The 42,929-nt window shown below is 42.9% G+C and carries 43 protein-coding genes and 2 pseudogenes; 5 read left to right on the plus strand and 40 right to left on the minus strand.

All coding sequences use genetic code 11. The features are described from left to right. The coding region (gene mraW, locus RWS39_RS05010; RefSeq protein ID WP_390896044.1) for a 16S rRNA (cytosine(1402)-N(4))-methyltransferase at nucleotides 1–94 on the minus strand (94 nt) is incomplete at its 3' end. 246 nt (nucleotides 95–340) lie between these two features. Here mraW and RWS39_RS05015 point away from each other — a divergent pair. Then, nucleotides 341–1,564, plus strand: coding sequence for an MFS transporter (locus RWS39_RS05015; RefSeq protein ID WP_314481137.1), 1,224 nt, complete (start codon nucleotides 341–343; stop codon nucleotides 1,562–1,564). A gap of 206 nt (nucleotides 1,565–1,770) precedes the next feature. Here RWS39_RS05015 and htpX read toward each other — a convergent pair whose 3' ends face one another. Together htpX and RWS39_RS05025 are read right to left on the minus strand one after the other, a co-directional pair. Beyond that, nucleotides 1,771–2,667: a zinc metalloprotease HtpX gene (gene htpX / locus RWS39_RS05020; protein ID WP_314481139.1), complete on the minus strand. Its 897-nt coding sequence runs from the start codon at nucleotides 2,665–2,667 to the stop codon at nucleotides 1,771–1,773. A 9-nt stretch (nucleotides 2,668–2,676) separates the two neighbouring features. Beyond that, on the minus strand, nucleotides 2,677–3,234 hold the full coding sequence (locus RWS39_RS05025; protein WP_045500951.1) for a LemA family protein: 558 nt from the start codon (nucleotides 3,232–3,234) through the stop codon (nucleotides 2,677–2,679). A gap of 292 nt (nucleotides 3,235–3,526) precedes the next feature. Here RWS39_RS05025 and rsmG point away from each other — a divergent pair, with 292 nt between their 5' ends. Beyond that, nucleotides 3,527–4,240, plus strand: coding sequence for a 16S rRNA (guanine(527)-N(7))-methyltransferase RsmG (gene rsmG, locus RWS39_RS05030; protein ID WP_125383283.1), 714 nt, complete (start codon nucleotides 3,527–3,529; stop codon nucleotides 4,238–4,240). 51 nt (nucleotides 4,241–4,291) lie between these two features. Here the strand turns inward: rsmG and RWS39_RS05035 are convergent, their stop codons facing one another. From RWS39_RS05035 to RWS39_RS05170, 29 genes and pseudogenes are all read right to left on the minus strand, one after another. Beyond that, a complete protein-coding gene (locus RWS39_RS05035) occupies nucleotides 4,292–4,759 on the minus strand; it encodes a hypothetical protein (protein ID WP_260471442.1) in 468 nt (155 codons plus the stop codon). Between the two features lie 162 nt (nucleotides 4,760–4,921). After that, the gene (locus tag RWS39_RS05040) at nucleotides 4,922–5,758 is read right to left on the minus strand and encodes an energy-coupling factor transporter transmembrane component T family protein (RefSeq protein ID WP_314481141.1); all 837 of its coding nucleotides are present in this window, start codon (nucleotides 5,756–5,758) and stop codon (nucleotides 4,922–4,924) included. Further along, nucleotides 5,751–6,554, minus strand: a pseudogene (locus tag RWS39_RS09560) (energy-coupling factor ABC transporter ATP-binding protein); the annotation flags it as partial. The pseudogene RWS39_RS09560 and the gene RWS39_RS05040, both read right to left, overlap by 8 nt. Nucleotides 6,555–6,581: 27 nt before the next feature. Then, a pseudogene (locus tag RWS39_RS09565) lies at nucleotides 6,582–7,436 on the minus strand (ATP-binding cassette domain-containing protein); the annotation flags it as partial. 6 nt (nucleotides 7,437–7,442) lie between these two features. Beyond that, entirely contained in the window at nucleotides 7,443–8,204 is a 762-nt protein-coding gene (locus RWS39_RS05050; protein WP_314481145.1) for a nucleoside phosphorylase, read from the minus strand. 614 nt (nucleotides 8,205–8,818) lie between these two features. Next, on the minus strand, nucleotides 8,819–9,178 hold the full coding sequence (locus tag RWS39_RS05055; protein WP_314481147.1) for a TfoX/Sxy family protein: 360 nt from the start codon (nucleotides 9,176–9,178) through the stop codon (nucleotides 8,819–8,821). A 9-nt stretch (nucleotides 9,179–9,187) separates the two neighbouring features. Then, a complete protein-coding gene (locus RWS39_RS05060) occupies nucleotides 9,188–9,604 on the minus strand; it encodes a VOC family protein (RefSeq protein WP_125390212.1) in 417 nt (138 codons plus the stop codon). 56 nt (nucleotides 9,605–9,660) lie between these two features. After that, entirely contained in the window at nucleotides 9,661–10,464 is an 804-nt protein-coding gene (locus RWS39_RS05065; protein ID WP_314481149.1) for a helix-turn-helix transcriptional regulator, read from the minus strand. A gap of 156 nt (nucleotides 10,465–10,620) precedes the next feature. Next, nucleotides 10,621–11,607 (minus strand): oxygen-dependent tRNA uridine(34) hydroxylase TrhO, encoded by a 987-nt coding sequence (gene trhO, locus RWS39_RS05070; RefSeq protein ID WP_314481151.1) that lies wholly within the window; start codon nucleotides 11,605–11,607, stop codon nucleotides 10,621–10,623. A 136-nt stretch (nucleotides 11,608–11,743) separates the two neighbouring features. Continuing rightward, on the minus strand, nucleotides 11,744–12,235 hold the full coding sequence (locus RWS39_RS05075) for a DUF6773 family protein (protein ID WP_314481153.1): 492 nt from the start codon (nucleotides 12,233–12,235) through the stop codon (nucleotides 11,744–11,746). A gap of 9 nt (nucleotides 12,236–12,244) precedes the next feature. Then, nucleotides 12,245–12,922, minus strand: a complete 678-nt coding sequence (locus tag RWS39_RS05080) for a CPBP family intramembrane glutamic endopeptidase (protein WP_314481155.1) — start codon at nucleotides 12,920–12,922, stop codon at nucleotides 12,245–12,247. Continuing rightward, nucleotides 12,919–13,395, minus strand: coding sequence for a DUF6773 family protein (locus RWS39_RS05085; protein WP_314481156.1), 477 nt, complete (start codon nucleotides 13,393–13,395; stop codon nucleotides 12,919–12,921). Before RWS39_RS05085 ends, RWS39_RS05080 begins: the two co-directional genes overlap by 4 nt. A 44-nt stretch (nucleotides 13,396–13,439) precedes the next feature. Then, nucleotides 13,440–13,934 carry a DUF6773 family protein gene (locus RWS39_RS05090; protein WP_314481158.1) on the minus strand — a complete coding sequence of 165 codons (495 nt, stop codon included), beginning with the start codon at nucleotides 13,932–13,934 and terminating at the stop codon, nucleotides 13,440–13,442. Nucleotides 13,935–13,953: 19 nt separating this feature from the next. Further along, nucleotides 13,954–14,151 (minus strand): helix-turn-helix transcriptional regulator, encoded by a 198-nt coding sequence (locus RWS39_RS05095; protein WP_015605663.1) that lies wholly within the window; start codon nucleotides 14,149–14,151, stop codon nucleotides 13,954–13,956. Beyond that, nucleotides 14,135–14,335 (minus strand): potassium transporter, encoded by a 201-nt coding sequence (locus RWS39_RS05100; protein ID WP_314481162.1) that lies wholly within the window; start codon nucleotides 14,333–14,335, stop codon nucleotides 14,135–14,137. Before RWS39_RS05100 ends, RWS39_RS05095 begins: the two co-directional genes overlap by 17 nt. A gap of 134 nt (nucleotides 14,336–14,469) precedes the next feature. Next, entirely contained in the window at nucleotides 14,470–15,033 is a 564-nt protein-coding gene (locus tag RWS39_RS05105; RefSeq protein WP_045500779.1) for an ECF-type riboflavin transporter substrate-binding protein, read from the minus strand. Between the two features lie 11 nt (nucleotides 15,034–15,044). After that, on the minus strand, nucleotides 15,045–15,890 hold the full coding sequence (locus tag RWS39_RS05110) for an SAM hydrolase/SAM-dependent halogenase family protein (protein WP_268731718.1): 846 nt from the start codon (nucleotides 15,888–15,890) through the stop codon (nucleotides 15,045–15,047). 224 nt (nucleotides 15,891–16,114) lie between these two features. Further along, complete coding sequence (locus RWS39_RS05115; protein ID WP_314481165.1) at nucleotides 16,115–16,708, minus strand: MptD family putative ECF transporter S component; 594 nt, start codon at nucleotides 16,706–16,708, stop codon at nucleotides 16,115–16,117. Nucleotides 16,709–17,219: 511 nt separating this feature from the next. Continuing rightward, nucleotides 17,220–17,912, minus strand: coding sequence for a methionine ABC transporter permease (locus tag RWS39_RS05120; protein WP_005591809.1), 693 nt, complete (start codon nucleotides 17,910–17,912; stop codon nucleotides 17,220–17,222). A 1-nt stretch (nucleotide 17,913) separates the two neighbouring features. Then, nucleotides 17,914–18,978 (minus strand): methionine ABC transporter ATP-binding protein, encoded by a 1,065-nt coding sequence (locus RWS39_RS05125; protein ID WP_314481167.1) that lies wholly within the window; start codon nucleotides 18,976–18,978, stop codon nucleotides 17,914–17,916. Next, entirely contained in the window at nucleotides 18,968–20,344 is a 1,377-nt protein-coding gene (locus tag RWS39_RS05130) for a M20/M25/M40 family metallo-hydrolase (RefSeq protein WP_314481169.1), read from the minus strand. Before RWS39_RS05130 ends, RWS39_RS05125 begins: the two co-directional genes overlap by 11 nt. Before the next feature lie 196 nt (nucleotides 20,345–20,540). Next, nucleotides 20,541–21,416 (minus strand): MetQ/NlpA family ABC transporter substrate-binding protein, encoded by an 876-nt coding sequence (locus RWS39_RS05135; RefSeq protein WP_314481170.1) that lies wholly within the window; start codon nucleotides 21,414–21,416, stop codon nucleotides 20,541–20,543. A gap of 86 nt (nucleotides 21,417–21,502) precedes the next feature. Then, the gene (locus RWS39_RS05140; RefSeq protein WP_045500765.1) at nucleotides 21,503–22,336 is read right to left on the minus strand and encodes a transporter substrate-binding domain-containing protein; all 834 of its coding nucleotides are present in this window, start codon (nucleotides 22,334–22,336) and stop codon (nucleotides 21,503–21,505) included. A 204-nt stretch (nucleotides 22,337–22,540) separates the two neighbouring features. Next, nucleotides 22,541–23,677: an amidohydrolase gene (locus RWS39_RS05145; protein ID WP_314481173.1), complete on the minus strand. Its 1,137-nt coding sequence runs from the start codon at nucleotides 23,675–23,677 to the stop codon at nucleotides 22,541–22,543. 105 nt (nucleotides 23,678–23,782) lie between these two features. Continuing rightward, the gene (locus tag RWS39_RS05150; RefSeq protein ID WP_314481175.1) at nucleotides 23,783–24,877 is read right to left on the minus strand and encodes a DUF4352 domain-containing protein; all 1,095 of its coding nucleotides are present in this window, start codon (nucleotides 24,875–24,877) and stop codon (nucleotides 23,783–23,785) included. A 153-nt stretch (nucleotides 24,878–25,030) separates the two neighbouring features. Then, entirely contained in the window at nucleotides 25,031–25,600 is a 570-nt protein-coding gene (locus RWS39_RS05155; RefSeq protein WP_314481177.1) for a hypothetical protein, read from the minus strand. 29 nt (nucleotides 25,601–25,629) lie between these two features. Further along, complete coding sequence (locus tag RWS39_RS05160; protein ID WP_314481179.1) at nucleotides 25,630–26,040, minus strand: peptide deformylase; 411 nt, start codon at nucleotides 26,038–26,040, stop codon at nucleotides 25,630–25,632. Between the two features lie 80 nt (nucleotides 26,041–26,120). After that, nucleotides 26,121–27,020, minus strand: a complete 900-nt coding sequence (gene scrK / locus RWS39_RS05165; protein ID WP_314481181.1) for a fructokinase ScrK — start codon at nucleotides 27,018–27,020, stop codon at nucleotides 26,121–26,123. A gap of 159 nt (nucleotides 27,021–27,179) precedes the next feature. After that, nucleotides 27,180–29,066: a sucrose-specific PTS transporter subunit IIBC gene (locus RWS39_RS05170; RefSeq protein ID WP_314481183.1), complete on the minus strand. Its 1,887-nt coding sequence runs from the start codon at nucleotides 29,064–29,066 to the stop codon at nucleotides 27,180–27,182. Between the two features lie 199 nt (nucleotides 29,067–29,265). On the opposite strand from RWS39_RS05170, the gene RWS39_RS05175 reads away from it, so the two are divergent. Next, the gene (locus RWS39_RS05175; RefSeq protein ID WP_314481184.1) at nucleotides 29,266–30,720 is read left to right on the plus strand and encodes a sucrose-6-phosphate hydrolase; all 1,455 of its coding nucleotides are present in this window, start codon (nucleotides 29,266–29,268) and stop codon (nucleotides 30,718–30,720) included. Next, a complete protein-coding gene (locus RWS39_RS05180) occupies nucleotides 30,701–31,666 on the plus strand; it encodes a LacI family DNA-binding transcriptional regulator (protein WP_125372473.1) in 966 nt (321 codons plus the stop codon). Before RWS39_RS05175 ends, RWS39_RS05180 begins: the two co-directional genes overlap by 20 nt. 344 nt (nucleotides 31,667–32,010) lie before the next feature. Here the strand turns inward: RWS39_RS05180 and RWS39_RS05185 are convergent, their stop codons facing one another. The 8 genes from RWS39_RS05185 to RWS39_RS05220 form a co-directional block, all read right to left on the minus strand. Next, nucleotides 32,011–35,829, minus strand: coding sequence for a pullulanase (locus RWS39_RS05185; protein ID WP_125378892.1), 3,819 nt, complete (start codon nucleotides 35,827–35,829; stop codon nucleotides 32,011–32,013). Nucleotides 35,830–36,378: 549 nt separating this feature from the next. After that, a complete protein-coding gene (locus tag RWS39_RS05190) occupies nucleotides 36,379–36,585 on the minus strand; it encodes a hypothetical protein (protein WP_125372475.1) in 207 nt (68 codons plus the stop codon). A 55-nt stretch (nucleotides 36,586–36,640) separates the two neighbouring features. After that, the gene (locus tag RWS39_RS05195; protein WP_125372476.1) at nucleotides 36,641–36,856 is read right to left on the minus strand and encodes a hypothetical protein; all 216 of its coding nucleotides are present in this window, start codon (nucleotides 36,854–36,856) and stop codon (nucleotides 36,641–36,643) included. A 719-nt stretch (nucleotides 36,857–37,575) separates the two neighbouring features. Then, nucleotides 37,576–38,013 (minus strand): transcription antitermination factor NusB, encoded by a 438-nt coding sequence (gene nusB, locus RWS39_RS05200; protein WP_185761042.1) that lies wholly within the window; start codon nucleotides 38,011–38,013, stop codon nucleotides 37,576–37,578. Next, complete coding sequence (locus RWS39_RS05205; protein WP_005591787.1) at nucleotides 38,006–38,395, minus strand: Asp23/Gls24 family envelope stress response protein; 390 nt, start codon at nucleotides 38,393–38,395, stop codon at nucleotides 38,006–38,008. The genes nusB and RWS39_RS05205 overlap by 8 nt, the downstream gene beginning before the upstream one ends. Before the next feature lie 30 nt (nucleotides 38,396–38,425). Beyond that, a complete protein-coding gene (gene efp / locus RWS39_RS05210) occupies nucleotides 38,426–38,986 on the minus strand; it encodes an elongation factor P (protein ID WP_005591786.1) in 561 nt (186 codons plus the stop codon). Between the two features lie 61 nt (nucleotides 38,987–39,047). Next, complete coding sequence (locus RWS39_RS05215; protein WP_125372477.1) at nucleotides 39,048–40,109, minus strand: M24 family metallopeptidase; 1,062 nt, start codon at nucleotides 40,107–40,109, stop codon at nucleotides 39,048–39,050. 65 nt (nucleotides 40,110–40,174) lie between these two features. Further along, complete coding sequence (locus RWS39_RS05220) at nucleotides 40,175–41,581, minus strand: Cof-type HAD-IIB family hydrolase (protein WP_125372658.1); 1,407 nt, start codon at nucleotides 41,579–41,581, stop codon at nucleotides 40,175–40,177. Nucleotides 41,582–41,647: 66 nt separating this feature from the next. Between RWS39_RS05220 and RWS39_RS05225 the strand changes: the two genes are divergently transcribed. Beyond that, nucleotides 41,648–42,610, plus strand: a complete 963-nt coding sequence (locus RWS39_RS05225) for an asparaginase (RefSeq protein WP_125372478.1) — start codon at nucleotides 41,648–41,650, stop codon at nucleotides 42,608–42,610. Nucleotides 42,611–42,929: the final 319 nt, after the last annotated feature.

Below are 42,929 nucleotides of genomic sequence, written 5' to 3' on the forward strand. Positions count from 1 at the left end.
AGGTCGCATCAACATAGATGCCATCTGGCTGAACATCAAGCTGGTCAATCGTTTCATGAAGAAGTACGGTAATGTGATGAAATTCTTTTGTCATATCCTATCTATTATATCACATTCATGTATAAAAAAAAATCCAAAAGAATATATCAGCTTTTGATAGGCCACCTTATAGCTTTTGCAAGTCACTTTCAGATATTTACCACTTGGCCTACGAGCTTCTACCAGTCAGCGAAAAGGCCTTGCGGACATGCCACATTTTGCTATAATCATAACTACCAATGCATTGCGAGTTGGAATTCCTTCACATTCCGAAATTGATTCGTCCCCAAGGAGATTTATTATGAAACTTGCTTTACGAAATAGACTATTTGCCTTTATCAGTTTTTCACGGATCTTTAATATCCTAGGCTCTTCTATCTATAATATCGTTTTTATCGTATTTGCTTCTAGCATGCCCCAACCTAAGTTTGCCGTTGGTATTGCCAATTTTATCGTTCTTGTTCCTACCTTTTTCACAGTCTTTGTCGGGATGAAAGCTGACAAAACCATTCAAAAGGCCCGCTGGCTTATTCATCTAGGTTACCTGCAGGCCTTCCTCTTCATCCTAGTCGCCCTCCTGACCAAGTCTGCCTCCTACCTCGCCTTTGCTACCGTCTGCTTTCTCAATATCTTTTCTGATATTACCAGCGACTATCGTAGTGGCCTACAGATGCCTATCCTACAAAAAAATATAGAAGAAAAAGATTTGATGGAAGCTTACTCTTTCACTCAACTTCTTACTTTTTTAGGAAATTTTGCTGGGCAAGCCTTGGGCGTCTGGTTACTTAGTATCAGCCAGCAGAATTTCGCTATGGTCGCTCTCATCAATGCCCTCTGCTTCCTACTCTCCTCAAGCACTCTTTATCTGATTCGCCAAAAACTCACCCATGATGCTCCTGCTGTTACAGAGCAAAAACTTCCTTTCAAAAAACAAATGAAAGACCTTTACCAGAATGTCCAAATGATTTTTGAACAAGAAAAAATCGGAAACTTCTTGCTAGTGCTGCTTCAAGTCCTCCTCTTAAATGCACTGGCTGGCTCCATCATGGGACTCTACAATCTCTACTTATTGGACCACCCGTTTTGGGGGCTCAATCTCAGCCAGTCTCTGCTAGTCATCGAGTCCTGCACAGTGATTGGGATTATCTCCGCCAGTGCCTTCTCAAATGATTATTTTTCCAAGCTTTCTCTGATGCGACTCGTCGTTTGGTGCTCGCTAGCTCTGCTCCTCCTAGGACTCAGCAATTTACTCCAAGCTCCTGCTCTCTTGGGAATTTTCTTTCTTACCTTTCTCATGTACATCTCTGGAAAAATCAATCCTAAAATCAACAGCATGCTGCTGAGTAAACTTCCTCCAGAAGTATTAGCCCAAACCTCCAACTTTCTTACCATGCTCTTTACCTTTTCCATTCCACTAGGAAGCATGCTTTTCACTAGTCTCGGCCTTTGGAATATGGGAAGCGCTTGGTTGGTCTTCTCTCTGCTTGGTGGTGTCTGCCTTCTACTCAGTCTCAAAAACAACTAGAGTAAAAACCGTCGCAATTCCATACAAAAAAGAGGCTGGGACAAAAGTCCTAGTCTCTCAATTGTCTTTGGATTGTCAAACAAGACGCAGTGGTTGAGTGGGCTCTACTACGCTGATTTCATCAGCTTTTACAGCCCTACTCAACTGTGCGGAGGTGGGACGACGAAATCGAATTCTAACGAATTACCGATTTCTGTCCCACTCTCTTACATATTTTTCAATCTTTCTATCCGATCGGAAATTGGTGGGTGAGTATAAAAGAGCTTTTGCAAGCCACCCTTCTTCTTAGGATCATTGATATAGAGGGCTGCACTGGCGTCATCTACATGGTGCTCCATAGGTTGACTATTGTCTAACTTCAGCAGGGCATTGATCATGCCCTTAGGATTGCGGGTCAGCTCAACACTTGAAGCGTCTGCCAGATACTCACGTTGACGGGAAATAGCCAACTGCACCAATGTTGCAGCAAGCGGCGCCAAGAGAAGAGCCAGCAGAGAGACTATCATCAAAACAATTCCTAAGCCATTGTCATTGTCCCGATTGTTTCTTCGACGGCCACCACCGCCAAACCACATCATGCGCCCAGCCATGCTAGACAGCATCGTGACAGCACTTGTAAGTGCCACTGCAATCGTCGAAATGCGAATATCATAATTGCGAATATGACTGACTTCATGCCCCATTACACCTTCAAGCTCTTCACGATTCATGAGGGCAAGCAAGCCAGTTGTGGCAGCCACTGCCGCATTCTCAGGCTTTGAGCCAGTCGCAAAGGCATTGGGTGAAGCATCTTCTATGATGTAGACCCGAGGCATAGGAATCTGAGCCACCATAGCCATATCCTGCACAACGTGATAAAGTTCAGGCGCTTCCTGCTCGGAAACTTCCCTTGCACCGTTCATTGACATGACAATCTCTGTGGACTGAAAAATCATACTGACAGCATAAATACCACCGATGATGAAAGCAATGGCCATCCCACCAAAGGGAGAATCGAGCCAAAGATAGCCGACAGCTGCCCCAATCAAAGCTAAAAGAGCAAAGAAGGCGACGAGGAGAACCCAAGTGCGCCTTTTATTGCTGGCAATTTGGTCAAACAACATAGTGGCCACCTACCCCAAATCGCTAAAATCCACTTTAGGAACAGCCTTTTCTTCCTCTGGTGTCTTCAAAAAGTCTGCTGCTTTGAAGCCAAACATACCTGCAATAACATTGCTTGGGAAAGTTTCCATTTTGACATTGTAGTTGCTGGTTACTGAATTGTAAAGCTGACGAGAATAAGCAATCTTATTTTCTGTATTTGTCAACTCTTCCTGAAGTTTCAAGTAGTTTGTATTTGCCTTAAGATCTGGGTAATTCTCAGCAACCGCAAAGATACCAGAAATCGAACGAGTCAGGGCATCACTAGCCTCCATAGCTTGGGCAGGTGATGAAGCAGCAGCTACTTGGTTACGCAATCGAGTAACATTTTCCAAGGTTGATTTCTCATATTTTCCATAACCTTTAACCGTCTCCAAAAGGTTGGGAATCAGGTCATTTCGGCGCTTGAGCTGGACATCAATCTGACTCCAAGCCTCTTGAGTTTGCATACGGCTCTTAACAAGACCATTGTAAACAGAAATCACGAAAATAGCTACAACTGCCACAACGGCAATAATAATTAAAAACATGGACATAATAAAGATACTCCTTATGATTTGATTGCACCTATTATAACAAAAAAAGCTCAACCTGTCTTTCTTGACATGTCATCTAGTAAAATAGGCTTATCTTAAAATAATATTCAAGCGCTAAAATAGTCAGAAATCTAGAAAAAGCTTCTTCACTTTTCTAGAAAACAAACTCTGAAAATCAAGGTAAGTCAGTATCTAACCCTTGGAGGCCCAAGAAACCAATCGTCAGAAGCACCTTGCCCCGTTTTATGATATAATAGAATGAATACTGACAAACAAGGATGAAACTATGACACCGCAAGAATTTTACCAGCTATTAAGCCAGCAGGGAATCGAGCTGACCGATCGCCAGAAAGACCAGTTTGAGCGTTATTTTGAACTCTTGGTCGAATGGAATGAAAAAATCAATCTGACAGCTATCACAGAAAAAAATGAGGTCTATCTCAAGCATTTCTATGATTCAATTGCACCCGTTTTGCAAGGCCTGATTGATAATCAAGAGCTTAAGCTGCTGGATATCGGAGCAGGCGCTGGCTTTCCTAGCCTCCCTATGAAAATCATCTGTCCTCAGCTGGATGTGACTATCATTGATTCGCTCAACAAACGCATCAACTTCCTCAAACTGCTGGAAGAGGAGCTGGAGTTGGACAAGGTTCACTTCTACCACGGCCGCGCAGAAGACTTTGCTCAGGACAAGGCCTTTCGAGCTCAATTTGACTTAGTCACCGCCCGTGCAGTTGCTCGGATGCAGGTCCTATCTGAACTGACCATTCCCTACCTGAAAGTCGGCGGGAAGCTCCTAGCGCTCAAGGCTTCCAATGCTCCAGAAGAACTGGAAGAAGCCAAAAATGCCCTCAACTTACTCTTTAGCAAGGTCCAAGACAACCTCAGCTATGCTTTACCAAACGGTGACCCTCGCTTTATCACAGTGGTTGAAAAGAAGAAAGAAACGCCCAACAAATACCCCCGCAAGGCCGGTATGCCAAATAAAAGACCATTATAAAAAGAAAAATCAGGCAAAAATTGCCTGATTTTTTATGTTTGTTAAACCATATTATTTTTCCACAGCTTCATTATAGATTCGAATCCAAGGAGCAACTTGATTTATCACATCTAAAAACTGTAATAAGTCAATATATTTTTGATCCGTATAAGGTCCAAAAGCCAGACGAATATCTTTGTTAGAACTCATTGGATTGTAATACAGATACAGGTGATGAACTTTTGCATACTTTGTTTCTTCCACTTCCTCAATCTTAATGGTCACATCAGCTAAGTCAGAAAGCATGAGAAATTGGAAATAAGCATCCACCCGTATGATGGCATCCTTATAAAGATAGAGAGATAAGCTTTCACGCGCATAACGAGAATCACTATAAATCAGTTGAAATTCCTTTTCAAGCTCTGGAAAGTGAGAATAAAGTTCTTGACAGCGTCGCAAACTCTTTTCTCTATTGACTATAGCAAGGCAAGTAAAGAGACCACTCATCCCTATTAGCAAGATGATTAAAATCAGGGTCATTCTCCCCCCGACTTCATCTGTCTGTGACAAAGCCAAGAGCAAAACGAAAGCCCCTAGACCACAAAAAATAGGAAAAAGTAATTCCTTATAAAATTTAAAATTTATTTTTTCTTGCACCAATTATCCTCTCAATCCAAACATGGCTAATTTTCCACCTCGATCCTAGGCCCAAGGATTATAAAACCGTCCTTGATTGACAACGAAAAGAAGAAGGCTGAGGGCTAGTAGAAGGACGGATACCATGATTACAAGTTTGTCTAGTTTTCCGAAGGCTTGCTGGGTGTACCAGGTCCGCTTTTTATTTTTCCCAAAGCGGCGCAGCTCCATGGCCGTCGCGATAGTATTGATTCGCTCGAGCGAGCTGAAAATCAGGGGAATGACGATTTGCAGATTGCCCTTGACCCGCTTGCTGAGGGGAGCCTTTTTGGATAATTCTTGCCCACGCGCCTCTTGAGACATCTTGATGAGGTAAAATTCCTCCTGTAAATCCGGAATATAACGCAGGGTCAGACTGACCGCATAAGCAATCTTATAAGAAAGACCGATTTGATTCAGACTGGAAGCAAATTGACTGGGATGAGTGGTCATAAGAAAGATCACCGCTAGGGGAATTGTTGAGAAATACTTGAGCAAAAGATTCAAGAGATAAAAGAGCTCCTGAAGCGTGAGATTATAAGCTCCCCAGCCTGTCCAGATCAGATTCTTTGCTCCATAAATCTCCACCCCATACTGCGGGGCAAAGAGATAGACCATGAGAATATTCAGTGCTGCAAAGGTTCCCGCAAAAGCCAAAACGAAAGAAATGTCTTTCAGCCGAATCTCAGACACTCTAAATAAAATTAGAGAAGCTAGCGCCACAAGAAGGAGGAAGCGCGTATCGTAGCTCATCATGGCCGCCACCGAAACCAGGATAAAAAAGATCAGTTTGCTGGCACCAGAAAGAGCATGGAGAAAAGTCTTTCCGGCATGGTAGCCAATCAATTTCTGTTGATTAAACATGACTTTCCTCCTTTTTTCGCATGTAAAATTGAGTCAGAGCTAGCGGATCCACTCCCAGCTTCTCAGCTAGACTAAAAATTGAAGTTTCCTTTAGATTGGCCGCTGCAATCAACTCATGATCGGACAGAACCTGAGCAGGCGACTGGTCTGCTAAAATCTGGCCGTCCACCACCACGATGGCCCGATCAGAATAATCCAGCATGAGCTGCATATCATGGGTAATCATAATAATCGTGTGTCCCTGCTGGTTTAGCTCATCGAGAAAGTCCATCATTTCTGTATAATGGCGCTGATCCTGACCAGCTGTTGGCTCATCCAAAAGGATAATCTCTGGATTTAACACCAATATAGAAGCAATGGTCACCCGCTTCTTCTGACCAAAAGACAGAGCTGAAATCGGCCAACTGCGGAATTCATAGAGACCACAAGTTTTGAGCACAGCATGAACCCTTTCTTCAATTTCCGCTTCTGCCAGTCCGCGCAAGCGCAAGCCTAGGGCCACTTCATCAAAAATCATGGCTGCCGAAATCATCTGATTGGGATTTTGCAGGACATAGCCAATCCGCTCCGCTCGCTCCTTGATAGAGTCTCCCTTGATATCCTGTCCCTGCCAACGATACTCCCCCTCTGTGTCAACAAAACGACAGAGAGCCTTGGCTAGCGTAGACTTGCCAGCTCCATTTTTCCCAACGATGGCTATCCGCTCACCCTTGAAAATCTTCAGACTAATATCCCGCAAAATAGGTCTATCGCTCTGATAGGCAAAGGAAACATGGTCGAGTTCTAAAAGGGCTTCGTGACGACTATCAACCTGCTCTGCTTTTTGCTCGGTCAGATTCTGCGAAAGTCCTGTTAGATCCAGCTTGGTCAAATCAGCCAGATGAGCCGCACTTGCCACATCAAAACCAAGCTGCCGCAAGGCTGTGATATAGAGAGGTTCTCGAATCCCATTTTCTGCTAAGAGGTCCGTCTTGAGCAGATCATCCGGCGCACTGTTAAAGAGGATTTCCCCATCATTGACAAGGACAACTCGGTCAACAGGTCGATAAAGCACATCTTCCAAGCGATGCTCGATGATGATGGTCGTGGTCGCAGCTTCTCTATGAATCTGATCAATCAAGTCAATCGTGTCCTGACCAGACTTGGGATCGAGATTGGCCAAAGGCTCATCAAACAGCAAAATTGGACTCTCATCGATCAAGACACCCGCCAGACTGACCCGCTGTTTCTGTCCACCAGACAAGTCTTGAGGACGATGGTTCAAAAGCTGCTCTAGGTCTAGCTGTTTCGCCCAACGGATGACTTTCTCCCGCATCAAAGGCAAGTCCACCATATCATTTTCCAGAGCAAAGGCCAGATCCTCTGCCACGCTGAGCCCGATAAACTGACCATCCGTGTCCTGCAAGACCGTGCTGACAAGATTTGACTTGTCATAAATGCTGCTATCAAAGGCTGGCTGCCCCTTAATCAAGAGTTGTCCACTAGCCTGACCCTTGTAAATATTGGGAATAATACCGTTGAGGCACTGACCTAGGGTTGACTTACCAGAGCCAGACGGCCCAATAAGCAGCACCTTTTCCCCTTCATAAATGGTCAGATTGATATGCTTCAAAGTCGGCTCCGACTGAGCCTGGTATTGAAAACTAAAATCTTCAAATTGAATAATTGGTTTTTTCATGTTTTTCTATAAGGCCAGAGCGATCTGAATCGCCAGATTGGCCACCTTATCTTTCTCGTCTAAGTCCGCATGATTAGCCAGATTGCGCATATCCCAAGCCTCCTCAGACAGATGATCCGCCGCATAAAAGAACTGGCAAACTTGAACGCCACGAAAGGCCGCTAGAGCTGCTACAGCCGAGCACTCCATGTCCACACAGATAGCTCCCGCCTCTTTTCGCCTGCGTAGCTTGTTCGCAGTCTCTCGGAAAATACCGTCGGTCGTCCAAACCTTGCCCAAGCTATGAGAAATCCCTCGCTGCTCAAGGAAGTCCAAGAGAAAATCCTGCAAGCCGATATTGACCGCTATCTCCGAACTAGCCGGCTGGTAATGATAACTAGTCCCCTCATCGCGCAAAGCTGCCGTCGGAATAATGACGGATGTTGCTTTGATATCCTCGTCCAGCACACCACAAGTCCCAAAGAGAACCAGCTTCTTCATACCAAAAGCAATCAAATCCTCCAGAATAGCCACACAAGCGGAAGCTCCAACTGGTGCATTGAAAAGAGCTAGCTCCTGCCCATCCGCAAAGATCCGATAGATAGGAATTTCAATGTTAGCCATAGACGTCGTCGTAATCAACTCATGGTCAAAATCCGCCAACATTCGGGCAAAGGTCTCCCGAGCAAAGCAGGACACTGCCGTCTGCGGAAAGCCTTCAATAGGCTCTATCAAATCCTCTGGATTGATGATGGCCTTACGGTTTTGATCAAACTCTTCAAGAATCATCGACTTGTTTTGTCCCTTTCTTTAGCATGAAATAGCCAGTTAATCTCCACTGACTCTATCCTACTATTGTATCATAAAAAGGCAGTCTACTGACTATCACCAGCATATTTTCTAGCTAGCCAAGGATATAGGCAGGCTCTATAGCAAGGATGGGTTCAAGCGCATTTCAAAACAAAAAAGAGATACTCATCATATTGACTATTAAATCATAATCTCTGATTTCCACCAAGCACCTTAGATATAATGTCTTCATGTTTCAAAAAATTGAATTTCTGAATTCCAATAATTACGGTGCACATCTAGAATTTTTCAGAAAAGTTTGTAGGTGCTTAATTATCTAGTATTTCTATCTAAACCAACGTGTATATACGCTGAGTACTTCTGTTCTAAAGAATTAAAATCCAAACTCAGTGTGGTTATAAACCACCTTTGCTCCCATACTTCTAAAACATGCTCCTTCTACAAAACGAACTCTGGCATTGGCATAAAATCTGTGCAACAAAATACGAAAAAACTGTATCCATGAAGAGTCTTTCCGACTGAAAGCTTCATCAATACAGATTCTGAGAATATATTTGAATTTCTAAGAAAGCAAAACTCATTCTGAGCAATTCTTACTTTTTATCATGCTGCGTCAGCTCCTGATTGTAGGCCAAGGCTAGCTTGATCCAGTAAGACAGTTCCTTTTGTCCCTCGACATCTAAATCAATATAACCACGATAAAGCCTGCCTTTCATCACTGTGACACTGGTACCATTTTTAGGTAGGACCTGCTTTTCCATTTCCTTACCGATGCGGACCATGACAAGCTCTTGACCTCTCGAACTCACAGTCACGGTCATCTTACCTCGGACCATAAAAGCCAAACCACCAAACATCTTCTTCTCTTCTACATCTTCTTCAAAAACACGAGGAGAAAGTTCAGTAGCTAAAATGGTACGAATCTGTTGAGCTAAAGATTTACTATATGCCATCGCTCTCCCCTATTTCATCATCACATCCCAGCCGATACCAAAACGGTCAATCAAGCGGGCATAAAACTTAGCAAAAGCTTGATTCTCTAGAGTATAGAGAATCCGTCCACCTTCAGTAAGCTTAGTCAAGAATTCATCGGCTTCTTCTCTACTATCTGGACTCAGAACCAACCATTGATTAGGCTGATGATTGCTAGGAATAGATAGGTCATTAAAAACACCTACATCTTCACCATTCAGGGTTAAGTTTTCCGTATCTAAGGCAATCCAGGCAAGCTTATCCCGTTTTTCTGCAGGAAGGTTTGCTGGGTCCATCATCTCACTGGCTCGTACAAGTCCCTTTATCTCTGTCTGAAAAAGATCTGCATAAAAACGAAAAGCTTCTTCGGCCTGACCATTAAAACTTAAAAACACGTCTAATTTCATTATTGTTCCTCCAATTTTTTATAGCTGAGAATAAATCTCTATCATCAGTTTATCAATTAGGATAAAATTTTTCTTATTCTCAATTGCGCTTGTTTGGCTAGGGAACGCATGATTAAAACTGGAAGATTAACTGTAATAGGTGGATCGCTGGGCAAAGGCCTGCGCATGCTGATTTCCTCCTGATAGATGCTATCGCCTGAAAAAGCGAAAGGCTCATCGCTGCCCCAGCGAAAGTTATGCTTCAAGACATAGTTTTTAGTTAGGCGTAAATCCTCCAGCAATTCACAGGCCAAAAGATAGTAGTGACCATCGGGTACATTTTCAAAAGTAAACCGGCTCTCCTGACTTAGTGCTACTCCGATAACCGGCTCTTCTTTGGGAATGCGGGTTTTAAAAAGCCCGACACAGCTAATGCGTGGTTCATACCCCTCAGGATAAGATAGCGCCACAGTCAACCGATTGCCACTTTTACAGTCGGGATCCTGATGCAACAAAGCTCCCTTCTCATCCAGCTGTTTGACCATAAAATCATAAGCCTTGGTTGATTCCTGATAATATTTTTTAGGCGAAAGTCCAGTATGCCGCTTAAAAGTATTGGAAAAACTGCCTAGACTATCATAACCAGCTTCCATAGAGGTCTCGGTCACATTTTGCCGTCTTTCCACAATTTCCTGAATCCCTTTTTCCATCTTAAGAGCTTCCATATATTGCTTGATAGAAAAGCCCATCTTTTTCTTGAAAGTTCTGGATAGATGGGAAGGGCTATAGTGGAAATGCTGAGCCAAATCGGTCAGACTCAGCTCTTGATCTGAATGCTGACGCAGATAGGCTGCCACTTCTTCCATGATAGCTTTAGACATAGACTTGCTCCTTTCCCATTTATTTAAGCCCATTATATCACATCAAAAAGAAGGGACAAAACATCGAAACCTGAATAAAGAAAAGCTAAGCTGCAAATAAATAATGAAAAAACTTTAGACACTATCCGTCTAAAGTTTTTTATCTTCACGATTAAATTACTGAGCTACCAATGTTTCCAAGCTCTCCCCAATCGCAGCCAAACGCTCCACCACTTCTACTTGTGTCAATTCATTTTCTGAAACATAGCGGTTACGAGGGTGAACGCGGCATTCGTGAGAACAGCCACGGAGGTACTTGTCTTCATTTTCTTCTGAAGTCAGGATGCGGCGGTTACACTCTGGATTGCCACAGTTGACATAGCGCTCACAAGGAGTACCGTCAAACCAGTCTTTCCCAATCACGACTGGATCGACATGGTTGATATCAACGGAGATACGCTCATCAAAGACATACATCTTGCCATCCCAAAGCTCACCTTGAACTTCAGGATCCTTGCCGTAAGTTGCGATTCCTCCATGCAATTGACCGACATCCTTGTAGCCTTCACGCACCATCCAGCCTGAGAATTTCTCACAGCGAACACCACCAGTACAGTAAACAACCACGCGCTTGTCCATGAACTTCTCTTTGTTATCACGAACCCATTGCGGCAACTCACGGAAGTTGCGGATGTCTGGACGGATAGCTCCACGGAAATGTCCTAGGTCGTACTCGTAATCGTTACGTGTGTCTAGGACAACAGTGTCTTCATCAAGAAGGGCTTCTTTGAACTCTTTTGGAGACAAGTAAGCTCCTGTCGTCTCCAACGGGTTGATGTCATTATCAAAATCATTGTCTTCCAAGCCCAAGTGCACGATTTCTTTCTTGTAGCGAACAAACATTTTCTTGAAGGCTTGCTCATTTTCTTCGTCAATCTTGAACCAAAGGTCTTCCATGCCCGGAAGGCTGTGCACATAATCCATGTATTTTTGAGTGGTTTCATAGTCACCAGAAACCGTTCCATTGATTCCCTCATCTGCTACTAGGATACGGCCTTTCAGACCGATAGATTTACAGAAGGCCAGATGATCAGCTGCAAATTTCTCAGCATTTTCAATTGGAACATATTTGTAGTAAAGTAGGACGCGAATATCTTTTGCCATAAGATTTCAACTCTCATTTCTCTTTAAATTTTCTGAATTTTTTAATTCATCTATTTATTATAACCTGATTGAAAAAACTGGGCAAAAGATTTGTTTGGAAAATAGCAGAGCTGGAATCTCTATGCAGAAAAGCAACTTAGCCCTCTTTCTCCAATTCTTCCAAATACTTTTCAAAGCGCTTCTTCTGCCACTTGCTGAGACTCTCCAAGAGAATATTAACCAGCAGCATAAAAGGAAAGTGAATGACAAAAGTAATTAAAATAACAAATAGGAACATGGGGTGAAAAATACTATTATGATAAATAGCATGATTGAGCTGAAAATTCTGGCAGGCAATCAAAAGGGTCAGAAAGCCTGTCGCAGCCAGCACACCCCAGATAGTCAGACTGAAACTATTGTAATAATTGGCTCCCAGATACTGAGTGCGACACATGAAATAAAAACTGGTGATGAGAATCAAAAGCAAGAAGGGCTGATAGTGAACGACTCCCCCATTCATAGCTACAGAACCCATATATAAAGCTAAACTGCCACATAGCATGAGACTAAAACTCTCCATACCAGCCTTGTTGACCAGTTGTTCTTCGCGTTCGTCCAAGATTTGACGTTTGATGAGTTTCATTTTCATTTCAAGCTCCTATACTTCTACTCCAAAAATAGGGATTAACAACATAAGAATGGCAGGAAGTCCGTTATTTATCATGTGAACTGCAATACTGACTTCCAAGCGCCGAGTTTGACAAGCCAGCAAGGTCAAAATCACAGAGGCAGCACCATAAATCACAAAAGACATGATATTGGTTGGGCCATGAAAAAGCGCAAAGAGCAGTCCGCCTATGATATAGCCCCAGCTTTCATAGCCTTTAAAGATTTTTAGAGGAATGATGCCACGGAAAATAATTTCTTCTGCGATAGGCGCTAAAATTCCAAGCATGATGGATAATAAAACTATATCTCCTCTTCGGAACTCCTCCATCAAAGATGCCTGATTAGCCGTTGTCGCTTCTCCATGCAGCCACCGGAGTAATACCGTCCCAAGGACAGATATGAGCAACATGCCAAAGAGGCCTAGAGCAATTCGCTTCCCATCTCCTTTTTGAAAAATTTTCCCATACTGAGATAAGATTCCTGTTTTCTTTGCTACCGCGACAAAGACCAGTAAAATGAGGATTATCATCAAAAGCCCAAGACCAAGGGTCCACTGTTTGGGAAATTGATAAGTTATTGCTAGCTGCTGAAACAGCATAGGGAGGATATACAAGGCCAAGGCTAAAAAAGCGCAGCCAACCCAGATCAATCGTTTCCGCCAAGTCATTCTTCATCCTCCAATTCCTGATCGAGCTTTGCCTGACCTTTGCTGTTTAGGTAAAGACTGATCTTGTCCATGGTCAAGCTTCCAAGCACAAACAGTATCATTGCAAGAGTCAGCTTGAGCAGATACAAAATGCTGAACATGCTAGCCAGACTTTCTCGCTGACCAAAGAAATCAATACCTATAAGGATGAGAACAAAGACGACTCCACCGCCAAAACGCTCTGGCCATTTTTCCTCTCTCACCATATCACCAACATCAATGCCTAAGCTTATGCGACGAAGCAAGGCATATAGACCTACTAGAGTAAGCAGAATACCCTCTGGCAGATAGGCCAGCAAGCTTAGATGGAGGACATAGGCTTTGAAAAATACAGAGATAGCCAAGAAAAGGAACATTCCTAGTACTAGTTCTCCTGCAACTTTTCCGTCCAATTTTTCTGTTCGTTCATCTTTTATAACAGGCTGCTTCTTCATTTTCTTTCTCACTTTCTTATTTATAAGTTAAAGATTCATTGATTCTAATTCTCATCATTTTCTAGTTCTTGGTCTAATAAAACCTGTCTCTTCCGATAAAAATAATTGACTCCCTTGTCTAAAATACTAGAGAGAACCAGTATCAGCGCAATAATAAAAACAAATTGTAAAAATGGATGATGGCGAAAGAATGGTCGAAGAGCTGAATTTCCACTCCACATCTGAACAGCCACGATTACAATCGCTAAGATAGCTCCATTGGCCAAACGACTTCTGAAACTCCTATGCCCAATAGATGGCTTGTAGCGTCTGATATCAAGCCCCAACTGCCAGCTCCGAATTCCTGCATATAGCTCCATCCCTAAAATAATCAAGATTTCTGGTAAGTAGCCTTCTACTGGTACATGCCAAATCATGATTTTTATAAAAATAGAGATAAGGAGCAAGATAATCGCAAAAAAAGCTATTTCATTTCCTAATTTTCTCTCAAGCTGTACAGTCCGTTCATCTGTATAGACTTTTTGTGGTTTGTCTTTCATTTTCTTTCTCACTTTCTTCCTATTCTTCCCAAAACAACTGATCCAGCGTTTTATTGAGGCATTTGCAAATGGCCAAGCATAGACTAAGACTGGGATTGTACTTGCCTGCCTCAATCAGGCCAATGGTCTGGCGGGTCACTCCGATAGCATCTGCCAAGTCACCTTGAGTCATGTCATGCTCAACCCGTGCCATCTTGAGCTTAAGATTTTTTGCCATGGTCACCATCCTTTTCGTCATTCTTTTGCCCGCCTATAGCGTAGAAACTACAGCCAAGGGCGGCATTAGCACAAGCGATTATGATAAAGGTTTGATCTTTCTGAATCATGCCAACAACTAGTAGAACTATCGCCAATACAAGACAAATAAGTAGTGTAAGCAGATTATTCCCTTTCTTATTCATATTTGCGCTCCTTTCGTCTTCATAAATCCATTATACAATATATTTTAAATAATGCAATATATAAATTACATTTTGTTTTTTATTTTGTACAAAAAAAGATTGGGACTTTCCCAATCTTGTAATATCTAGTTTGATTAATCTTTCTTAAGGCTACCTGAGCGAGTCTGAGTACGAGCGTAGGCTAGTAAGAGCAAGGTTCCTGCTACGGCAACTGTCACTCCATTGGAAAGAGTTGCTACAAAGCCTTGCACAAAGACCTTATTGACCGGCTCGCTATAAATCAAGATATCACCAATCGGAGCGACCAAGAGCCAGACAAAAGCATTGGCCAAAAGCTGGAAGATATTGAAGTTGACGATGTCCTTCACTTCAAAGATACCTTCTGCTGCACGAATGCGATTTTTAAACAAACCGAGAATGAAACCAAAGAAGGCACTAGCGATAATCCATGACCACCAGAGACCGTAGCCAGCCATAGCATCTTTGATAACGTGACCAATCAAGCCCATCAGGAAGCCAACAAAGGGACCAAAAACGACACTGAAGAGGGCCTGAACCGCATATTGCAACTGAATACTGGTATTTGGGACAGGTGTTGGAATGCTAATCATTCCGATAACTACAAAAAGTGCAGCTCCAATCCCCGTTGCAACGACTTCTTTAATGGTAAACTTTGTATCTAACAATTTCTTTTTCATGTTTTTCTCCTTTAATTTTCTATACGTTTAATCTCAATATGCCATTGAGCACCAACTCCAACATTATAGGCCTTGGCAAAGGAACCTTGGTTAATAGCCAAGCCCACTCGATAGAGGGAATTGATGTACAAAATCGGCTGACCAATACGGACATCTGCAAAGGACTTGCCATAGGTCACTTGGTTTTGATAGACCAACATATCATTATTGTAGATAGTGACTTCAAAGCGGTCGCCAAAGTTGGGCTCTAAGGTACAGAACTCCTCGCGCGTAATCGAAGTCCAAAGCGAGCCAAAGCGAACATCCAAAATATCAATAGCTCCGCTGACAAAATTATCCGCCAGCCTTGTTTCGACAACAGGGATTTCAACAATTTCTTCGACACTCAACTCTGGGCCAACTTCCTCAAAACTGATATGGCCGCTAGCCAGCTTGGCACCTGTGTAGGCATAGACATCTCGCCCGTGGAAGGTATAAGAATGCTCGGTATTCTTGCGACGATTTTCCACTTCTGAAATCTCACGAATAGCTACGATACCGACATGCTTTTTGATAAAGGACAGAGTACCATTATCAGGTGTCACGATATATTGATTTTTGCTGGTCTTAGCAACCACGCTTTTCCGCTTGGAACCCACTCCCGGATCCACGACCGAAACAAAGGTCGTACCCTCTGGCCAGTAATCTACTGTCTGAAAGAGACGATAACTGCCCTCAAAAATATTGTAAGGGGTGATATCATGGGTTAAATGATGGATTTTCAGCGTTGGTGATTCCTCCAAAGCCACTCCAATCATAGCCGACACCGCTCCATCTACCAGACCGAAGTCCGACTGCAGCACTAATATGTTGTTCATCTTATTCCTCCCAGGCCCTGAGCCTGATATTCTCCAAGTCCTCTAATCTTACCAAAATTAGGCTCTTTTCGCTAGAGCTGGAGGCATAGAATTTTTTTATAACCGTCTATTTCTCAAAGATATAGCATGCAAGCTAGGGCATTTTTCTGGATCAAACTTATGCCAGAACAATTCCTTGAGTAGGCTAAGATAGGAAAGTCCCACCTTTCGTCTGGCTTGACTTTTTATGACTGAGAGGCAGCTTTTACACTGCGCTTTTTTACCAGATATTGACCCAGCAGGCCACCGATTAAAGCACCTGCCACTACCATCACGATAAAACTAGCGATGGTCGGAAAATCAAACGGCAGCAAAATCCGATTGATGTATTCTGCTGTCTTACCACGCGCTACCAAGCTATCAATATAAGCTTGACGCGCTAGCCACATGAGGATAATAGGCCCCGAATTGACAAAAGAGAAACAAACAAAGGAAATCAGATTCAAGAATTTATTTTCGTATTTGCCCAAGCCTGCAATCGTGTCCGCCAAGAGACCGAACACCAAACCTGGTAGACCAGCAATGATAAAATGACCAGACAGGAGGAAGAAGCCTCCCATTATTAGGCCTACTAAGCTGATCGCTCCAAATTTTTTAATCTTGCTTTGCAGCAACATATAAACGCTTCCGCCAAAAACTGCAGCAAAAACTGGAGCATAGAGCATATTGCCAGCATTGTCAAAAAAGTGCCCTACTAGTACTCCTAGTCCGACACAGAGAAAGTAGAGCAGAGCAAAGACTCCCGTCCATTTCAACTCTTTAAGTGTTAACGATGTCATTATTGAATCCTTTCTAATTGTGAAGCTATAACTTCATAAAACTATTGATAGCTATATCCTTGATATGTGCAAATGCGCATTTCATGCTTTGCCATCCTTCCTACAGGAGGAAGTTCTAGCAAGGTTTGTAGATCTAGCATCCTTGATAAGCTTTCTTCCTAGGAAAACTAATTGTTTATTAAAGCAACTTTCCTCGGCATGGGCAAAATCCAGCACTGCCAAGAAGTAATGTGTTATGCTATTTTTCCATACTTATCTTTATTTATTATAGCATTATGAAAATAGAATGTAAATTAAATTTTCAGACTTTTCAAAGGATGATAGCCGACAAAAGGAGGCTGGGACAAAAGTCCTAGCCTCTCAATTGTCTTTGGATTGTCGAGCAAGACGCAGTGGTTGAGTGGGCTCTACTACGCTGATTTCATCAGCTTTTACAGCCCTACTCAACTGTGCGGAGGTGGGACGACGAAATCGAATTCTAACGAATTACCGATTTCTGTCCCACTCTCGTCTAGCGATGACTGATTTTTCTGGTTAAGAAATCGCCCAAAAACTGGATAAAGAAGATAAGAAGTAAGAGCAAAACAGTTGCTAAAATGGTCACGTCTTGGTTGAAGCGCTGATAACCATAGGCAATCGCTACGTTTCCAAGGCCACCTGCACCGATCGCTCCCGCCATGGCTGTTTCACCAACTAGCGAGATTAGGGTCACTGTTGTCACCCGAATCAAGTCTGGCAAACCTTCGCGCAGATAAACGCCGATGATATCCCATGAGTTAGCTCCAACCGCCTGCGCTGCTTCAATCACACCGCGATCCAATTCTGATAGAACCACCTGCACCTGACGGGCAAAGAAAGGAAAGACTGCCAAAGATAGCGGTACTAAAGCCGCTGTTGGTCCAATCCCTGTCCCTACAATCATCCGTGTGAAAGGATTGATCAAAGCTAGGAGAATGATAAAGGGAATTGCCCGAAAGATGGATGTGACCTTGTCCAAGATGAAAAAGGCTGTTTTATTTTCTAAAATACCACCTGGCGCTGTCAATACCAGGAAAAGTCCAGCGATCAAACCTAGAATCCCACCGATCAGGAAGGAAATAATTGTCATATAAAGGGTCAGATAAATCGCTGTTCCCCAGCCAGCCTGACCAGCCCAGCCCATCTTATAGACATTGGGCAAAAATGTTTTAATCAAGTCTATCAATCTAAATTCCTCCCTTAAGCACCTTTAATTCTACGCCAGCAGCTTGCAAATTGCTTTGAGCAGACGCAAGGTTTTCTGCATTTCCTGACAAAATGACTACCATCTCCCCGACAGGCACATTGTCTAAAATCTCAATGTTAGCATGTAAAATATTGGCTGAAACTTGATACTGCTTGTAGATATCGTTGATAATGGCTGTATCTGTCACCGTACCAGCATATTTCAAATGCGCCAATACAGAATCCGCTGGCAGGTCTTGCACAATCTTCTGTTGATTGATTTTAACCATCGCTTCAGTGATGCCTGTTGCTGTGGTGATAAAGTCTTGGGTCAATTCGTTCTGTGGATTGGTAAAGATATCCAAAACCGAGCCTTCCTCGATCAATTTCCCATTCTGCATAACAGCTACACGATTAGCAATATCTTTGACAATCTGCATTTCGTGCGTGATCAGTACAATCGTCAGCCCCAACTTTTGATTCAAATCCTGAAGCAAGGTCAAAATTTGCTTAGTTGTTTTAGGATCCAATGCCGAAGTCGCTTCATCTGAAATCAAGATTTTTGGGTCATTGGCCAAGGCTCTAGCAATCGCCACGCGCTGCTTCTGACCGCCAGAAAGCTGAGACGGATAATTATCCGCTCGATCTTCCAGACCTACCAATTCTAAAAGTTTGCGAACCTTCTCCTCTTTTTCAGCAGCAGACAGGGAAGAGTGCTTCAAGGCAAATGCGACATTTTCCTTGGCCGTCATCTGAGCCATCAGATTGAAATGCTGGAAAATCATGCCAATATCCTTGCGCTTTTCCCGCAGTTGAGCCGCATTCAATTGGACGCTTTCTTTGTCATACAGGACTGTCCCATCCACAGTGATGCGTCCACCCGATGGCTTCTGCAGGAGGTTAATAACCCGCACCAAAGTTGACTTTCCGGCACCAGAATAACCTACGATACCGTAAATATCCCCCTGATTGATGTGAATGGTCACATCTTCAACCGCCTTGATGACACGATTTTTCTGTGTAAAAGTGACATCAATACGGTCTAATTTGATAATTTCATTGCTCATAACTTCTGATTAACTCCTTGATTAATTCAATATGGGTATAATAATCGGCAATCTTGACATTTTCATCGCCACCATGATCTCGACTATTGGCATTTCCCAAGCCAAAAGCAGCCATCGGAACTTCCAAAGCCTCAAAGACTGTATGCATGGGTCCTGTTCCTGCCGATGTCGGAAGCACCGAGATGCCCTCTGGATAAAAATCCTTGGCCAGTTCAATCACATTCAGGATAGAAGGGGCACTCATATCACTACGATAGCTCATTTCTCCCAGTGTATAGGTTAATTCTACCTTATCATAGCCATTTTTGTCCAGTTGCTTGCGAATCTTGTCCAAGACATCATGGGGCTCTAAGCCTGGTACCAAGCGCACTTCCATCTTGGCAGATGCATATGCTGGGAGGATGGTTTTGACTCCTTGTCCCTGATAGCCTGAACCGAATCCTTCAATGTTAATGGCTGGCTCAAAATAGAAGCGACGCAGAAATTCCTGCCTGTCCTCTTTCAAGACTGGAAGCTGGAGGCCGTAAATTTCTTTCAACTCTTCTGGTGTTTTCAGAGCATACTGGGCAATCAAAGCCAGCTCTCGCTCATTGGGCTCCTGTACTTGCTCATAGATGCCCTCCACCAAAATCCGACCGTCAACACTACGCAGGCTAGAAATAGCATCCATCAAGTACCAAGAAGCTGAATTAATGACACCGCCATAACTAGAATGGATATCGACTTCTGCACTACGAACAGACATATCAAAGGTGACAATGCCCTTATTTCCACCAGAAATCTCTAGCTGGCCTAGATTATTACGCGTGCCCTGCTCCCAGACCAGCAAATCTGCTCCCCGCAAATGTTTCTTATGCTTGGCTAGGTATTTATCCAAGTCTGTTGAAGCTGACTCCTCTGCTCCCTCCATCATAAAAATGATATTGACTGGCAGAGAACCTTGCTCTCGGATATACTTACGCACCGCTGTCAAACGAGCAGTAATGTGCCCTTTGTCATCATCGACCCCGCGGCCGTACATGACACCGTAGTGGACCGACAGAGTAAAAGGATCGTTTGTCCAAGGCTGGTCATTATCAGCTGGTACCGTATCATAGTGGTTGTAGAAAATGATGGTCTTGGCCTCAGGATTGTCTGACTGAAACTCTGCCAATACAAAGGGAGCCGTGTAGCTGTCATCAATTATCACTTTAGCACCCGCGGCAGTGAAAATTTCTCCCAGATAGGTAGCTACCTCCTTGAGCCCAATTTGCTGGGCAAAGATAGACTTTTTAGAAATCAAGGTTCGCAACACCTCAAAATAGTGTTGGGCCACCTCGTCATTTTCAAACTTTTTAATTTGTTCACTCTCAGTTGAGAAAGGCATGTGTAACTCCTACTAATCGCATCTGTTTAAAGATGATCTGCGATGATTCACGAAAGCTGCTATCTTGTAAGTCTACAGCTCTCCATCAAAAATTGCCAAATCATCTCTGCCAATAAAAACTCTAACTAATAGCAGATAAAGGGCTGGAGAAATCCATTCCCCGCCCTTTCTATCTTCAATTATTTTCTATAAAATCTTACCAAACTGGTTGATCCATACCATCTGAAGATTCTTCAATGACTTTTTTAACTTCGTCAGTATGGTAAGCCTTGATGATTTTCTTGATGGCGTCTGCCTTGTCAGATTTTTCCCAATCTTTCTTAGCAGCAATCAGATTGTACCACAATTTAGAATTTTCATCTGTCTTTTCTTTGTAAAGAGCGCTCTTGTAGTCAATACCAGCTTCACGAACGAAGGTATTGTTGACAACCGCTGCATCTACAGAAGTAAGAGAAGCTGCTGTTTGAGAAGCATCCAATTCAGAAATTTTCAAGTTTTTCTTGTTTTCTTTGATGTTAGCAACAGTCGCAAGCTTCGTTGAATCCACGTCCAACTTGATCAAACCAGCTGCTTGAAGAAGATTCAAAGCACGGCTTTCGTTTGTTGGGTCATTTGGCACGGCAATGCTTCCGTTTTCTGGAATGTCTTTCACATCAGTATATTTGTTTTTACCATCTTTAGTACCAGAGTAAAGGCGGATTGGTGCGATATACGTATCTGCTACAGACACCAAGTCAGCATTGTTTTCTTTATTCCAGTTTTTCAAGTAGTAGTAATGCTGGAAGGCATTGATGTCTACATCGCCATCGCGAACTGCTTGGTTAGGCTGAGAATAGTCTGTAAATTGGGTGAACTCCAATTTAACACCTGCTTTATCCTTATCAAGGATTTCTTGAACCTTGTTCCAACGTGCTTCTTCTGTATCGCTGAGGCTCATCACACCAACTTTTACAGTCACTGTTGCACTGTCTGCTGACTTAGCGTTTTTTGATGTTGAAGACGAGCAAGCTGCCAAACCAAATGCTGCTATAGCTAAGAGTGCTGTTGCACCAAACCATTTTTTCAATTTCATGAGATAATCTCCTTATAAAATATATTTTTTTCTAATGAAAGGGTTGTAAGTTATTTCCGATTGCTTAGAGCAAAGAAAATCAGAACTTACTTGATATCCTTGGCATCTGGCAAATAAGTGCCGCCAAAGAACTCTTTTGATAATTTTTCAAGTGTTCCATCCTCGTAGAGTTCCTTGATCCGCTTGTTCATGAAGGTTTGAAGCTCTTCTTGTCCTGAAGCAAGGATTGGATATACATAGGGTTGTTGGTCACTTGGAAGTTCAATCACTTCGACATTATCTAAACCTTGGTCTTTGATGATGGTATCTACTGTGATACGTTCAAAGATCTTGTAGTCTGAGCGACCATCGTTCAAATTAGCCAAGATTTGCTGGATTGTACCATCTGTGTAGTTGATGGTTGTTGGATTTGAACTGTGTTCTTCATTGTACTTTTCCAGTTGTTTGGCTGTTGAAGTACCTTGAACAACCTCAGTAGACTTGCCTCCGATATCGTCCAGCGACTTGATATTCACTCCTTTACGAACCACCAAGACGGTTGGGTTTTTAGCGTAAGGGTTGGTATAGAGGTATTTACCAGCACGATCTTCTGAATAACTGATGTTATTGGCACCGATTTGGTAGCGGTCACTGTCCAAGCCAGAGAAAACAGAAGCCCATTTGGTTTTGTTGAAGTTGACTTCATACTTATCTGAACCTTTAAAGATTTCACGAAGCACTTCAATTTCGTAACCAGTTAGTTTTCCGTCCTTATCCTCATAAGAGAAAGGCTTAGTTGTTCCAACCGTTCCGACTTCAATCGTCTTTTTCTTTGTAGTACTATCTTTACTTGCAGAAGACGAGCAGGCTACAAGCAGCCCAACTGCAAGACTTCCTACCACAGCAGTGGCAGTGTATTTCAATATTTTTTTAATATTCATATCTCTATCTCCTCCTAAAGAGCATGTTTCTATCATACCAAAAGTCGAAAATCCTGACCATTATATATTTTTTATCAAGGTGATAGATTTTCTTTATCACTGATTCGATTATTCAAACTATTTGAAAATATCGAAATCTTGTTTTTCTATGATAACAAAAGAAGAGGAGCTTGCCTAGTTCTTATTTTCTATGAAAGACTATAGTTATTTCTTATAGTGTTTGAGGAGGAAGATGGCGTTTTCGACATAGTAAGGCACAGAAACCTGAAAGGCCGCATCGTCAATCGTCATGCTATCATGGTGCAGGTCAGGCGCATCTGCCGCACCATTTGAGCCGATAAAGGCAAAGACACCAGGGATTTTTTCCTGGTAGAAGGCAAAGTCTTCGCCAGCTGAAGACGGCTGAGCAGGCAGTAGCTCCCCGATATTCTGAGAATTTTTAAAAATAAGCTCGGCTAATTCTGGATCATTATAGGTCACTGGCGGAGTCTGATCCCAGACAATGGCGACCTTCGCACCGAAATTCCCCGCTGTATGCTCCACAATACGGATAAAATCTGCTTTCAAACGCTTCTGCAAATCAGGATTAAAACAACGAATGGTGCCTTCAAAGAAGCCATTTTGCGGCAGAACATTCCAAGTCGCCCCAGCCTCAATGTGGGTTATAGATAAAACAACTGGCTCAAAGGGCGAGACAGTCCGAGAAACCAGAGCTTGAAGATTTTGAATCATGCTGGTCAGAGTCAGCACCGTATCCACTCCCAAATCTGGCCGAGCCGCATGGCTGCTGACTCCCTCCACAGTCACCTTAAACTTTTCCACGCCTGCCATCATAGCTCCCGGCTTCAAGGCCATTTGCCCAGCTTTTAACTGTGGCATATTGTGAAAACCGATAATCGCAACTACATCATCCAGCAAGCCCGTAGCCAGAACTTGACTGGCTCCTTGGGAGGTTTCCTCAGCTGGCTGAAAAATCAGACGAATGGTTCCCTGTAAATCTTCTTCCATAGCCTTAAGCAACTCCGCCGCTCCCAAAAGACTAGTCTGATGAAAATCATGGCCGCAGGCATGCATGACACCAGGATTTTGGCTAGCGTAAGGCAGACCTGTCTGCTCTAAAATGGGCAGGGCATCAATATCTGCCCTTAAAGCGATCACTGGCTCTCCTTGACCAATTTCGGCAATCAATCCCGTCTCTAAGCCAGAGTCCAAGATTTTTATCCCCAAGTCTTGCAAATAACGGCTTAGAAAGGCTGTCGTTTCATACTCTTGGCCAGACAGCTCTGGATACTGATGAAGATAATGACGTGTTTTTACTAATTTATCATAGAATTGTTTCATGGCAGGCTCCTTTACTCTACATATCTATTCTCCAGTATAGCACAAAGCTAGACTAGGAAACAAAAATAGAGAGCAGAATGAAGCATCCGCCCTCTCATCTTGCTATTAAGATATATCGCCTTCAAAAGCTCTGACTATGGATTCATAAGAATAATCACGCTCTAGGACCCATTTGCCATCTGTTTTGACAAATTTCAACTGATAATCTCGTTCTGGCGTAAGAAGAGGACGTGAATCCATTCCAGCCATCATGTCATTGGCATAGCTCTTATCGGTAGCTTTGTAGACGTCACTCAGACTTCCATATTCAGAACGATGCTTATCATAAAAATCTTGACGGTAGGTATACATGGTTTTATTTAGACTGACCGTTCTCGGTTTGATCTTGATAACGATTGAATTTGGCATATACTGGGCTACTGTGTAATCAATTTCTGAGCGTTTGGCATTACTTTTCACATAAGCATCAATGAAAGCGTTGATTTCATCATCACTAAAAGGATAGTCATGCAATTTACGTGTAAAATCTGATGCAAAAGCCGCTCTATAATCTTTTTTATCTTGCTCCAAGTCGCCGCCCAAAACCAAATCGCCTTTGTCTTTAGAAGATTTTGTCTTTGCTTCTCCTCCCAAGAAAACAGCATTGAGGTAATCAGAAGCTAAATTCTTTGATTCGTCAACGTGATTAGGATATTTCGCAGGATCAACCTTTAATTTGATGGCTTCTGCTTTTTCATCTGAGCTATAGTTTTTCTTCTCATAGTGAAGTTCATATTTCTTGCCATCTTCAACCTTAAAGACCAGATTACCAGAAAGAGTTTTTCCTTCCGCTAAATCTTCATAGCTCAGTGTTTTGAAGTTTTCTTTATCATCATAGACTCCGACCGGCTGGATCTTTTCTCCCTCTGAATCATAAAAACCAATGTCTGAGGAGGAAATCATGATCTTATCATTTGTTTTATTCTTAATTTCCAAAGACAAGGCCAAGTATTTGGCATCAGCTGATCCGTTGCTTGGCATAATAAACTGACCATCCTTAATCTGGATATCAACCTGCCCATTGCTGGCTGATTTTTTGACAGTTGTCTCCTGATTTGGCTTACCAGAATGTTTTTTATTTGGACTTGGAAGCAAGGCACAGGCTGTTAAGCTCACACCTGCCACAAGCAAGGCTGTGTATTTAAATACTTTTTTCATCATTGTCTCCTTAATTTCTTAATGCTGTGACTTTTCTATTTTATCATACTTGGCTAAACTGGTAAATAGCGTTCGAAACCATAAATATATATAAATGTAATTTTGCAATCGCTAGAATGACCAAGCAGATCTTATCTCTACTCCATAATAATATTTCTATGGAAAGAGCCACTTGATATGCGGAGCAAGTTGGGAAATTTCTTGATGAAGTTCATTAAAGCTAGTGTTTTTCACATCAGCCAAGTCTAAAGAGACAGCACTCTCCTCTTGATTTTTAGGATAGAAATATAAAATTCGACTGGTCGGTTCTGAAGATGTCATCCTAGGTCGAGATATATCGTATTCAATTTGCTCAATCTCCTGCCACAAGAAGTACTTCTCTCTTTTAGCAGAGAAGCCTCTCAGCCTTATTCCCATCTCATCCATCTCTAAAATCGGTGGTTTATGATTCGAAATATAGCCTAGAACGATCATAAAAATAGCGGTTATGCCCATTCCCCAATAGAGCGGATTGAGCATATTGTTGCTTTCTTCAGTAGTCTGCCTGCTTCTTTGGTCTTCTTTGCTGGTAGGACTCCTATGAACCAGTTGATTGCTACTATTTTGACTTGTTGACTCAGGGGAGACCTTATTCATAGATACAGAAGCCATGAAAAAAAAGATAGCAAAGAGTAAGGCAAAGCCCATGGCATAAAATGTTGCGCCATCGCGCTGATATACTTTCATTCTATTCCTATCCTTTCCAGATACCTTTCCTATATGAGAATTCCTTCCAAATGGTCCAATTCATGCTGACAGATTTGCGCTGGAAAATCCTCTAACGTGATGGTCTTCTTCAGCCAATTCTGATCCAGATATTCGACAGTGATTTTCTGGTAACGAATGGTTGACCGACTGCCTGTCAAAGATAGACAACCTTCTTCCGTTTCATAAGGGCCAGACTTCTGAATGAGAACTGGATTAAACATAACCATGGGCAGCATGCCATACATAAAAATAATCACTCGCTTTTGGTAACCAATCATATTCGCAGCAAGACCGACACAAGACTCTCTATGCGCCAACAAGGTATCCTGCAAGTATTGGGCTAAAAATAGGTCGGCCTTTGTAGCTGGGACTGATTTTTGCTGTAAAAAGAAAGGATCTTTCACAATTGCTTTTTGCATCTTTCACCTCAAATGGAAGAGGCTGGATTCCCTATCTCAGCCTCCTTAGTTTATTTGAACACTCTCAACGCCTTGTTTACTTATTTTGCATAGCGTTGGCTAATATCTTTTGCAAGGACAAAATTTCCTAGTGTGGCTGAACCATTTCCTGCGACAGCTGGTGTGACAATGTAGTCACGCACATCTGGCACTGGCAGGTAACCATTGAGCAGGACAGTAAATTTCTCACGGACACGGTCTAACATGTGCTGCTGCGCCATCACGCCACCGCCAAAGACAATGACATCTGGACGGAAAGTCACCGTCGCTTGAATAGCTGCCTGCGCAATATAGTAAGCCTGAATATCCCAGACAGTATTATTGAGCTCAATGTTTTCACCACGTACACCAGTCCGCGCTTCTAGACTAGGACCAGCCGCCAAGCCTTCCAAACAGCCCTTGTGGAAAGGACAAACGCCATTAAAGCCTTTTTCCACATCCATTGGGTGCTGAGCTACATAGTAGTGCCCCATCTCTGGATGGCCTGTACCCCCAACAAACTCACCACGTTGGATAGCACCAGCGCCAATTCCCGTTCCAATCGTATAATAAACTAGATTTTCAATGCGACCGCCAGCATTATTGCGGGCTACAACTTCACCATAAGCAGAGCTGTTGACATCTGTCGTAAAGTAAATAGGCACATTCAAAGCACGACGAAGCGCTCCCACGATGTCTACATTTGCCCAATGTGGTTTTGGAGTTGTCGTAATGTAGCCATATGTTTTTGAATTAGGATCAATATCAATAGGACCGAAAGAGCCGACTGCCAGACCAGCTAGATTGTCAAAACGAGAGAAGAACTCAATCGTTTTATCCAGTGTCTCAATCGGTGTAGTCGTAGGAAACTGTGTCTTTTCTACAACATTAAAATTTTCATCGCCCACAGCACAGATAAATTTGGTTCCACCGGCTTCTAAACTTCCGTACAATTTTGTCATTTCAAACACCTCTTGTATTCTTTATACTCCATTATAGCATATTTCCATATTGGAAATGGCTCTATATTTTAGATTTTCCTCTGTAAATCTTAGCACTCAAGTAAAAAACGAACAAACATAAGTTGTTCGTTTTCCTTTGTTGACTTTCTATAGCTAAGATTAAGCTTTCACTTCAATAATCGCATCGCCTTTAGCAACAGTTCCTTCTGCTACTGGAGTCACAGAAGCGTAGTCAGCTGTGTTAGTCACGATAACCATAGTCGTGTCATCCAGACCAGCTGCTGCGATTTTAGCTGAATCAAAAGTTCCAATAATATCGCCAGCTTTGACTTTAGAACCTTGAGAAACTTTTTGATCAAATCCTTCGCCATTCATAGACACTGTGTCAATACCAACGTGGATCAGGATTTCAGCACCATTAGCTGTCTTCAAACCATAGGCATGGCCTGTCGCAAAAGCAATTGTCACTTCTGCATCAGCTGGGGCGTAAACGACACCTTCAGTTGGCTTGATCGCAATCCCTTGACCCATAGCTCCGCTTGAGAAAACAGGATCATTTACATCACTCAAAGCTACTGCACCACCAACAATTGGAGAAATGATTGTTTCATCTTGGAGAACTGCTGGAACATTGCCAGTTGTTTCTTCTTCGACCAGACGCTCTGTAGTAGCATTCGTAGCAACTTCAGCTTCATCTTCGTAACCAAACATGTAAGTAAGGGCAAAACCAAGAGCAAATGATACAGCTACCATGAAGAGATATTGGAAGAGTTGTCCATTACCAATGTAAAGCATGGTACCTGGGATGATAGTGATACCATTACCAGTACCAGCAAGGCCAAGGATAGAAGCCAAGCCACCACCGACAGCACCAGCGATCAATGAAAGGAAGAATGGTTTGCGGTAACGCAAGTTAACCCCGAAGATAGCAGGCTCTGTAATACCAAGGAAGGCAGAAAGAGCTGCTGGGAAAGCAAGAGTTTTGAGTTTAGGATTTTTAGTTTTGACACCAACGGCAACAGTTGCAGCACCTTGAGCTGTCATAGCTGCAGTGATGATAGCATTGAATGGGTTAGCATGGTCAGCTGCGAGCAATTGCACTTCAAGCAAGTTGAAGATATGGTGTACACCTGATACGACAATCAATTGGTGAACTCCACCGATCAACAAACCACCTAGACCAAATGGCAAGCCAAGAATAGCTTTTGTACCAATAAGAATGTAGTTTTCAACAACGTGGAAGACTGGTCCGATAACGAAAAGTCCAAGAATTGACATCACCAAAAGGGTTACAAATGGTGTGACCAAAAGATCCAGAACATCTGGAACAACCTTACGGACTGCTTTTTCAAACTTAGCTCCGACAACCCCAATAATGAAGGCTGGAAGAACAGAACCTTGCAAACCAACAACTGGGATGAAGCCAAAGAATTTCATAGCAGTCACTTCACCACCTGATGCTACTGCCCAAGCGTTTGGAAGCGAGCCAGATACAAGCATCATACCAAGAACGATACCAACGGCTGGATTTCCACCGAATACACGGAAGGTTGACCAAACTACCAGACCTGGTAGGATAATGAAGGCTGTATCTGTTAAGATTTGAGTATAGGTCGTTACATCATCTGGAAGCGTCATTCCAAGAGCGTTCAAGAGACCACGAACACCCATGAAGAGACCAGTTGCTACGATAACTGGGATGATTGGTACAAATACGTCACCAAATGTACGGATGGCGCGTTGGAACCAATTCCCTTGCTTAGCAGCTTCTGCTTTCATGTCATCTTTTGATGAAGTCGGCAAACCTAAGGCTACAACTTCGTCATAGATTTTATTAACCGTACCTGTACCAAAGATGATTTGGTATTGGCCTGAGTTAAAGAAAGCTCCCTGAACTTTTTCTAGGTTCTCGACAGTATTTTTGTCGATTTTACCTTCATCTTTAACCATGACGCGCAGACGAGTCGCACAGTGGGCTACACTGTTAACGTTCTCACGTCCACCCAAGGCTTCGATGACCTTTTTTGCAATTTCAGTATTATTCATTTGCAAAAATCTCCTTATAAAAATATTGTAAAACTTTTTGAAAGCGATTTTATCACCTTTACGAATATTATTTTACCATGATTCAAAAATATGTCAAGCGTTTTGCAGAAAAAATATTTTTTTACTGTTAAATGTTGATTTTTCGACAGAAAACGTTTACTATAGTAATAAAAAATAATATGATTCGGAGGACAAAAGATTGGCTTGGACGACTGAAAAACGCTACAAACGCTATGAAGACTGGACTCAGGAAGAGGTACAGCAGATTAAAGAAAACATCGCTAAATCTCCTTGGCGGGCTAACTACCATGTGGAGCCTCAGACAGGTCTGCTCAATGACCCCAATGGCTTTTCTTACTTTGACGGCAAGTGGGTGGTGTTTTATCAAAACTTTCCTTTCGGGGCTGCACACGGTCTCAAATGCTGGGTTCAATTAGAAAGTGATGACCTAGTTCACTTCACTGAAACTGGCCTTCGGGTGCTGCCAGATACTGCTCTGGACAGCCACGGCGCCTATTCTGGCTCTGCCATGCAGTTTGGCGACAAGCTCTTTCTCTTCTATACTGGTAATGTTCGTGATGAGAATTGGGTGCGTCACCCCTATCAAATCGGCGCCTTGTTAGATAAATCAGGCAAGCTGGAAAAAATTGACAAGGTCTTGATTGAACAACCTGCTGAAGCGACTGACCACTTCCGCGATCCACAGATTTTCAACTACAAAGGGCAATTCTATGCTATTGTCGGTGGGCAAAATCTAGACAAGCAAGGCTATGTCAAGCTGTACAAGGCTGTTGATAACGACTATACCAACTGGGAAGCCGTCGGTGATTTAGACTTCGCCAATGACAAGACAGCCTACATGATGGAGTGTCCAAACCTTGTCTTTATCAATGACCAACCAGTCCTGCTCTATTGCCCTCAAGGTTTGTCTAAGGACATACTGGATTATGACAACATTTATCCAAATATGTATAAAATAGGTCAAGCGTTTGACACAAATCAAGCTGCTATGATTAATCCTAGCCCAATCCAGAATTTAGACTATGGCTTCGACTGCTACGCGACCCAAGCCTTTAATGCACCTGACGGTCGCGCACTGGCTGTCAGCTGGCTAGGCTTGCCTGATGTGGAATACCCATCTGACCGCTTCGACCATCAAGGAACCTTCTCACTCGTCAAGGAATTAACCCTGAAAGACGGCAAGCTCTACCAATACCCAATCTCAGCAATCAAGGACTTGCGAGTAGAGGCTCAGCCTTTCGCTGCTTTGGCAGAAAGCAAGAACAGCTATGAACTAGAGCTGAATCTTGCTGCAGACACTGAGCATGAAATCGTCCTCTTTGCAGACAAGGATGGCAAAGGCCTACGCATCAATTTTGACCTCAAGGCAGGACAAGTGACGGTTGACCGTAGTCAGGCAGGCGAGCCATTCGCACTAGACTTTGGAACCAGCCGAAGCTGTGATATTGACAAAGAAGCCACAAGTGCTACTATCTTCATCGATAAATCAATTTTTGAAATTTTCATAGATAAAGGAGAGAAAGTATTTTCCGGCCGTGTCTTCCCGAGAGAAGACCAGACAGGCATTGCCATTACCAAAGGCAATCCAACCGGCACTTACTATGAATTAGATTATGGTCGCAAAGCTAACTGATGTAGCAAAACTTGCAGGAGTCAGCCCCACAACTGTTTCCCGCGTCATTAACAGAAAAGGCTACTTATCCGACAAAACGATTTCTAAGGTTGAAGCAGCCATGCGAGAATTGGCCTACAAGCCCAACAATCTGGCGCGTAGCCTCCAAGGAAAATCAGCCAAGCTGATCGGACTCATTTTCCCCAATATCAGCAATGTCTTTTATGCAGAATTGATTGGCAAGCTAGAGCACGAGCTCTTTAAACAAGGCTATAAAACCATTATCTGCAATAGCGAGCACGACTCTGACAAGGAGCGTGAATACCTTGAAATGCTGGAGGCTAATCAGGTAGACGGCATTATTTCCGGTAGCCACAATCTAGGCATCGAAGACTACAATCGCGTGACTGCTCCTATCATTTCCTTTGACCGTAACCTTTCACCAGATATTCCAGTCGTCTCCTCAGACAACTATGGGGGCGGGGTGCTGGCGGCTCAGACCTTGGTCAAGGCTGGCGCTCAAAACATCATCATGATTACTGGCAATGACAATTCCAACTCACCGACCGGCCTGCGCCATGCTGGCTTCGCCTCTGTCCTGCCGGACGCTCCTATCATCAATGTGTCTAGCGACTTTTCTCCAGTCCGAAAGGAAATGGAAATCAAACACATTTTGACCCACAAGAAGCCAGATGCTATCTTCGCTTCAGATGATTTGACAGCTATTCTAGTCATGAAAGTCGCTCAGGAGCTAGACATCCAGATTCCTGAAGATCTAAAAATCATCGGCTACGACGGCACCTACTTTGTGGAGAACTACTACCCTCAGCTGGCAACCATTAAGCAACCGCTGAAAGAGATTGCCAAACTTCTGGTCGATTTACTGCTACAAAAAATTGACAAGCAAGAAGTCACAACAACGGGCTACTTCCTGCCAGTGAACCTCTTACCAGGCAAGAGTGTGTAATTTTCATTCAATCCCTACTAAATAAGAAAATGGAGTTTGGGACAAAAAGATTTCAATTTTTAAAAATCTTAATTATTAAGCCCTTGAAATCTATAATTAAATGCGAAAAGCGAACAAAACAGAATTCTGATTACCAGAAAACTAGTTTTGTTCGCTTTTTATATTTGAGGTCGGACTTTTGTCCCAGACTCCTCAATTGTCTTTGGATTGTCGAGCAAGACGCAGTGGTTGAGTGGGCTCTACTACGCTGATTTCATCAGCTTTTACAGCCCTACTCAACTGTGCGGAGGTGGGACGACGAAATCGAATTCTAACGAATTACCGATTTCTGTCCCACTCTCACTTTATTGCTTCTTTCTAAAAGTGAACAAGCCAGCCAAGAAGGCAAGAGAACCACCTAAAATCGCCAGCAGGGAAGTTTCTGTGCCCGTTTTCGGCAAGACTTTTTCTGTCGAAGCTGTCACACTAGGACTTACTTTGTCCTGCTGTGGCTCTGCAGCAAGTGGCTTTTGACTCTCTGACGATAGAGATGTAGATGGAACTTGAACAAGCTTATTGGACAAGCTAGGACTAGGGTTTTGTTCTTTTTGAAGCTCCTTAACGCTGCCTTGAGACGGTTTTTGCTGGGTGTCTTTACTTGTATCTTGAGGCTTTTCTTCTTGAGCTGGACTCGCCTTTTTAATCCGCAAAATTGTCGCTGTCAGCGGAGCTAGGGTCAAGCCATTGCTGTTTCTGGTGACGCCAGCTGGATTCGAAATAGCTGTAATTCCTGCGCTATTGCCATCAGCCACAACCTCTGCACCTGCTAGATGTTTGTAGGTTTCACCAAAGTTGAAGTTTCGCTCCTTTTTGTCTGCATTGACAAAGACTGCATAAATATCGCCATTTGAAGCAACCACTTGGTAGCCGAGAACAAGATCCTCTTTCTCAACGCCATCCTTGCCAGGCTGGGTAATGAGAGTCACATTTTGATCTACTTCATCTTTGGAACTGCGAGTGAAGGCGTCCGTTGATTTCCGCAGACTAATCAAGCCCTTCATATAGGCACGGCTCTTGGCATTTTCTGGGAATTTCTCCGAATCAGTCGCCTTGGTCCAATCAAAATGATTGACCGCGTCGCTCGAATCATAAGAATCATGAATGAAATACGGATATTCAAACGGCGTGCCGTCCTCATTGGTCAACAAATGCGCTTTGTTTGGGACCTTGTCTTCGGAAACAGGATATTTATAGGCAGGATCGCGGAATTGCTTGGTTCGGCCGTATTCTTGTCCAGAGTGGATAAATGGTGTTCCTTGCGAAGTCAGCATCATCAGATTTCCCAGGCGCAGACGGCGATGGATCTCTTGATTATTGGCAGCGACTGCTGGATCTTTCTTGATTGACTGGGCAATGATATCAAAGAGGGTCAGATTATCATGGGCTGCAATGTATTGGATCACATCCCCTGGGCTATCTGCCTCAAAATTGGTTGGCTGTGCCTTGATATTCTTGAAAACATCTTCTACATTTCGTTTACCACCAGTGATAAAGGCTGGTGTTCCCTCATTTGGATAACCTGATTTCAAGGTGTTGCGAATATCATCTGAGAAGACCGCCACCGTGTCTGTTGACTTCATCCAAGTTTGGTCAGCAGGCTGGACTGCTTTATTTTCATCACCTGCATAAGTCTTCCAGCCCTCACCCAGCATAATGAGATTTGGATTGAGCTTTTTAGCTTCTTCAAAAGCTTTTTGAATGGACTCTGCATCATGGTCTCCCATCATATCAAAGCGGAAACCATCTACCTTGTACTGCTCTGTCAGATACTTGATCGAATCCACCAAGACCCGTCTGCTCATATAGTGAGTAGTCCCCAAGCGGCCGCCACCAAAGCTGGTTCTCGGTGTACCATCCGCGTCCATAAAGTGGTAGTAGTTGGGCTCCAAGTCCTCAAAGATAGAGGTCTTGGCTGTGTGATTATAGACCACATCCATGATAACGCCCATGCCACGCTTATGAATTTCATTGACAAGATTTTTGAATTCCTCAATGCGCTTAGCTGGGTCTGTCGGTGTGCTCGAATACATACCTGTCAGCGAGAAGTAGTTTTGCGGGTCATAGCCCCAGTTATAGTTGCTGTTGCTGGAAGCATACTTGTCCATGCGCTCAGCATTTTTCAGCTCATTTACAAAGTAATAACTCAGAACTGGCAAGAGCTGAACATGAGTCACTCCTAGTTCTTTCAAATAATCCAATTTCTCAATGAAAGCTGAGAAGGTTCCAAATTGAGATTTCAAATCCTTTGAAATAGCTGGATCTGAAGTGAAATCACGGACATGTGCCTCATAAATCAAGGCATCTTCCCGCTTCTTGAAGTTCGGAATAGTAGCATAGGTCAGATCTTTCGGTCCATATTCACTTGGATCTACAAAGGCTGCCTTGGCAATCTTGTAGGCATCCCCCTTGTCCGCATCTTCATTGTTCCAAGCTGCTAAAGACTTGGCATATGGGTCTAGCACAAGAACTTTTTTACCACCACGGCTAATTTCATAATGATAGAAATATCCACGATAGTCAGAAAGACCTAGCCCGCTCTCAGGCGTCAAACTACTAGTCCATGTGCCAGACTCCCCCTTCTGCATAGCTATGCGCCCAAGAACCTTGTTCTGATCTTTTTTGTCATAGACCACCAAATCGACTTGGTCCGCACTTGGTGACCAGAAGGTCAGATCCACTTGTTTGCCCGCTTGAGAAACACGCGCGCCCAAATCACCATCATACTTGTAAAGGCTGTCCTTCAACTGCCAGTTCATGCTGGTTTTGAATTGGTCATTGCCATATTTGATAAGGTAAGGTGACTGAGCTTGATTAAAATCACCGATTAATTTTGCGCTTTTATTCTTAGAGTCCAGAACCACATCTTTAACAGTGACTTCTCCACCATCTTTGTTGGTAATTTTTAGGTTTTTCAGAATATCTTCTTTTTTAGCATTTTCTAAGGTAGAGAAAGTCGCCTCAATTTCTGTCAGGCTAACATGCTGGGCTCCTGTCATGCGGATATCATTGACAAAGTATGGGTTGGTATAAACCGTTGGATCCGCATCACGCAAGAAAATCTGGCTAGTTTTACCCAAATTTGCGAAATTATAATCCTGTTTTTGAATCTTCACATCATCTCCTGACTTACTTTCATCTAAAAGCAGGAAACCAATCATCTTTGCAGCCTCTTTCAAAGGAACATCTACGTAGCGACCGTATTTCCCAGTCTTTTCAAAGTCCACGCCATCAGGCCAATTTTGACCTGGACGTTGCACATCTCCCCAGAGCCAGAGGGATTTCTTATCATACTGACCATCTGTACGATAATAATTGATGCGAAGCATTCCTTCTTTCAAAGGCTCGGAGGTATGAGGATTATAGTCTTTGTCAAACCAAACTTCATTCATCTGAGGGCTCAGCAGCTCAACTGTCTTATCACCTGTAATGTTTTGACCTGCCGTATTGTTGATTAAGAGACTAACCTTGCTTCTTTTCTCTGCCATCTTGACATCAAGGTAATAGCCATAATCATCTTTTTTAGCTGTCGCAAAACTAGTCGCACCAGTCGGCCAACCTCCCTTTTGACCAGAAGGCGTTTCAACATCATCCCAAGTCCATAAGCCTAAGCTATCCAGATTTTCGGATGGCAGATTTTTGAAATGGAAACGCATATGGCCATCTGCGATAGCATCCTTGGTCGATGTCTCCGACTGACTAGTTGACGCTGGCTTTTCTTTCTCGTCAGATACAACTGTTTCCTTTGCTTCTTTACCAGCTGCTTCTGGGGTCGCACTAGATTCTGCACCCTCTGTCGGCTGAGCAGCTTGATTTACTACTGCTTCAGGCTGGGCGCTTTTCTCAATATTGACTTTTTGTTTGCTTTCTTTTTGCGCTGAACTATCCACTTCCTCAGTTTTGGCTTCAACCTCTGGCTTAGGCAAAGCTTCTGAATTAGCAGCTGATACTGCTTCCGTTGCTGGGCTAGTCGTAGCCTTTGTCTCATCTGCTTTGGCTAACTGGGCACCTCCAAAGAGAAAGCCAGACGCAATCACGACAGATGCTACTCCGACTTTTAAGCGACGAATCCCAAAATAATGACGCTTTTCACTGGTCCGAGACTGTAGATGATAGTTTCTTTTCATAAATAAAAAAACTCCTTTATTTTTTCCTATAGAAAATACGTATGCAAACGTTTTCTGTATTTATTATACAGATTCTCTATCGAAATGTAAAGGTTTTCATAGACCATTTTTTTATTCCAAAGCTTTATGTATGATTTCAGATTCCTTTTATAGGAAATCCACTGGCTCTCTCTTTGTTGTTTAAGATAATGAAACGAAATATTTCTTTAGACTCATCAAAAAAAGAGTGGGACAGAAATCGGTCATTCGTTAGAATTCGATTTCGTCGTCCCGCCTCCGCACAGTTGAGTAGGGCTGTAAAAGCTGATGAAATCAGCGTGGTAGAGCCCACTCAACCACTGCGTCTTGCTCGACAATCCAAAGACAATTGAGAGGCTAGGACTTTTGTCCCAGACTCTTCTTTTAAAGTCTTTTTAATGTCGTTCAATCCCTGATTGCCTTTTGGTGTTAGAATCACTAGCGCTTTCCTTAGGCTATCACCTGCATTTCAATAGCACTGTCCGTTTTTTTAGAAAGATAAGATTTTCCCAAACTTTAAAGAAAATCGAACTAATCTATATAGAAAAATCTTCTATAAATTCGAGCAATTGTTAAAACAATGATTAAAAATATAGCTATTATAGACAATACTATTTTCCCAAAACTTACTTCCGAACGAATTATAAAAATGTGAAAGAGAGGTGCCAATCCTACACCTATAGCAATTAGATAACTAGCAAAGTTTATTGCACCAAGACCTGCAAAAAAATGTTTCATTTTTAATACCTAACTTTTTACCTTTCATTTTATAGTGACTCTCTCTAAATCAGTTTTATTGTTTACTTCTAACCTTTTCAAAGAAATTTGATAGTAAATGTACTCCACTGAGGGCTATTACTATATCAATTGGTAAGAAATGGTAATCCCATATAAAATGAGACAAAATCAATGATAGAAATAAAATACAATCCATATAACTATTCTTGAAATGTTCTGCGATTTTATGATATAGAAATGCAATAATAACTGAAATCAAAATAATCGCCATACTTGTCCTCTTGTAATCTGCAAATAATCCATATATTTACCTGCTCTAAGCTCTTCCTCTTCTTGGAATTTTTCAAGTACCTTAAAGCTTTTAACAATACAATCTATTAGATACTTCCTGTTTCCTATTATAGCAATTATTATTTAATCCATAAAGTTTATATGTAGAAATAGCATATAAAAACAGACAGGAACTTTTTCAACATTATCAAGTTTACTAGCAATTTAAATTTCCCCACGTAGCCGTATTCAATCCAAAGATCCCCCTCAAAAACTCTCTTCTGAAGAATTGCTCTTCAGGCGATTTTCTCTTATATCTTTCTTTTCTTACTTAGACTGACTAGACCATTCCTCATCTCTAAAAAACCTAGTAAAAATCGTAAGAAACGAAAGCGATTCATCCTATAAATAGAGATGAAAAGCACATTCGAGGTCTAGCTTGCCATGAATCTATAGGAAAAGTAAGCAGCCAAGGCCTAGATTCCCATGAATCTATAGGAAAAGTGAGCAGGCGAGGCCTAATTTACAATGATTTTATAGGAGAAGTGAACAGTCGAGACCTAGATTGCCATGAATCTATAGGAAAAGTGACCAACCGAGGTCTAGGTTGCCATTAACCTATAGCAAGCTAGACTAGTCCAGCCATAGACCTACAGAAACTTTCTTATGATTTGTCAGCGACTGCAACTATCAAAAACCAAAAAAGCTGAGACAGTCGTCTCAGTCTTTTTCTTCTGTTATAAATTGACTCAAAATCCCATTGATAAACTTACTTGATTTTTCATCAGAAAATTGCTTGGAAAGTTCAATGGCTTCATTGACCGCTACTCGCTCGGGAGTATCGAACTCTGTCATTTCAAAGATGCCTAATCGCAGGATATTCTTTTCCACCAAAGTTAGACGCTCAACTGTCCAGCCTGCTTTCAAGTGCTGGGCGATTTTCTTATCTAACTCTTCCTTGGACTGGAGCACTCCTGTGACCAAATTGAGTAGAAATGCTGGGATATTGACCTCAGCATCCGTCTCCTCTTCGTCCTTATCGTAGGTATAGGCAAAGCGGCAAGACTCAATGGCATCACCCTCATACTCTAGACTCATCAAAGCCTGAAAAGCCCGCTGACGTAGCTCTCTTCTAGATTCTAACAAAACATCAGTCATTGAGGAAATCCTCATCAAATAGATCTTTCAAATCTGGTTTTGGTGATTTTTCTGGAACAATGCCTGCCACATGGATATTGACAGCAGACAGCTCCACTTCAGCCATATCGCTTACAGCACTCTTGACTGCTTTTTGGATTGCAACTGCAACTGTTGGTACACTGATACCGTACTCCAGATATAGGTAGATATCAACTGATATGTCGCCACTTTCATCCGTATGCAGCGCAACACCGCGTCCAAGCGTACGCATAGAAAGGCTATCTGACATGCTTTTATTTGCAAAAGAATGAACGCCCTCTACCTTAGCCGTAGCAATGGCAATAATTTTTTCCAAGACTCGTGGCGCAATAACGATTTCGCCTAATTGTTCGTTTGCCATAAGAATTCCTTTCTATATGAAAGATTGAAATTACGCACGAGAAACGTAAGTTCCTTCTGCTGTATTGATGACCAATTTTTGTCCAACTTCGATGAAGTCTGGTACGTTAACAACAAGACCTGTTTCAAGAGTTGCTGGTTTACCAGAACCTGTTACAGTAGCACCTTTGATAGATGGTTGTGTTTCTGTTACCACCAATTCAACAGTTGTAGGTACTGTCACACCGATCACTTCTGATCCGTAGAATTGGATTTTCACATCTGAGTTTTCAAGGATGTATTTCAATTCTTCCTCTACGTTGACTACTGGGATTTCGTATTGGTCATAAGTCTCAGTATTCATGAAATAAGCAGTGCCATCCATTTGGTACAAGTATTGTGCTGGCACTGTTTCGATGATAGCTTGTTCAAATTTTTCTTCTGGACGGTAACTAGTCTCAAATGTAGAACCAGTACGAACATCACGCAATTTCATACGCATGATAGTATTTCCCTTACCTGGTTTGTGGTGACTTGCTTCCAAGACGCGGATCAATTTACCATCAGCAGTTTCAAAAGTCATTCCAGCTTTCAGCTTACTTGCTTCAATCATTTGTTTTTTACCTCTTTAATAAATAATTTACTCTTTATTCTACCATAAAGCTTGATAATTCTCAAATCACAATCAATTCTTTTGGAGCAAGGGTCAAGACCTCACAACCAGTCTCTGTGATCAGAAGGTCATCTTCGATCCGAACGCCGTATTTGCCATCCAGATAGATGCCCGGCTCATCGGTCAAGACCATGCCAGCCTCAATCGGCTCTTCTGACTTGCCAAAGTAAGGAATCTCATGGATATCCAGCCCAATCCCGTGACCAATCCCGTGGCTGAAGTAAGGGCCGTAGCCTGCATCGTTGATAATTTGACGAGGAATCCGGTCAAAATCAATACAGCTGAGTCCAGCCTTAGCCGCTTCTATCAGGGCTTGATTGCTGCGCAGGACAATATCATAAATTTCTCGCTCTTCATCCGTCACCTGCCCCACATGAACAGTCCGCGTCATATCGCTGACATAGTGATTGTAGTAGCAACCAAAGTCCATGGTCAGGGTTTCACCATTTTGGATGACCTTGTCACTGGCCACGCCGTGAGGCATAGCAGAGCGGTAGCCAGAAGCGATGATAAAGTCAAAGGAAGCACCTGAAGCACCTAACTGGCGCATACGGGCATCTAAAAAGTTCATAACAGCCAGCTCTGTCGTCTGACCAGGCTTGATAAAGTCCAGCACGTCTAGGAAGGCTTGATCAGAAATCTGACAGGCCTTGCGAATGGTCGCGATTTCTTGCCCATCCTTGATCATGCGCAAATTTTCGATAAAGGCTGTCATCGGCACCAGCTCATGACCAGCAAACACACTTTCCAGCATCTTGAAGTAAGCATAGGAAATTTCATCGTCAAAACCGATTTTCGCCAACTTGTCGTCCGCAATGATTTTAGCAATTTCTCCAACCGCATCCCGCGTTTCAACAATATCAAAGCCCTCAACCACGCCCTTAGCAATCAGGGTATAACGAGAATCCGTCAGGAAAATCCGACGCGACTTGCTAATAAAAACTGTCGCCTCTGTCCCGCTGAAACCAGTCAGATAGTAAATATTCTTCAGATTGGTTACTAAAACAGCATCGCATTCTGTCTGAGCCAAGGCTGCTTCAAATTTTTCAACTCTTGATAACATGAGGTACCTCCGTAAAATAATTAGATTGAGTATCGTAAAATAGAAATTCTGCTGATGAAGAGTCGCTACTCTTCGTCTTTTGTTTCTTTTTGCGTCTTTTCCACATTGCGCTGATAGGCCTGAATCTGTCGCTCCAACTCCCGTTCGATCGCTGGTTCTGGCGCATATTTTTCTTCCCAGTCATCTGGTTTGAGGATTTTATGAGTCACGGGATCAAAATGCGCTTTTCCATCTGGGAAAATCTTCCCCATATTGGCCTGATGGACAATATCAAAAATCCGCTCGGGATCGACTCCCATCAAGACAAAACTACCGTAAGTAAAGTAGAGCGTATCGATCAGAGCATCAACTTGACCAACTAAGGAGATTTCTGCCTTGCTCTTGCTACGAACCTTGGCAGCAGCCTTATCTAAAGCTTCGTGCATTCTAACCATCGACTGATCAAATTCTTCCTCTGAAGAGCTGGCAGCTCTGAGAAATTCAACCAACTCTTCCAACTTGAAGTCAGCACGGTGCCGAGCTTCCTCTGGTGTCCAAGCGATGGGTTCTTCCTGCGTAGACTCATCCATGACACCATGGAAGGTCTTGACCTTATTAAAGTGGTGATCGCGAGACACAAAGACTTTCTCGCTGGCCAAAATACCGAAATGTTCTAGTGCCCGATGAATCCCATCCTGACTATTGCTGCTAGTCGTATGCTTGGCTACTTCCTTGACAGAGCTGGTGCCATTTCCCATGGCAATAGACAAGCCAACTCCCGACAGCATTTCCAAGTCATTGTCTGAATCTCCGAAGGCCATGACCTGATGGATATCAAAGCCGTATTCTTGACCGACTAGACGAATCCCCTCCAGCTTGGACATCCCTTGATTGATAATGTCCGTCGCATAGGGACTCGAACGAGTAAATTTTAAATGCGGGAAATCCGCTTCAATTTTTGCACTCTCAGCCGGATCTGCCAAAATCAGCACTTGATAAATGGGCTCTTGAATCAATTTCAGCAGGTCTTCTTCATGCTGAGGCAAGGCCTTGCTCACAATCTTGTTAAAACCGTGACTCACCGTCCGAGTCATGCTCCTAGGGATAAACTGGGTAGCCCACTGGGAAAAGGAACTCATACCAAAGGTCATAATTTTTGAACCTTCCATGGCATCCTCTGTTCCCAAGGAAATTTCTTTCCGGTGCTTCTTAGCGTAGGCAATCAAATCACGCAGGCTCTGCTTATCAATCGGTGTGGCAGAAATAACCCTGTCTTTTGAAAAAATATACTGACCATTGTAAGTGACAGCAAAGTCTAAATCCAGCTTGTCCATAAAAGGCTTGACAAAGAAGGGGCCACGGCCTGTCGCTAAACCGACCAAAATCCCTTGTTCTTGCAAACTCTTAATGGCGGCCTCTGTCGATTTCAAGACGGTTCGACTGTCATTAATCAAGGTTCCATCTATATCAAAAAAGACGGCTTTTATTTCCATTGATTTTCTCATTCTTTCCTTTTATGATACAATAAATTATAACACAATTCACGGAGAAGCACATCTATGAATAAGCAGATTTTAGTTTTACATACTGGTGGAACCATTTCCATGCAGGCTGACAGAAGCGGTGCCGTCAATAGCAGCCAAGACAATCCCATGAACCATGTGGCTGTTCCCTTAGATGGTATTGAAGTGACGGTGATTGATTTCTTCAACGTTCCCAGTCCTCACATCACTCCCTATCATATGCTAGAACTCTACAAAAAAATCAAGGCTGACGCTGAGCACTACGATGGTGTGGTCATTACCCACGGAACTGATACTCTAGAGGAAACGGCCTACTTCCTTGATACCATGGACCTGCCTGACATCCCTGTCGTTTTGACCGGAGCTATGAGAAGTTCAAATGAACTCGGCAGTGACGGAGTTTATAATTACCTGACTGCTTTGCGGGTGGCCAGTGACGAGAAGAGTCGAGGCAAGGGCGTTCTCGTCGTCATGAATGATGAAGTGCATGCTGCCAAATATGTCACTAAAACCCACACCACCAACGTCAGCACCTTTCAAACTCCGACGCACGGCCCTCTAGGTCTGGTCATGAAGCAGGAAATTCTCTATTTCAAAACAGCAGAACCTCGCGTCCGCTTTGACCTGACTAGCATTTCAGGCCTGGTCCCCATCATACCGGCCTATGCCGGTATGAAAACAGAACTGCTAGATATGCTGGATTTGCAAAAGCTAGACGGTCTCATCATCGAAGCCTTTGGTGCTGGCAATCTTCCGAAAGAAACTGCGGAAAAATTAACAGAGATGGCAAAAGCTGGTCTCCCCATCGCTCTGGTTTCTCGCTGTTTCAACGGCATTGCTGAGCCTGTCTACGCCTATGAAGGTGGCGGTGTCAAGCTGCACCAAGCTGGAATCATGTTTGTCAAAGAGCTCAATGCCCCCAAGGCTCGCATCAAGCTACTGATTGCCCTTAATGTCGGCCTAAGTGGTCAAGCATTAAGAGACTATATAGAAGGATAAAAAACCAAGCTTGTCTACTCGCTTGCTAGGCATTATTTCTTGATTTTCCTTTATAAATGCTATATCCTTCGATATAAAGTTCCAAGTTCATAAATATTCTTAGCCTCAAGCGAAGTTATAAATTCAAAAAAAGAGTCTGGGACAAAAGTCCTAGACTCTTCAATTGTCTTTGGATTTTCGAGCAAGACGCAGTGGTTGAGTGGGCTCTACTACGCTGATTTCATCAGCTTTTACAGCCCTACTCAACTGTGCGGAGGTGGGACGACGAAAACTCAAAAGAGCGCAAAAAGACCCCCCCTTGTGATATAATGAAAGTGAA

The organism is Streptococcus cristatus, assembly GCF_963529205.1.
Taxonomy (GTDB): domain Bacteria; phylum Bacillota; class Bacilli; order Lactobacillales; family Streptococcaceae; genus Streptococcus; species Streptococcus cristatus_O.

Bases quoted from the DNA above. Each gene is read 5' to 3' on its own strand.
- RWS39_RS05205 (WP_005591787.1), bottom strand. From the start codon at position 38,395: ATGGCAAACGAACAATTAGGCGAAATCGTTATTGCGCCACGAGTCTTG.
- trhO (WP_314481151.1), bottom strand. From the start codon at position 11,607: ATGGCAAAAGATATTCGCGTCCTACTTTACTACAAATATGTTCCAATT.
- RWS39_RS05085 (WP_314481156.1), bottom strand. From the start codon at position 13,395: ATGAAGAAGCAGCCTGTTATAAAAGATGAACGAACAGAAAAATTGGAC.
- RWS39_RS05105 (WP_045500779.1), bottom strand. From the start codon at position 15,033: ATGAAAAAGAAATTGTTAGATACAAAGTTTACCATTAAAGAAGTCGTT.
- RWS39_RS05055 (WP_314481147.1), bottom strand. From the start codon at position 9,178: ATGGCATATAGTAAATCTTTAGCTCAACAGATTCGTACCATTTTAGCT.
- RWS39_RS05050 (WP_314481145.1), bottom strand. From the start codon at position 8,204: ATGATTCTTGAAGAGTTTGATCAAAACCGTAAGGCCATCATCAATCCA.
- RWS39_RS05110 (WP_268731718.1), bottom strand. From the start codon at position 15,890: ATGAACAACATATTAGTGCTGCAGTCGGACTTCGGTCTGGTAGATGGA.
- RWS39_RS05115 (WP_314481165.1), bottom strand. From the start codon at position 16,708: ATGACATCGTTAACACTTAAAGAGTTGAAATGGACGGGAGTCTTTGCT.
- htpX (WP_314481139.1), bottom strand. From the start codon at position 2,667: ATGTTGTTTGACCAAATTGCCAGCAATAAAAGGCGCACTTGGGTTCTC.
- RWS39_RS05155 (WP_314481177.1), bottom strand. From the start codon at position 25,600: ATGAAAGTATATCAGCGCGATGGCGCAACATTTTATGCCATGGGCTTT.
- RWS39_RS05130 (WP_314481169.1), bottom strand. From the start codon at position 20,344: ATGCCTTTCTCAACTGAGAGTGAACAAATTAAAAAGTTTGAAAATGAC.
- RWS39_RS05025 (WP_045500951.1), bottom strand. From the start codon at position 3,234: ATGTTTTTAATTATTATTGCCGTTGTGGCAGTTGTAGCTATTTTCGTG.
- RWS39_RS05080 (WP_314481155.1), bottom strand. From the start codon at position 12,922: ATGACTTGGCGGAAACGATTGATCTGGGTTGGCTGCGCTTTTTTAGCC.
- RWS39_RS05150 (WP_314481175.1), bottom strand. From the start codon at position 24,877: ATGATGAAAAAAGTATTTAAATACACAGCCTTGCTTGTGGCAGGTGTG.
- RWS39_RS05180 (WP_125372473.1), top strand. From the start codon at position 30,701: ATGGTCGCAAAGCTAACTGATGTAGCAAAACTTGCAGGAGTCAGCCCC.
- RWS39_RS05075 (WP_314481153.1), bottom strand. From the start codon at position 12,235: ATGAAAATGAAACTCATCAAACGTCAAATCTTGGACGAACGCGAAGAA.
- RWS39_RS05095 (WP_015605663.1), bottom strand. From the start codon at position 14,151: ATGGCAAAAAATCTTAAGCTCAAGATGGCACGGGTTGAGCATGACATG.
- RWS39_RS05100 (WP_314481162.1), bottom strand. From the start codon at position 14,335: ATGAATAAGAAAGGGAATAATCTGCTTACACTACTTATTTGTCTTGTA.
- RWS39_RS05035 (WP_260471442.1), bottom strand. From the start codon at position 4,759: ATGACCCTGATTTTAATCATCTTGCTAATAGGGATGAGTGGTCTCTTT.
- scrK (WP_314481181.1), bottom strand. From the start codon at position 27,020: ATGACAAAATTGTACGGAAGTTTAGAAGCCGGTGGAACCAAATTTATC.
- RWS39_RS05220 (WP_125372658.1), bottom strand. From the start codon at position 41,581: ATGGAAATAAAAGCCGTCTTTTTTGATATAGATGGAACCTTGATTAAT.
- RWS39_RS05225 (WP_125372478.1), top strand. From the start codon at position 41,648: ATGAATAAGCAGATTTTAGTTTTACATACTGGTGGAACCATTTCCATG.
- RWS39_RS05065 (WP_314481149.1), bottom strand. From the start codon at position 10,464: ATGTCTAAAGCTATCATGGAAGAAGTGGCAGCCTATCTGCGTCAGCAT.
- RWS39_RS05145 (WP_314481173.1), bottom strand. From the start codon at position 23,677: ATGAAACAATTCTATGATAAATTAGTAAAAACACGTCATTATCTTCAT.
- efp (WP_005591786.1), bottom strand. From the start codon at position 38,986: ATGATTGAAGCAAGTAAGCTGAAAGCTGGAATGACTTTTGAAACTGCT.
- nusB (WP_185761042.1), bottom strand. From the start codon at position 38,013: ATGACTGATGTTTTGTTAGAATCTAGAAGAGAGCTACGTCAGCGGGCT.
- RWS39_RS05215 (WP_125372477.1), bottom strand. From the start codon at position 40,109: ATGTTATCAAGAGTTGAAAAATTTGAAGCAGCCTTGGCTCAGACAGAA.
- RWS39_RS05015 (WP_314481137.1), top strand. From the start codon at position 341: ATGAAACTTGCTTTACGAAATAGACTATTTGCCTTTATCAGTTTTTCA.
- RWS39_RS05040 (WP_314481141.1), bottom strand. From the start codon at position 5,758: ATGTTTAATCAACAGAAATTGATTGGCTACCATGCCGGAAAGACTTTT.
- RWS39_RS05185 (WP_125378892.1), bottom strand. From the start codon at position 35,829: ATGAAAAGAAACTATCATCTACAGTCTCGGACCAGTGAAAAGCGTCAT.
- RWS39_RS05140 (WP_045500765.1), bottom strand. From the start codon at position 22,336: ATGAATATTAAAAAAATATTGAAATACACTGCCACTGCTGTGGTAGGA.
- rsmG (WP_125383283.1), top strand. From the start codon at position 3,527: ATGACACCGCAAGAATTTTACCAGCTATTAAGCCAGCAGGGAATCGAG.
- RWS39_RS05195 (WP_125372476.1), bottom strand. From the start codon at position 36,856: ATGGCGATTATTTTGATTTCAGTTATTATTGCATTTCTATATCATAAA.
- RWS39_RS05135 (WP_314481170.1), bottom strand. From the start codon at position 21,416: ATGAAATTGAAAAAATGGTTTGGTGCAACAGCACTCTTAGCTATAGCA.
- RWS39_RS05160 (WP_314481179.1), bottom strand. From the start codon at position 26,040: ATGCAAAAAGCAATTGTGAAAGATCCTTTCTTTTTACAGCAAAAATCA.
- RWS39_RS05125 (WP_314481167.1), bottom strand. From the start codon at position 18,978: ATGAGCAATGAAATTATCAAATTAGACCGTATTGATGTCACTTTTACA.
- RWS39_RS05170 (WP_314481183.1), bottom strand. From the start codon at position 29,066: ATGAATAATACTGAAATTGCAAAAAAGGTCATCGAAGCCTTGGGTGGA.
- RWS39_RS05090 (WP_314481158.1), bottom strand. From the start codon at position 13,934: ATGAAAGACAAACCACAAAAAGTCTATACAGATGAACGGACTGTACAG.
- RWS39_RS05060 (WP_125390212.1), bottom strand. From the start codon at position 9,604: ATGAAATTAGACGTGTTTTTAAGTTTTAATGGTCAGGCCGAAGAAGCT.
- RWS39_RS05190 (WP_125372475.1), bottom strand. From the start codon at position 36,585: ATGAAACATTTTTTTGCAGGTCTTGGTGCAATAAACTTTGCTAGTTAT.